Source organism: Acinetobacter sp. MD2(2019), assembly GCF_035615615.1.
GTDB lineage: Bacteria > Pseudomonadota > Gammaproteobacteria > Pseudomonadales > Moraxellaceae > Acinetobacter.
This window is the reverse complement of sequence record NZ_VTDU01000022.1, coordinates 1-40,662: the sequence shown is the minus strand read 5'-3', so window position 1 is coordinate 40,662 and position 40,662 is coordinate 1. Positions and strand designations below refer to the sequence as shown.

Annotated in this window: 37 protein-coding genes; 17 read left to right on the top strand and 20 right to left on the bottom strand. The window is 40.4% G+C overall.

Annotation, left to right across the window (positions count from 1 at the left end; genetic code table 11):
* Positions 1–308: 308 nt before the first annotated feature.
* Positions 309–1,541, bottom strand: a complete 1,233-nt coding sequence (tyrS, locus tag I2F62_RS10895) for a tyrosine--tRNA ligase (protein ID WP_324627038.1) — start codon at positions 1,539–1,541, stop codon at positions 309–311.
* Between the two features lie 61 nt (positions 1,542–1,602).
* On the opposite strand from tyrS, the gene I2F62_RS10890 reads away from it, so the two are divergent.
* Positions 1,603–2,733 (top strand): anhydro-N-acetylmuramic acid kinase, encoded by a 1,131-nt coding sequence (locus I2F62_RS10890; protein ID WP_324627037.1) that lies wholly within the window; start codon positions 1,603–1,605, stop codon positions 2,731–2,733.
* Positions 2,734–2,814: 81 nt separating this feature from the next.
* On the top strand, positions 2,815–3,474 hold the full coding sequence (locus tag I2F62_RS10885; RefSeq protein WP_324627036.1) for a hypothetical protein: 660 nt from the start codon (positions 2,815–2,817) through the stop codon (positions 3,472–3,474).
* A 68-nt stretch (positions 3,475–3,542) separates the two neighbouring features.
* On the opposite strand, the gene erpA is transcribed toward I2F62_RS10885, so the two are convergent.
* Positions 3,543–3,878, bottom strand: coding sequence for an iron-sulfur cluster insertion protein ErpA (erpA, locus tag I2F62_RS10880; RefSeq protein WP_324627035.1), 336 nt, complete (start codon positions 3,876–3,878; stop codon positions 3,543–3,545).
* A gap of 191 nt (positions 3,879–4,069) precedes the next feature.
* Between erpA and I2F62_RS10875 the strand changes: the two genes are divergently transcribed.
* Together I2F62_RS10875 and I2F62_RS10870 are read left to right on the top strand one after the other, a co-directional pair.
* On the top strand, positions 4,070–6,007 hold the full coding sequence (locus I2F62_RS10875) for an ATP-binding cassette domain-containing protein (RefSeq protein WP_324627034.1): 1,938 nt from the start codon (positions 4,070–4,072) through the stop codon (positions 6,005–6,007).
* A gap of 353 nt (positions 6,008–6,360) precedes the next feature.
* Positions 6,361–6,903: a VTT domain-containing protein gene (locus I2F62_RS10870; RefSeq protein ID WP_324627033.1), complete on the top strand. Its 543-nt coding sequence runs from the start codon at positions 6,361–6,363 to the stop codon at positions 6,901–6,903.
* Positions 6,904–6,944: 41 nt separating this feature from the next.
* Here the strand turns inward: I2F62_RS10870 and gyrB are convergent, their stop codons facing one another.
* The 4 genes from gyrB to dnaA form a co-directional block, all read right to left on the bottom strand.
* Positions 6,945–9,413 (bottom strand): DNA topoisomerase (ATP-hydrolyzing) subunit B, encoded by a 2,469-nt coding sequence (gene gyrB / locus I2F62_RS10865; RefSeq protein ID WP_324627032.1) that lies wholly within the window; start codon positions 9,411–9,413, stop codon positions 6,945–6,947.
* A 9-nt stretch (positions 9,414–9,422) separates the two neighbouring features.
* Positions 9,423–10,517, bottom strand: a complete 1,095-nt coding sequence (recF, locus tag I2F62_RS10860) for a DNA replication/repair protein RecF (RefSeq protein ID WP_324627031.1) — start codon at positions 10,515–10,517, stop codon at positions 9,423–9,425.
* A gap of 6 nt (positions 10,518–10,523) precedes the next feature.
* Entirely contained in the window at positions 10,524–11,672 is a 1,149-nt protein-coding gene (gene dnaN, locus I2F62_RS10855) for a DNA polymerase III subunit beta (protein ID WP_324627030.1), read from the bottom strand.
* A gap of 258 nt (positions 11,673–11,930) precedes the next feature.
* On the bottom strand, positions 11,931–13,328 hold the full coding sequence (dnaA, locus tag I2F62_RS10850) for a chromosomal replication initiator protein DnaA (protein WP_324627029.1): 1,398 nt from the start codon (positions 13,326–13,328) through the stop codon (positions 11,931–11,933).
* Positions 13,329–13,986: 658 nt separating this feature from the next.
* On the opposite strand from dnaA, the gene rpmH reads away from it, so the two are divergent.
* The 5 genes from rpmH (at position 13,987) to mnmE (ending at position 18,094) form a co-directional block, all read left to right on the top strand.
* On the top strand, positions 13,987–14,121 hold the full coding sequence (gene rpmH / locus I2F62_RS10845) for a 50S ribosomal protein L34 (protein ID WP_000831329.1): 135 nt from the start codon (positions 13,987–13,989) through the stop codon (positions 14,119–14,121).
* A gap of 32 nt (positions 14,122–14,153) precedes the next feature.
* The gene (gene rnpA / locus I2F62_RS10840) at positions 14,154–14,546 is read left to right on the top strand and encodes a ribonuclease P protein component (protein WP_324627028.1); all 393 of its coding nucleotides are present in this window, start codon (positions 14,154–14,156) and stop codon (positions 14,544–14,546) included.
* A 9-nt stretch (positions 14,547–14,555) separates the two neighbouring features.
* Positions 14,556–14,879 (top strand): membrane protein insertion efficiency factor YidD, encoded by a 324-nt coding sequence (yidD, locus tag I2F62_RS10835; protein ID WP_324627027.1) that lies wholly within the window; start codon positions 14,556–14,558, stop codon positions 14,877–14,879.
* A gap of 2 nt (positions 14,880–14,881) precedes the next feature.
* The gene (gene yidC / locus I2F62_RS10830) at positions 14,882–16,636 is read left to right on the top strand and encodes a membrane protein insertase YidC (protein WP_324627026.1); all 1,755 of its coding nucleotides are present in this window, start codon (positions 14,882–14,884) and stop codon (positions 16,634–16,636) included.
* Between the two features lie 102 nt (positions 16,637–16,738).
* A complete protein-coding gene (gene mnmE / locus I2F62_RS10825; protein ID WP_324627025.1) occupies positions 16,739–18,094 on the top strand; it encodes a tRNA uridine-5-carboxymethylaminomethyl(34) synthesis GTPase MnmE in 1,356 nt (451 codons plus the stop codon).
* A gap of 33 nt (positions 18,095–18,127) precedes the next feature.
* Here mnmE and I2F62_RS10820 read toward each other — a convergent pair whose 3' ends face one another.
* On the bottom strand, positions 18,128–18,556 hold the full coding sequence (locus I2F62_RS10820; RefSeq protein WP_324627024.1) for a DoxX family protein: 429 nt from the start codon (positions 18,554–18,556) through the stop codon (positions 18,128–18,130).
* Positions 18,557–18,863: 307 nt separating this feature from the next.
* Here I2F62_RS10820 and I2F62_RS10815 point away from each other — a divergent pair, with 307 nt between their 5' ends.
* Positions 18,864–19,553, top strand: a complete 690-nt coding sequence (locus I2F62_RS10815) for a DsbC family protein (RefSeq protein WP_324627023.1) — start codon at positions 18,864–18,866, stop codon at positions 19,551–19,553.
* Between the two features lie 28 nt (positions 19,554–19,581).
* On the opposite strand, the gene I2F62_RS10810 is transcribed toward I2F62_RS10815, so the two are convergent.
* The 3 genes from I2F62_RS10810 to guaD all read right to left on the bottom strand — a co-directional run bounded on the left by I2F62_RS10810 (position 19,582) and on the right by guaD (position 22,146).
* Positions 19,582–19,833: a GlsB/YeaQ/YmgE family stress response membrane protein gene (locus tag I2F62_RS10810; RefSeq protein WP_324627022.1), complete on the bottom strand. Its 252-nt coding sequence runs from the start codon at positions 19,831–19,833 to the stop codon at positions 19,582–19,584.
* Positions 19,834–20,095: 262 nt separating this feature from the next.
* The gene (gene hpt / locus I2F62_RS10805) at positions 20,096–20,623 is read right to left on the bottom strand and encodes a hypoxanthine phosphoribosyltransferase (protein ID WP_324627021.1); all 528 of its coding nucleotides are present in this window, start codon (positions 20,621–20,623) and stop codon (positions 20,096–20,098) included.
* Between the two features lie 200 nt (positions 20,624–20,823).
* Positions 20,824–22,146 carry a guanine deaminase gene (gene guaD, locus I2F62_RS10800; protein WP_324627020.1) on the bottom strand — a complete coding sequence of 441 codons (1,323 nt, stop codon included), beginning with the start codon at positions 22,144–22,146 and terminating at the stop codon, positions 20,824–20,826.
* 224 nt (positions 22,147–22,370) lie between these two features.
* Here guaD and I2F62_RS10795 point away from each other — a divergent pair, with 224 nt between their 5' ends.
* Complete coding sequence (locus I2F62_RS10795; protein ID WP_324627019.1) at positions 22,371–22,844, top strand: hypothetical protein; 474 nt, start codon at positions 22,371–22,373, stop codon at positions 22,842–22,844.
* Between the two features lie 12 nt (positions 22,845–22,856).
* Here I2F62_RS10795 and I2F62_RS10790 read toward each other — a convergent pair whose 3' ends face one another.
* The 5 genes from I2F62_RS10790 to mpl all read right to left on the bottom strand — a co-directional run bounded on the left by I2F62_RS10790 (position 22,857) and on the right by mpl (position 27,961).
* Complete coding sequence (locus I2F62_RS10790; RefSeq protein ID WP_324627018.1) at positions 22,857–24,020, bottom strand: glutathionylspermidine synthase family protein; 1,164 nt, start codon at positions 24,018–24,020, stop codon at positions 22,857–22,859.
* 32 nt (positions 24,021–24,052) lie between these two features.
* Complete coding sequence (locus I2F62_RS10785; protein WP_324627017.1) at positions 24,053–24,415, bottom strand: hypothetical protein; 363 nt, start codon at positions 24,413–24,415, stop codon at positions 24,053–24,055.
* Between the two features lie 158 nt (positions 24,416–24,573).
* Positions 24,574–25,533: a TerC family protein gene (locus I2F62_RS10780; RefSeq protein ID WP_324627016.1), complete on the bottom strand. Its 960-nt coding sequence runs from the start codon at positions 25,531–25,533 to the stop codon at positions 24,574–24,576.
* A 299-nt stretch (positions 25,534–25,832) separates the two neighbouring features.
* The gene (locus I2F62_RS10775; protein ID WP_324627015.1) at positions 25,833–26,429 is read right to left on the bottom strand and encodes an undecaprenyl-diphosphatase; all 597 of its coding nucleotides are present in this window, start codon (positions 26,427–26,429) and stop codon (positions 25,833–25,835) included.
* Positions 26,430–26,596: 167 nt separating this feature from the next.
* Entirely contained in the window at positions 26,597–27,961 is a 1,365-nt protein-coding gene (mpl, locus tag I2F62_RS10770) for a UDP-N-acetylmuramate:L-alanyl-gamma-D-glutamyl-meso-diaminopimelate ligase (protein WP_324627014.1), read from the bottom strand.
* Positions 27,962–28,203: 242 nt separating this feature from the next.
* Between mpl and I2F62_RS10765 the strand changes: the two genes are divergently transcribed.
* From I2F62_RS10765 to I2F62_RS10750, 4 genes are all read left to right on the top strand, one after another.
* Entirely contained in the window at positions 28,204–28,548 is a 345-nt protein-coding gene (locus I2F62_RS10765; RefSeq protein ID WP_324627013.1) for a DMT family protein, read from the top strand.
* Positions 28,549–28,730: 182 nt separating this feature from the next.
* A complete protein-coding gene (purE, locus tag I2F62_RS10760; RefSeq protein ID WP_324627012.1) occupies positions 28,731–29,246 on the top strand; it encodes a 5-(carboxyamino)imidazole ribonucleotide mutase in 516 nt (171 codons plus the stop codon).
* 69 nt (positions 29,247–29,315) lie between these two features.
* Positions 29,316–30,446, top strand: a complete 1,131-nt coding sequence (locus I2F62_RS10755) for a 5-(carboxyamino)imidazole ribonucleotide synthase (RefSeq protein WP_324627011.1) — start codon at positions 29,316–29,318, stop codon at positions 30,444–30,446.
* A 584-nt stretch (positions 30,447–31,030) separates the two neighbouring features.
* On the top strand, positions 31,031–32,308 hold the full coding sequence (locus tag I2F62_RS10750) for a lytic murein transglycosylase (RefSeq protein ID WP_324627010.1): 1,278 nt from the start codon (positions 31,031–31,033) through the stop codon (positions 32,306–32,308).
* 39 nt (positions 32,309–32,347) lie between these two features.
* On the opposite strand, the gene I2F62_RS10745 is transcribed toward I2F62_RS10750, so the two are convergent.
* The 3 genes from I2F62_RS10745 to I2F62_RS10735 all read right to left on the bottom strand — a co-directional run bounded on the left by I2F62_RS10745 (position 32,348) and on the right by I2F62_RS10735 (position 34,900).
* The gene (locus tag I2F62_RS10745) at positions 32,348–32,734 is read right to left on the bottom strand and encodes a hypothetical protein (protein ID WP_324627009.1); all 387 of its coding nucleotides are present in this window, start codon (positions 32,732–32,734) and stop codon (positions 32,348–32,350) included.
* A 318-nt stretch (positions 32,735–33,052) separates the two neighbouring features.
* Positions 33,053–33,907 carry a hypothetical protein gene (locus I2F62_RS10740; RefSeq protein ID WP_324627008.1) on the bottom strand — a complete coding sequence of 285 codons (855 nt, stop codon included), beginning with the start codon at positions 33,905–33,907 and terminating at the stop codon, positions 33,053–33,055.
* A gap of 495 nt (positions 33,908–34,402) precedes the next feature.
* Positions 34,403–34,900, bottom strand: a complete 498-nt coding sequence (locus I2F62_RS10735; RefSeq protein WP_324627007.1) for a hypothetical protein — start codon at positions 34,898–34,900, stop codon at positions 34,403–34,405.
* 474 nt (positions 34,901–35,374) lie between these two features.
* Between I2F62_RS10735 and I2F62_RS10730 the strand changes: the two genes are divergently transcribed.
* Positions 35,375–36,034, top strand: a complete 660-nt coding sequence (locus tag I2F62_RS10730; RefSeq protein ID WP_324627006.1) for a hypothetical protein — start codon at positions 35,375–35,377, stop codon at positions 36,032–36,034.
* A gap of 235 nt (positions 36,035–36,269) precedes the next feature.
* Here the strand turns inward: I2F62_RS10730 and dnaK are convergent, their stop codons facing one another.
* Complete coding sequence (gene dnaK / locus I2F62_RS10725) at positions 36,270–38,207, bottom strand: molecular chaperone DnaK (RefSeq protein ID WP_324627005.1); 1,938 nt, start codon at positions 38,205–38,207, stop codon at positions 36,270–36,272.
* 118 nt (positions 38,208–38,325) lie between these two features.
* Complete coding sequence (gene grpE, locus I2F62_RS10720; RefSeq protein WP_420713757.1) at positions 38,326–38,856, bottom strand: nucleotide exchange factor GrpE; 531 nt, start codon at positions 38,854–38,856, stop codon at positions 38,326–38,328.
* Positions 38,857–39,585: 729 nt separating this feature from the next.
* On the opposite strand from grpE, the gene I2F62_RS10715 reads away from it, so the two are divergent.
* On the top strand, positions 39,586–39,786 hold the full coding sequence (locus I2F62_RS10715; RefSeq protein ID WP_324627003.1) for a hypothetical protein: 201 nt from the start codon (positions 39,586–39,588) through the stop codon (positions 39,784–39,786).
* The last annotated feature ends 876 nt before the right edge of the window (positions 39,787–40,662 follow it).

Below are 40,662 nucleotides of genomic sequence, written 5' to 3'. Positions count from 1 at the left end.
GGCCATTCTACTCTCTTTCAAAAGAAAGTCAACTAGTAATTTGAAATATTTTTTAACTTATTCGATAAACCCAAAAACCAACACTTCGTGCTAACTAACTGTTTATCAACAAGTTTTATTTCTCATCACCGCCGATGGATGTGCATTCTACAGCATTCCCATCCCAACACAACACTTTTTTTCATTGTTTCTGTTTGAGCGAATGTTTTTTAGGCTTTTTGCTGTTTTTTGTTGGTTTTTTCTGCATTTTTCGCACAAAAAGGCAATCTTTTTATCGATTGCCCTAATTTTTCAAAAAATTTTCCGTATTAATCGGTAAATGTTACTTTTGCGATGGCTTTTTTACCCGATTGAATAATTAAAGTGCCGTTTTCTTTGACTGAGTAGCTTGCATCTACCACATTCCAGTCGACTTTTACCGCACCACGGGCCACGGCGTCTTTTGCACCAGCGGCATTTTTGGCTAAGCCCGCTTCACGCACAATAGAGGCAATAAACATTTCACCACCGAATTGCCCCCGTGAAATGGTGACTTCTGGCGTACCTTCGGGTAATTCACCTTCGGTAATAATGTTACCTGCACCTTTATGGGCATTGGCAGCCGCTTCGGCATCATGGAAACGCTCCACCAATTCAAGCGCTAAAATACGCTTAATTTCTTGTGGATTACGCCCTTCTGCCATTTCTTTTAACAGCACTTGAATTTCTTCAACGGTTTTAAAGCTGAGCAAATCGAAATAACGTTCGATTAAGCTGTCTGGCATCGACAAGATTTTTTGATAAATTGCGCCAGGTGCATCAAATACACCAATATAGTTGCCTAAAGATTTAGACATTTTATTGACGCCATCTAAACCTTCAAGAATTGGCACAGTAATACACACTTGCGCTTCTTGGTTGTAACGTCCTTGTAAGGTACGGCCCATCAACAAGTTGAAGGTTTGGTCTGTACCACCCAATTCAACGTCAGCTTCTAACGCCACCGAGTCATAACCTTGTACCAATGGATACAAAAATTCGTGAATGGCAATTGGTTGTTGGTTGTTATAGCGCTTAGTGAAATCATCACGTTCAAGCATGCGCGCAACCGTTTGCTGTGATGCCAATTGAATTAAGTCTGCCGCAGTTTTTTGCGCAAACCATTCTGAGTTAAACACCACTTTGGTTTTTTGCGGATCTAAAATTTTAAACACTTGTTCTTGATAGGTTTTGGCATTTTCCAATACTTGCTCGCGCGATAACGGCGGACGCGTTGCGCTTTTGCCAGTTGGGTCACCAATCATGGCGGTGTAGTCACCAATTAAGAAATAAACCTCGTGGCCTAAATCTTGAAAGGTTTTGAGTTTGTTAATCAGAACAGTATGGCCTAAATGTAAGTCAGGCGCAGTTGGGTCAAAGCCCGCTTTAATTTTAAGCGGGCGGTTCTGTTTCAGTTTTTTAAGTAAATCTTCTTGAGAGATAATTTCATGCGTGCCACGTTGGATTAGGGCAAGCTGTTCTTCAGCAGGTAAGAAATTTGACATCACAAAATCCAAACACATCAGTTATTCAATTTGTGCGATATACTAACACTTTTTCAGCATATTGCAGGCTTTGTTGCACATGTCAGAGATCTATATTGGGGTAATGACGGGAACAAGTATGGACGGCGTCGATATTGTGGCGGCTTCTTTTCATCCGCTACAGCTCCATGCAACGTTAACGGTTCCGTTCGATCCAGACCTTCAAGACGAATTAATGGCATTAACCTTACCCGGTGATAACGAAATTGATCGGATGGGCAAAGCCGATGTAGCGCTAGCAAAAATGATTGGTCATGGCATTAACCAACTGATTGATGACCACCAATTAGATCGCAACACAATTAAAGCCATTGGGAGTCATGGGCAAACCATTCGCCATCGTCCTGCACAAGGGTTTACCTTACAAATTGGCGATCCGAATTTGATTAGTGAAATAACCCAACTGCCGGTGATTTCTGACTTTAGACGTCGTGACATGGCCGCCGGTGGTCAAGGTGCGCCGCTTGTTCCTGCCTTTCATCAAGCCTTATTTCAGCATCCCACCATTGACCGTGTTATCTTAAATTTAGGGGGAATTGCCAATGTCAGTATTTTGCCCGCCAACACACCAGAAACGGTTTATGGTTTCGATACTGGCCCTGCCAATCTTTTAATGGATGCATGGTGCGAGCGTTATACCGGACACCCTTATGATGAAAATGGTGATTGGGCCGCATACGGTACGCCCATTCGTTCGTTGATGGATCGCTTATATGAGCATGAGTTTTTCTCGAAAGAGCCACCTAAAAGCACCGGACGTGAAGATTTTAATTTAGATTGGCTGGATGATCAGCTGATAGATTGGCGCAATGATGTGACTTATCAAGAATTAGAAGACACGCCAGAAAATATTCAAGCCACCTTAGCCAAACTGACCGTACGCGCCATTCAAAAAGCCATTTATCGTTCTGGTTTAGAAAACGGCGAAGTCTATGTCTGTGGTGGCGGTGCGTATAATTCACATGTATTAGAACAACTGCGTTGGCGTTTGCGTAAACACCATTGGTCGGTGCAATCGACCGATGTGCTTGGTTTAGCGCCAACGTGGGTGGAAGCGACAGCCTTTGCTTGGCTGGCCATGCGCTTTATGCATCAGCAAAGTGGCAATTTGCCTGCGGTTACAGGGGCAACAGGTTTAAGAGTTTTGGGGACAATTACCGCTATTACGTAAAATAAGACTTTTAAAAATCACCATAATTTCATATTTATGGTGATTAAACCGCTATTTTTTCAAGTGGCTAGAGTACTTAGCATGAATCAAAAACTAGATATAACCTATTTGATTAAAGATAAAAAGAACGTTTTATTTATTCTCATCTGTATTTTCGTTGTGCCTTTTTTTATCTTTCCAGACCACGCAAAAACAATTTGGGAAATGAAGTTATATCAATACATCACACATAACTTAGGTATTATTGTTGGAACCAACGGCCCTTTACCCTATTTTAGTGTGTTGACGCGCGTCTATTTAACCCTTGTTTTAGCGTTCATTTTTTTATTCTACATATTTCCAAAATTGCGAAAAATAGGGCTTGGCTTAAACTTCCAAAAAGAATTTTACGAATGCATTCTATCTGAAGAGTCTTTAAATACATCTACAGAATTATCTTGGAAAGAAAGATTTAAACAATCACCTTTTTTTTCAGCTATTGCAATGCTGCTCGTTTCTATAGGCATTATTTTTCTTTTTTTCTCAGAGGAAAATATCAGCTTTCCTGAAGAACAAGATTCACATCACTCTCATCATAGAGGGCTACTTAACCTAATTTATAGTGCATACAACTATAAAATAGGTATTTTTTTATTAGAAATAGTGAATAGCATATTTGTCATTTTAGCGGTTTTTTATGTGTTCTGCTTGTGCTGCTATTTATGGAATTTATGTTTTAGAAACCTTGGAATAGGAAAATGACTGGCAAGTGTAAGCTCAACTGAAAAAAATGCCGAATCATCAATCATTCGGCATTTTTCATTTGATCTTTAAATCGAAAAAGATGAACCACAACCACACGTTGTTGTGGCATTCGGATTAGTCACAATAAAACGCGAACCTTCTAAACCTTCAATATAATCAACCACCGAACCGACTAAATATTGGTAGCTCAGCGCATCGACCAACATTTTCACATCGCCATTTTCAAAAGCGGCATCATCTTCATTGGCACTGTCGGCAAAATTAAAGCCATAAGAAAAACCTGAACAACCACCGCCCGTTACATAAACACGCAACATCAACTCTTGGTTGCCTTCACTGTCACGAAGTTGGCGCACTTTTTTAGCAGCATTATCTGTAATCTCTAAAGCTTGAGCATTCATGATGGGCATTCCTTAAAATCTTCGTTGCCAAACGGCAAAATTCAATCAAAAATTATAACACAATCTTTATGGGGGTAAATCTTGCGCATTTCAAAAGCGAGTAAAAATCTTGACGATTTTTCGGATGAGTTTGGTATTCACCGACAATCCCGATTAAAATGCAGCAACTTTAAAGTATTTAGACTCCCCCTATGATTCAACTTGATCAACTGAGCATCCGTCGCGGCGGTCGTGTTTTATTCCAAAAAGCCTCGATGCAGCTTCATCCAGGTTGGAAAATTGGCTTAACCGGTGTGAACGGCGCAGGTAAATCGACCTTATTTTCTGCGCTTTTGGGTGGTATGGAGTCCGACACCGGCAGTCTGACCCGTCCCAATGTGTGGACGGTGGCACATATGGCGCAAGAAATTGAAGCGCTGGATATGAAGGCAATTGATTTTGTGTTATCGGGGGATGAGGAATATTGGAGTATTCAACAAAAGTTGGATCATCCTGAAGAATTTAACGACCACGATCTAGCCACGCTTTACGGCCGTTTTGATGAAATTAGCGGTTATTCTGCACCTGCCAAAGCTTCACAACTCATGGCCGGGTTGGGTTTCTTTGAACATCAATCGCAACTCGATGTGTCGAGCTTCTCAGGCGGTTGGCGGATGCGTTTGAATTTGGCGCGCACCCTGATGAGCCGTTCCGATTTATTATTACTGGATGAACCGACCAACCATTTAGATTTAGATGCGATTTTATGGCTTGAAGATTGGTTAAAAGCCTACGCGGGCACGTTGGTGCTGATTTCACATGACCGCGATTTCTTAGATGCGATTACCGATCATATTTTGCATATCGAAAACCAAGAATTAACGCTGTATACCGGCAATTATTCAACTTTTGAGCGCACCCGTAGCGAACGCTTGGCACAACAACAACAAGCCTATGAAAAACAGCTGGCCACGCGCGCGCATTTGCAAAAATATATCGACCGATTTAAAGCACAAGCCACCAAAGCCAAACAAGCGCAAAGCCGAATTAAACAGTTGGAGCGCATGCAGGAACTGTCGGCCGCGCATGTGGATACGCCATTTACCTTCTCCTTCCGTGAACCAAGCAAAATGAGTTCGCCATTACTCGAGCTGGAAAGTGCCGATATTGGTTATGGCGATAAACTGATTGTCACCAATGTCAACCTACAAATTACCCCAACCAGCCGTATTGGCTTATTGGGCATGAACGGTGCCGGTAAATCGACGCTGATTAAATCCTTAGTCGGTGATTTAAAATTACTGCAAGGCACACGCAAAGATTCCGAATTACTCAATATTGGTTATTTTGCTCAGCACCAAATGGATGCCTTAGATGGCAATGCCAGCCCAATGTTACAATTGGCACGTATTGCCGACAAAAAAATCAGTGAAGCCAGCTTACGTTCGTTTTTAGGCAGTTTTGGTTTTAGTGGCGAACGTATGGATACGCCAAGCGAAAGCTTTTCAGGTGGTGAACGTGCCCGCCTTGCATTGGCATTAATTGTGTGGAAACGCCCGAATGTGTTAATTCTGGATGAACCAACCAACCATTTAGACCTTGATATGCGCCATGCCTTAACCATGGCACTGCAAGATTTTGAAGGTGCAGTGGTTTTGGTTTCACACGAACGTCAATTAATTGCCAGTGTTTGTGATGAGCTAATTTTAGTGCATGGCGGACGCAGTCGTGAATTTGACGGTGACTTAGCCGCCTATGCCGATTGGTTACGCCAAGCCCGTATAGATATGATGAAAAATGGACAGCAACCTGCTGCACCGGTTAAATCTCAAGTGGTGGCAACACCAACCATTTCAAAACTGGATAAAGAAGCACAGCGTAAAGAAGCTGCGCGTCAACGTGAACTCAGCCGCCCGATTCGCAAAAATATTGAAAAAATTGAAGCGCAAATTGCCAAGCTACAACCTCGCTTGGCCGAAATTGAACTTTTACTTGGCGATAGCGCTTTATACGAGGCCAACCGTAAAGACGATTTACTTAAAATCATGAATGAACAAACTGAGCTTAAAGCCAAACTGGCTCAAGCAGAAGAACAATTGCTTGAGTTAATGATGGAATTAGAGGAACTCGAAGCCTCTTTTGAAGACTAAATCGGCAATGAGTTAACATTTGAAAAGCCATTCAAGATTATCCTTGAGTGGCTTTTTATTTATCGTTTTATTTATCGAGATGACGTTTTTGTGTTCTGATTTAAGCTATGGCTAGCGCAAACAGCGTTCAACTCATATTCGGTAGAAAGCACAGCACATCAATACAACTGAACAAAATCAAATATTTTGATACATTTATCGAAAGAATCGACAGTACATTGAGCAATCAAATGAAGCTCGCTATACTTCGGTACAGATCTCAATGAATCTTGTTGGTACGAAAAGATCAATGATTGTCTTGCAAGACTGCCGCCATGTCAGTCAAATACCCTTGTTAGGATTGTTGCCATCGAATGGATTTTCTTGATTTTTTAATGAGTTTTGAGCAATACCTCCCCATTTTATTACAAGATTATGGGATGTGGATTTATGCGATTTTATTTTTAATTATTTTTGCTGAAACCGCGTTTATTTTTATGTTTTTTCTGCCTGGGGATAGTCTATTACTGGCCGTTGGGGCATTGTGTGCGACTTCCGATATTTTACAAGTCAGTCATATGATTGGACTGCTATTTATTTCTGCCACACTGGGTTATCTGGTGAATTATCATATTGGCAGACGATTTGGCAGTCGTGTATTAATGGTGAAATCTCGTTTCATTAAACAAGAATATTTATATAAAACCCACGACTATTTTGCTCGTCATGGCGGAAAAACCATTTTATTGGCGCGTTTTATTCCTTTTGCACGCTCGTTTGCACCGTTTGCAGCGGGTTCTAGCCATATGAATTACTTATTATTTTTAACCTATAATATTATTGGTGCGTTTATCTGGATTGCGCTTTTGATTGGTGTCGGCTACGGCTTTGGCAATACGTTAAAACTATTTGGTTAAAATAAAAAAGCATCCCGAAGGATGCTTTTTTAATATTTCATTTAAGCGTCAATATCGGCATTTAACGCATTTTCTTCAATAAAGGCACGACGTGGTTCAACATCATCGCCCATTAAGCAAGAGAACATGCGGTCTGCTTCAATCGCATCATCAATGGTGACTTGCAGCATATTACGATTTTCAGGATCCATGGTGGTTTCCCATAACTGCTCGGCGTTCATCTCACCCAAACCTTTATAGCGCTGAATCATCATGCCGCGGCGTGAATCTTGCAAAATGTGTTGCCACACTTGATGGAAGTTCGCAACTTGAATCTTGCGCTCACCTTTTTGCAAATACGCACCGTCTTCCAGCAAAGTAAACCAACTTTTTGAGTTTTTCAGTAAGCGCGCATACTCGGCCGAGTTAAGCAAACCAGAATCGAGTAAATAATGATGCGGCAAATTGTGCACATATATCGTAATACGTGGCCAATAATGTGCCGATTTCTCACCATCTTCAGCTTCGGTTTCAAAACGCTCTAACGAAATTTCAGGGCGCAAGCTTGGCTGTAGTTTCACAATTGCATTTTGTAATTGTTCAGCCCAAGCCTGTACATAAGCTTCATCTTGATTTTGATCAATTTTAAAATGCTCAAGTTCAAGCAAACCATCAAGTAAACTTGCCGGATAACGCTGCGTTAAACGCGTTAAACTTTTTTGCGACACTTGATAATCTTCAATCACTTTGGCTAAAGCGGTGCCTGAAATCGCCGGCGCTTCTGCGCTAATGTGCAAGCCAAGCTCATCAATCGCATTGGAAATTAAATAGGTTTCGAGTGCATCATTATCTTTAATATATTGCTCATTTTTGCCTTTTTTCAGCTTATATAGCGGCGGCTGAGCAATATAGATATAACCGCGTTCCACCAATTCCGGCATTTGACGGAAGAAGAACGTTAACAGCAAAGTACGAATGTGTGAACCATCCACATCGGCATCGGTCATAATAATGATTTTATGATAACGCAGTTTGTCTGGGTTATATTCTTCACGACCAATACCACAACCAAGTGCAGTAATGAGCGTACCGACTTCTTGGCTTGAAATCATTTTGTCAAAACGGGCACGTTCCACGTTTAAGATTTTACCTTTCAATGGCAAAATCGCCTGCATTTTACGGTTACGCCCTTGCTTCGCAGAACCACCTGCCGAGTCACCCTCGACCAAGTAAAGTTCAGATAATGCCGGATCTTTTTCTTGGCAATCGGCCAATTTACCCGGTAAACCTGCAATATCTAGAGCATTTTTACGACGCGTCATTTCACGGGCTTTACGTGCTGCATCACGCGCACGCGCTGCATCAATAATTTTACCTGCAATTGATTTTGCCGCTTGCGGGTTTTCTAGCAAATATGCCGAAAATTCTTTGTTCATCGCCTGTTCAACCGCAGGCTTGACTTCACTTGAAACCAATTTCTCTTTGGTTTGCGATGAGAATTTTGGATCGGGCACTTTAACTGAAATAATCGCGGTTAAACCTTCGCGGGCGTCATCCCCTGTAACCGCTACTTTCTCTTTTTTGAGTAAGCTTTCATTTTCCATGTAACTGTTGAGGCCACGGGTTAAAGCAGCACGGAAACCGGCCAAATGCGTTCCACCATCTTTTTGTGGAATATTGTTGGTAAAGCAACGCACATTTTCTTGATAACTGTCGTTCCACTGCAACGCAACTTCAACACCAATGCCGTTTTCAGCTTGGGTTGTAAAGTGAAAAATCTCGTTGAGGTGGGTTTTGCCTTGGTTAATATATTTTACAAATTCAGACAAACCGCCTTCATAGGCATATAAATGTTCAAAGTTCACTCGCTCATCACGCAGGATAATTTTTACCCCTGCATTCAAAAATGAAAGCTCACGTAAACGGCGCGCTAAAATATCGACATTAAAGATGGTTTGGCTAAAGGTTTCGGCACTTGGCCAAAAGCGAACTTGGGTACCCGTTGTGGTGGTGTCACCGACCACTTTTAATGGATATTGTGGATCACCATGACGATATTCTTGCTCATGAATTTTTCCTGCACGATGAATCGTCAATTGCAATTGGCTCGATAGTGCATTCACCACCGACACACCCACGCCATGCAAACCGCCCGACACTTTATAGCTGTTATCGTCAAATTTACCGCCGGCATGCAGAATGGTTAAAATCACTTCAGCCGCAGAAACACCTTCTTCAGGGTGAATATCGGTAGGGATACCACGACCATTATCTGAAATACTCACCGACTCATCCTCATGGATGGTCACGGTAATTTCATCACAATGCCCGGCTAAAGCTTCATCGATGGCGTTATCGACCACCTCAAAAACCATGTGGTGTAAGCCTGAACCATCATCGGTATCACCAATATACATCCCAGGACGTTTACGAACAGCATCCAGACCTCTTAATACCTTAATACTCGAGGAATCATAAGCCTTTTCATTGGTTTGTTCTGTTTGAGAAGCAGGTTGAGACTCTGAACTCATGGTGACTCCCTAGTTGTAAATGGTGGGTTCAACAGCGTGAATTTGACCCTTGTCCACATTAAATAATTGATAAGAAATAGACAGATCATTTAAATGTTGTTGCACTGCAACATGATCTAAAGTCGTTAAAAATACTTGGCTGCCAAGTTGGCTTAAACGTTCAATTAAACGCCGCTGCGCGGTCGAATCTAGTTCCGCCGTCAAATCATCTAATAATACCACAGTTTCCTTGTTGCTCGCATGTAGCATTGCAATCTGTGACAGTTTTAACGCCATAACCAAGAGTTTTTTTTGCCCTCGAGATAACACCACATCGGCATCACCTAAGGCGGTTTTAAAGCGCAAATCGGCACGATGCGGCCCGTATTCGGTATAACGCCGCTCCACATCTTTGCTATGGGCGTGTTGCAACTCATTCGCCAAGCCCAATTCGGGATGAAAGCCTGCTCGGTAGTCAATTTGAACTGCAATCTCTGGCAGTAACATCTGCAAATCGTGCAAGAAAAATGTTTGCCATTGTTGTAGCACACTGAGTCGTTGAGAATGCAGCAATTCGCCATATTCAGCCAACATTTGGTTCCACGGCTCTAAATCTGCCAAGGTCGGTTGGCGTTTGGTTTTTAGCAAGGTATTTCGTTGTTTCAAAGCACGTGCGTAATATTGCCATGCATGATAAAAATCCGGTTCCACGTGGAACATGAGCCAGTCGAGTAATTGTCGTCTTGGCTTGGCACCGTTATCAATTAAATCGGTACTTTGTGGATCAATCAGTTGCAATGGCAATAAACGCGCCAGTTGTCCTTGCGTGGCAATACTGTCACCATTAACCTTAATTAATTGTTCGCCTGTGGCAAACTTTTGAATGCCCATTTTCTCTTGATGAGCTTGTGCGAAAATTAACGCATCCGCTTGCTGTGTCTGAATATAATTTTTAGGAATATGGGTCCGAAAAGAACGCCCTGTCGCCAAAATATGAATTGCCTCTAAAAGCGAAGTTTTGCCTGAACCATTTTGACCATAAAAAACATTAAACGGCTGCAATTGATGCAATGCAGCCGTTTGAATATTGCGTACACGTTCGATATGTAAACGTGAAATAGACAATGCGAATTAAACCCGCATCGGCATGACCACGTAGGTCTGATCAGGATAAGCTGGGTCTTGTACCAAAACTGATTGGTTGGCTTCGCTCATCACCATACTCACATCATCGCCATCTAAAGCACCCAACACATCGAGCAAATACTGCGCATTAAATGACATTTCAAGCCCTTCCCCTTGATATTGAATCGCAATATCTTCAATTGCTTCATCTTGCTCAGGGTTATTGGCGCGCAATTGCAACGTATCGGTATAGAAATTTAAGAATACGCCACGTAATTTTTCATTACTTAAAATGGCCACACGCTGTAACGATTGCTTGAATAAATCGTGTGCAATCATCACATTTTTGTCGCCACCCCGTGGAATCACACGGCGATAATCTGGAAATTTCCCATCGATTAATTTTGTAGTAAAGCGAACGGTTACCGCGCCCTGCTCTTTGTCTCGATTAGGCATTAAAATGGTCACATTTAATAATTCACGACCAATCAAAACACTCAAAGGCTGATCTTCAATACTTAATAAACGCTGCAATTCACCAACTGCTTTACGTGGCACAATGGCTTGTAACACCTGTGTTGCCGTAGACGTTGCTGCCGTTTCACATAAAGCCAAACGATGGCCATCGGTGGTGACTGCGCGCAATTGATTTTGATCAATTTCAAGCAATGTGCCTGTTAAGTAAAAGCGCACATCTTGCACCGCCATCGCAAACGATGTTTTTTCAAATAAGCGTTTTAATTCACGCTGTGTCACTTGAACTTGCGTACCTTGGGTGTTTTCAGTGGTTAATAACGGATAATCTTCTGCCGCCAATGTACCCAAAACAAAACGACTATTGCCTGACTTTAAAATACAGCGCTGATCTTCGGTAATTTGTAAATCGATCAATGCTGCCGATGGCAAAGATTTACAAATATCCATGAGTTTGCGTGCAGGGACCGTGGTTTCACCTGCTTGTAAACACGCCCCTTCTGAAAAAGGCATGCTGGCCACCAATTCAACTTCTAAATCAGAGCCAGTAATGGTTAAGGCTTGCGTAGAAGCTTGAATTTTAACATTAGATAAAATATTTAAGGTATGTCGACGTTCTACCACACCCACAACATGAGAGAGGACATTTAACAAACTCTCTTTCGCGATTTTTAAACGCACGTGCTAACCCTTAAACTTAAATAAAAACTTGAACTATTCTAACCTAATTTAGTCAGAATATACCTGTAAATTATGATCAAAAAATCAGCAAAAACATTTCAGCTTAATTCAACAAAAGTAATGCAGTGATTTTTTTTTGGGACTGCCTCTAGCACAGCGCTGTAATTTAAAAAATCTAAATGCATCATTGATGCTAAGATTGAATTAAAATGCCAGCAGCTAGAATAATGTAAAATTTAAACCATTAAAAACAATAATTTAACTTTGAAGCAAACGCATTAAATTTTTATAATCCTCATTAAATACAGGATCTTCTTCTCTTAAGCTTTGTACTTTTTCACAGGCATGCATCACAGTACTATGGTCGCGTCCACCAAAACCCATCCCAATTTCTGGAAAGCTATCTCCAGTTAATTCACGTGCTAAACCCATCGCCAATTGACGTGGACGTGCATAAATTCGAGTACGTTTCGGTCCAACCAATTCTTTTAACGGAATACGGAAATATTCACTCACCACGCGCTGAATATTTTCAGTGCTGATGGTACGCGCACGAATCGCCAAGACATCTTTCAGTGATTCACGAACCACTTCCAAATCAATCGCCGCGCCTTTAAAACGCGAAATAGCCACCACTTTGTTTAAAGCGCCTTCTAATTCACGTACGTTAGCCACCACTTGCTGGGCAATGAACAAAGCACAATTTCGTGGTAAATCAATGCCACTACTTTCAGCTTTTTTCAATAAAATTTCGATTCGTGTTTCAATATCTGGCGGTTCAACACCAACCGACAATCCCCAAGAAAAACGCGACACCAAACGTGGGTCAAGTTCAGTTAATTCTTTGGGATAACGATCGGACGTTAAAATAATCTGTTTAGATTCATCAAGTAATGCATTAAAGGTATAGAAAAATTCAACCAAACTGGCTTCTTTACCTGCCAATAAATGAATATCATCAACCAACAACAAATCTAAAGAACGGCAATTTTTCTTAAACTCTTCAACTTTGCCTTTTTGCAAGGAACTGACAAAATCTTGCACAAAACTTTCTGCCGTCATATACATCACGCGTGCATTCGGCTTGGCTTGTAATAATGCATTGCCGACAGCTTGCATTAGATGGGTTTTACCCAAACCTGTTGGGCCATACAAAAATAACGGATTATGCTGTGAAGCCCCTAATTGAGTCAGCACTTTGCGGCAGGTTTCAGCCGCCATTTGGTTAGAACGGCCTTCAACAAATAATGAAAAAGTAAATAACGGGTTCAGTTGGCGTTTTTTATTGGTTTTGGGCGTAGAACTGGTCGATGAATCCAATTCACGTTTAGCGCTCACCGCGTGAGAACGTGTTGGTACTTCAGTTTGCAAAGCTGCGGTGGTGGTTGCCGGCTGTTCACTGGCTTTTAAAATTGCACCCGGCCGAGAATCGACTAAAACCTCAACTTGACGCACACTGCCTTCCGACAATTGCTCAGCTAAAATTGTAATCAATTCTAAATGATGTTCTTGAATATAACGCGTCCAATATGGATTCGGCGCATATAAACGTAATGTCCCTTCTTGTTCTTCAGCAACCAGTGGTCGAATCCACATCGCAAAGACATTATCAGAGAGCTCTTGTCGCAAGCGATTTAAGCAGTCTGTCCAAAGCATGTGAACCCCCAGTCCAATTTATATGCATTTAAATTCAAAAACACCCTTCATCTGCGAAGGGGTCGCCATTCTAACCATGTTATCCACATCTGTCACAAGAAAATAAATTCATCTGAACAAAAAACATCTCTTCAGATTAAATTTAAATTCAAAAACTGGTGTGGATAAGGTTTTACACATCCTGTGGATAAAATAACACATCAAGTTATCCACAATCTATAAAAAATATAAAAACATAGATATTCACAGGCTATCTATTTCATTTTTAAATTTAAATCGTTAAATTCCACAGAAAAAGCCGCTCCTAATAATAATAAACTTAAATTTATAAATTTGAATTTATTTATAAGCTTGAATTATTTTGTGGATATCTTTTGTGAAATGAATTTAAATTCAAATTTAAAAATCTGCAACGGGTTTTTAATCAACCTGTGTGTAAAATTGAAGATAAGTTGTTTATAAGTTTAAGTCTATATGAAAATCAGTAGTTTGTCTTGTGAGTATTTCTTTTTTATTGTGCTAAAACAAAAATGAAGATCAATGCAAAGATCAGCCAAACTATAAGAAATAGTGCAAAAAATAGGTTTTTTATTGACAATAAAAGCAATCCACCCTAAAATCGCGAGCCTTTATATAGATCAATTTTAGGAGTTTCTATATGAAACGTACTTTCCAACCTTCTGAATTAAAACGTAAACGCGTTCATGGTTTCCGTGCTCGTATGGCAACTAAAGCTGGCCGTCAAGTATTAGCTCGTCGCCGTGCTAAAGGTCGTCATAGCTTAACTGTATAATATATAGTTAAGTCTTTAGCGATTTGGGTGTTATGACACTTTATAACTTCGGCACACAGGTTCGAATACGTTGTGCTGCAGATTACAAAGGTGTGTTCGATGGTGCGCTTTTAAAAGTGCATCAACCCCACTTTCTTTTTCTCGCAAAACCTTCTATTCAGCCGAACAGCCGTTTAGGGATAGTTGTTGCGAAGAAAAAGGTTCGTCGTGCACATGAAAGAAATCGAATAAAACGCATTGCTCGAGAGAGTTTTCGCTTGCATCAGCATCGCATTGGCGTATTAGATATTGTAGTGATGCCTAAAATAGGGATTGAACAGATTTCTAATGCTGAATTGCATCAGCAATTAAAGTTTGCTTGGCAAAAATTGTATCGCCTAGCAAATAAATCTCAAAACAATACGATAATTACCTCACAAAAGTAGAGCTGACCAATGGTTCGTATACTACATTGGTTGATACGACTTTATCAGATTGCGATTAGTCCATTACTTGGACCACGTTGTCGCTACATTCCCACTTGTTCACAATATGCTTTGGAAGCACTTCAAAGGCATGGCGCTGTGCATGGCGTGTGGTTGTCTACACAACGTATTTGTCGTTGTCATCCGTGGGGTGGATCGGGGTATGATCCTGTACCTGTCAAAGCAATTCGTTTTATTTCATTTCAGCCAATCGATTCTCAAACGTTTCACTTTGCAGTACCTTTTCGTGAACGTTTATTGAACCAAAACTGCTCTAACTACTTGGGGTCATAGCTATGCAACAATGGGCCAGATTTGCAATTCTCGGTGCCATGTTGGTTACCGCGTATTTGCTAATTTTAGCTTGGCAAAAAGATTATGGTCATGCCAATAATCCTGCTCCACAACAGGCGAATACCGCAGTGGTATCGCAAGATGTGTCTGCTGATTTGCCAAATAGCCAAAATAATCAAGCATCTACCGATCTGCCACAGGCTAATACTGCGACAGCGCAATCAAACAATGCACCTGCAGCGAATAATCAGCAGCTGATTACAGTTCAAACTGATTTATATCGTCTTTGGATTAATCCAAAAGGTGGTGATGTTGTTCGTCTTGAATTATTAAGTCACGATGAAACTAAAGGCAGTGATCAGCCTTTTGTGATGTTAGAAAGCGACGCGAAAAGAACATATGTTGCTCAATCTGGTTTAATTGGTACCAATGGACCAGACAGTAGTACGGGCAGTCGCCCAACCTATGAGGTTGAAAAAACCAATTATTCTTTAGCAGATGCCAAAGCGAGCACGGTAGATGGTCAAACTGCGAACGTTTTAAGTGTGCCAATGGTTTATAAAACGGCAAACGGCGTAGAAATCATCAAAACGTATACCTTCAAGCAAGGCCAGTATCCAATTGGTGTTGATTACAAGGTCGTGAACCGCAGTGGTCAAAATTGGCAAGGTCAATTCTTTGGTCAGTTAAAGCGTGATAGTTCGGTCGATCCTGGTAAATCAAGTCAAGGTATTTTCCAACTTGGAACTTACTTAGGCGGCGCTTGGGGCACTCCAGATGAGCATTATAACAAGTTAAAATTCACCAATTTTAATGATGAAAAGTTAAATGTTCAGGCCAAAGGTGGTTGGATTGCAGTGGTTCAGCATTATTTTGTTAGTGCGTGGATTCCTGGAACGTTAAAACTTACCCAAGCCAATGGTCAGCCATACACCGCCACTTTACAATCGCGTAAAGTCGGTGAAGACATGAATGTAATTGGATTTACTTCACCTGCAATTAATGTTCCTGCTGGAACAGCAATGGAAGTGAATGCAACCTTATATTCTGGACCAAAAGTTCAATCTGAATTGAAAGATTTAGCAACGGGCTTAAACCAAACCGTCGATTATGGTTGGCTGTGGCCAATTGCAAAATTACTGTTCTTGGGTCTTGAAACTTTCCATAAGTTTTTAGGCAACTGGGGATGGTCAATCATCTTGCTTACCATTGTTGTGAAGTTAATTTTATGGCCATTATCGGCTAAAAGTTACCGTTCAATGGCAAAAATGCGTGTGATTGCCCCTGAAATGCAACGCATGAAAGAAGAGTTCGGTGAAGACCGTATGCGCTTCTCTCAAGAAATGATGGCCTTGTATAAGCGTGAAGGCGTGAATCCATTATCGGGTTGTTTGCCATTGTTCATGCAAATGCCAATTTTCCTTGCCCTATATTGGGTGTTAATGGAAAGCGTTGAGCTTCGCCATGCGCCTTGGCTCGGTTGGATTCAAGATTTATCTGCAATGGATCCATGGTTTATTTTACCATTGTTGATGGGTGCAACCATGTACATTCAACAAATGTTAAACCCACAACCTGCCGACCCAATGCAAGCGAAAGTTTTCCGCTTAATGCCGATTATTTTCACGGTATTTATGCTGTTCTTCCCTGCGGGTCTGGTGTTGTACTGGATTGTGAACAACAGCTTGACGATTTTACAGCAATCGATCATTGGTCGTAGCGTAAAAAAACAACGTGAAGCTGCAGGTAAAGCTTAAAGTCTCGCGCTTGGCGTCAGGCATAAGCTGAATAAATCCGCTTAAGATGGTAATCTTAGGCGGATTTTTCTTTTTTCAAATTTTGATTGTTAGGTGAACCTCATGCAAAACCAAACCACCATTGCTGCCATTGCAACGCCGCCAGGACGTGGTGGTGTGGGTGTGATTCGTCTGTCTGGACCCAAAGCTTACCCCATTGCCGAAAGCTTAACTCAAAAGCAATTGCCGCAAGCGCGCTTTGCAGGGTTTCGAAAGTTTTATGCGGCAGATAACGACGTTTTAGATGAAGGTTTAATTCTGTGTTTCCCAAATCCACATTCGTTTACTGGGGAAGATGTGGTGGAGATTCAGGGGCATGGCGGCCCAGTCATTCAAAATGCGCTTTTGGCCCGTTTGCTGGCTTTAGGTGCGACTGCGGCCAAAGCAGGTGAATTTTCAATGCGTGCGTTTGAAAATGGCAAGCTCGATTTAGTCCAAGCCGAAGCCATTGCCGATTTAATTGATGCAAGCTCACAAGCCGCCGCACGTTCTGCGGTGCGCTCTTTACAAGGTGCATTTTCGAGCAAAGTGAATGCGGTTTTAGAAAAACTGATTCATTTACGCTTGCATGTGGAAGCGGCGATAGATTTTCCTGAAGAAGAAATTGATTTTTTGGCCGATGGTAAAATTTTAGCCCTACTTGAAGATGTGCAGCAGTCTGTTACGGGCGTGCAACAATCTGCCCGACAAGGTCAATTATTGCGTGAAGGTTTGCAAGTGGTTATTGCGGGTAAACCCAATGCAGGCAAATCGAGTCTGCTGAATGCCCTTGCCGGGGTTGAACGTGCCATTGTGACCGATATTGCCGGAACAACACGCGATGTATTGCATGAAAAACTGACTTTGAATGGTTTACCCATCACCTTAACCGATACTGCAGGACTACGAGAAACAGGCGATCTGGTTGAAAAAGAAGGTATTCGCCGTGCCATTAAAGAAATTGAACAAGCCGATTTATTGCTTTTGGTGTATGACTTAAGCCAAGGTGAAGATCCGTTGGCATTGGCACAAACCTATTTTGCCGATTATGTCGACCCACAACGGTTAATTTTAATTGCTAACAAGAGTGATTTAACCACACAGCATCCCAATTTGGGTGAGTTAAACGGTTTGCGGCATGTGGTGGTTTCGGCCAAGCAAGAAATGGGTGTTCAAACGCTCATAGATGCGATTACAGCGCATGCAGGCTTCCAGCCAGAGGAAGACACCTTTATTGCACGTACGCGCCATTTAGACGCAATGCAGCGCACACAGCAGTATCTGGCCGAAGCGCATGTGCAGTTGGTCGAGTTTCAAGCGGGCGAGCTAATGGCTGAATCGCTTCGACTTGCTCAGAATGCACTGGGTGAAATTACTGGTGATTTTAGTGCAGATGATTTGCTTGGGAAAATTTTTGGATCGTTTTGTATTGGAAAATGATGAAAAGCTGCCAGTTGGCAGCTTTTTTTAAGCTTATTTTTTATCTAAAGAAATTGCACCTGGGCCAGCTACCGCCAATAATAAAAATCCCCCTGCAATGCTGATATTTTTAAAGAAATGAATTTTGGTATTCATATCTTGTGTCATATCGCCAGTTGCATGCCAGTAGGCATGTCCAATGAGTGCAGTACCAATGGTATACAGCGCTAAAAAAGCCGCAGCCGGGCGCGTATAAAACCCAACAATAATGGCAATGCCTAAAAACACTTCTGCAAATACGGCAATCGCGGCAGAAACGATTGGTAGCGGTGCATGTAGCATTTGCATATATTGAATGGTATCTGTAAATCCGGTCAGTTTACTCACACCAAACAAGACAAACAGCAGAATTAACAAAAGACGAGCAATCAGTAAAACCAGCGGTTGAGCGGAGCCAAAATTGAGGTAGCGTAGTGCATTCATGGGATATTCCTAATCTTTGTATAATATAACGCCAGTATAATTGGTGCAAAAATATCTACAATTACTCTAAATAAGACTTATTGTTGCAAAAATGATGATAATAAAATCTGAAGGAAATCCCACTGCTGCCGCAAAGCATACTCATTCATTAAAAAAAGAGTGATGACAATATTTTGAGCCACGATAGCTATTCATCGTTTCATGTTCCACGTGAAACAGCATGACAAAAAATTACCGATCACACATAGGTTGAACCCTAAAGCTTCAGTTAATATTTGCAGTCTGTTGCTTGAGCCTTGTTGAATGTATGAAAAAAATAGCAGCTTTATTCGGTGCGGGTTTCATTACCTCATCTGTTTTTGCAAATGTGGCGCAATTAGATGCGCAGTTGAAGAGTCAATATCCAAATCTTCATTTTAAAAATATTGCAGCCACCGAAATGGCCGGTTTGTATAGTGCCAAGTTAGATCAACAAATTGTGTATTTAGATGAGTCGGGTAAGCATATTTTTGTGGGGCAAATGCTACGGCTGAAAGATCAGAAAAATTTAACCCAAGATTTAATCAAAACCGAACCGAGCACAAAAATTGATTGGCATACGCTGCCCTTTCAAGATGCAATCAAGATTGTTAAAGGCAATGGACAACATCAATTGGCGATTTTTGAAGATCCGAATTGCCCTTATTGTAAGCAGCTCGAACCACAGTTAGACAAACTCGAGAATGTCACGCTGTATATTTTCTTGTATCCGCTTCGCCCGCAGTCGTTGCTGCCATCTAAGCAGGTTTGGTGTAGTGTGAATCGGGGGTATGCGTGGAAAAATTTAATACAAAGAAACCTGCAGCCGAATGCTAGCCAGTATTGTGATCACCCCATTGATCGGAATTTGTTGCTCGGAAAAAAACTGAATTTGGTTGGAACACCGACATTAATTTTTCCGAACGGAACAATGAAAACCGGTTTAATATCGGCAGAAGAGATTCAGGCAAATTGGTAAGGCAGCATGTGTAACATGCTGCGCAAGTTTAATCGTTTTTAGTGAAAAAATTATACAGAATAAGAATCACCACGGCGCCAACGATTGAGGCAATAAATCCTGCGGATGAACCCACAGCATAAAATCCAAGGAATCTTCCTGCATAGGTGGCCACGAGTGAGCCTGCAATACCTAGTAATGTGGTGACAATAAAACCGGCTTTATCGTTTCCGGGGTGTAATGCACGTGCAATTAAACCGGCAAAGAAACCAATAAAAATGGTAACAATCAAGTGTCCCATAGCTGCTCCTTTTGATCTGGTGTTTAATTTATTGGAAAGTAACTGCGTTTAGAAACAAAACCTGGCTGGCTAAATTTTTATGTGTTGCGTTTTAAAACATCGGGGTTGCAGGATGTTTTATGCCGATACAGGTCTTAATCTTCTAAAATACTATTTTAATGAATTATGCTGGCAAAAATGTATTAAATGCTTGAGCTTGAGCTGTTTTATGTTGTGCTTTTGTGCAAAAAAATGGCTGCCTAAGCAGCCATTAAACCGTTGTTTATAAACCAATCTCGCCAATAAACGGTAAATGACGATATTTTTGGTTGTAGTCTAAACCGTAGCCGACAATGAAACGATCTTCAACTTCAAAACCTAAAAACTGAACATCGAGTTCAATTTCACGGCGCGATGGTTTGCTGACCAATGTACACAATTGAATTGAATTGGGTTGACGGGTTTGCAAAATTTCAAGCACTTTGCTGAGGGTGTTGCCTGAGTCGATAATATCTTCAATGACCAAGACATCTTTGCCACGAATTTCGCCATCTAAATCTTTTAAAATTTTTACATCACGACTTGAAACCGTACCACCGCCGTAGCTCGAAACGGTCATAAAATCGAGTTCGTGTGCTTTTTCAATATTACGACACAGATCTGCCATAAAAATGACTGAGCCTCGTAATAATCCAATTAATACAAGCTCTTTATCGCTATTGGCATAGTATGCATTAATCTGTTCACCGAGCGATTTTACTTTCGCTTGAATCTCATCAGCAGAGATCATTACGCGCATTTCAACAGTCATGGGCCGCTACCTAAAACTCCAAAATAAAAAATAAAAAAGGTGTTGACTGGCAACACCTCGAATTTATGAGTGATTGATTAAAGTTTAAAACAATTTCAGTTTCGATGCACCTGTTCTGCTTTCTACAAATGTAATCATTCGATGAATCGATGCTGTGTTTGTATCAATAGTGGGCATCAGACAGCTTTTATCGCAAACTTTTATTGATGGTTTTTACGATACACCTTTTGCCCATACACATAGGTTGCATCGACATTACGATCATCTCCCATGGTAAATAAAGCAAATAACGCATCTTCAAGCGATTTGGCATTCGACTGGCGCAATTGTTGCAATGCGGTGGCATTCAGGTCGAGCACGACAAAATCGGCTTCTTTGCCTAATTCGAAGTTCCCCAGTTTATCGTCTAAATTAAGGGCTTTGGCGCCGCCTAAAGTGGCATGATAAAACGATTCGAACGCAGAGAGTTTATCGCCTTGCAATTGCTGCACTTTATAGGCTTCATTTAATGTTTGCAGTTGGCTAAACGAGGTTCCGGCGCCAATATCGGTGCCTAAACCGACTTTAACTTGTTTTTCCCAGGTTTTTTTCAAAGGAAATAAACCGCTACCTAAAAATAGGTTGGAAGTTGGGCAAAAGGCAATCGCTGAATCGGTTTCGTGCATACATTGCCATTCAGCATCTTCTAAATGGACGCAGTGAGCAAACACCGAACGCTCGCCGGTTAAGCCATAATGATGATAAACATCGAGATAACCTTTTTGTTCAGGGAATAACGATTTTACCCACGCAATTTCATCTTTGTTTTCGCTTAAATGCGTATGCACATATACATCGGGATATTCTTGTTTCAACTGCCCTGCTTTTTCAAGTTGTTCGGGCGTTGAGGTGGGTGCAAAACGTGGCGTAATGGCATATAACGCTCTGCCCTTGCCGTGCCATTTCTCAATCAGCGCTTTAGATTCGCTGTAGGCGCTTTCTGCCGTGTCACACAAGCCGTCTGGTGCATGACGATCCATCAACACTTTGCCTGCGATTAAACGCATTTGAAGGGCTTCTGCGGCTTCAAACAAAGCATCTACCGATTCAGGATGCACGGTACAAAACACCAATGCTGTGGTTGTGCCATTTTTTAACAGTTCTTGCAGAAAGAATTGTGCAATTTTGGCTGCGTAATCGGGGTCTTTAAATTGTAATTCGGTTGGAAAGGTATAGGTATTCAGCCAACTTAACAATTGCTCGCCATAAGCCCCAACCATTTCAGTTTGTGGGTAATGAATATGTGTGTCGATAAACCCAGGAATAATCAGTTGCTCTGGATAATGCTCGATTTGTGCATCCTGAGCCAACATACTTTGAGTATCTTGCCATGTGCCTAAATGGCAAATTTTACCGTCTTCAATGATCATTACGCCGTCTTCAATATAACGGACGTTTTGTGCAATTTGATCGGCTTGGGTCACCAGCGCTTGAATATCTAAAAAGCGACCACGCACAATGGTCTGTTGAGTTGAGCGAGACATAGCAAAACCTATAAAATTTTATTTTTTCGATTGATTGTAACGTATTTATGCAACTTGAAAAGAGGGATTACACTTCGTTCGCAACGATCACTCAAATTGCAAAAATAATCAGCAGCGATCATGAAGAAAAATACTTGGCGGATTTTTTTCGATGGCAAGCTGAGTCTGGTTCACGTACACTCAACTCAGACGTAATTAATGAAAAGCAAATAAGAGTAAGCAATATGTATTTTTGGAATACGAAGGCTTTGGCGCATGCGCTGGTGCAGCAGACACTCACCAAACGTGACTATAAAAACTATTATCTTGCCGCTGCGGTGGTTGTAAGTGCGGTTTATTATTATGGGATGTACTCACCGTATATGGATGTTCGCGTGATTGGTGTTGAAGCCGCATTGACTTTATTGATGATGCTTTGGGGAATTCAACGTGTTTATCAAGCCAATGGGGGGGACGAAGGTCGCGCCTTTTTAAATCGTGTCACGGCATTGTCTTTCCCTATTTTAATGCAAACCACCGTTGCAGGCATTGCATTTGGTGGTATTTTATTGGGAATTTATCAATACTTTAATTTGGCCAATACCGCGTTTGATTTATTTTATGAGTGGTGTATTTCAGCGTTTACACTGGCATTACAACTGCTGTTCTTTACCCGTTTAAGCCGGTATATGCAGCGCGTTAAAGATGCCAGCATCTAACTTAAAAGCGGCTTATTCGACAAAATAATGTGCGGCAAAGTGAGCATCATTGCCAATAATGTCGTAACAATCTTCACGAATGGATAAGCCTGCACAGTGATGTCCGACCATCCATAAACCTAATGTAGGCAGTTGACCGGCAAAGAGTGGCGTATCCACCCATTTTTGCACCACATAACCCGATTTATCATAGTCATCAAAATAAAAACTGCCTGAAGCGGCTCCCATATCTTGACCATTTTCGAGCAGATGAATATTCGCGCCTTCACGGGCTAAAATCGGCTTTTTAACCCACTTCCCTGTTCGCGGCTGTTGCTGTGGGTCGAACGCATGGGTTTCAAGCAATAAGGGATGCTGGGGATAGCGTTTCCATAGCTCAACCAAAATGGCTTTATTGGACAGTAACATCTTCCAACAGGGTTCAATCCATTGTGTGCGTGGGCTAAGATGAGCCGCAAAGGCTTCTTCAAAAATCCATTCCCACGGATACAATTTAAACAGGTTTTGAATGGGGCGCTGTTTTAAATCGACAAAGTTGTTGCCATCCCAACCAATATTTTCCATCGACAATTCAGAAACTTGTAAATTCGCTTGATAAGCTGTATCCATGAGATATTCTAAATTGCCCCAATCTTCTCGTCCTGCTTCTTGGCAAGCGGCAAAATGTAAATGGCTGCCACGTGGTAAAATGGTTTTCCAGCGTTTGATTAAATCTTCATGGATACTATTAAATTGGTCTCGATTGGCAATGCCCGACACTTGTTCAATCCACAACCATTGTGCCACGGATGCTTCGAGTAGCCCTGTTGGGGTATCTGCATTGTATTCGAGCATTTTAATTTGGCTGCCGTTATAGGCGAAGTCGAAACGCCCATACAGCATGGCGGAATTTTCTCGCCAAGATTGTTCAATATGCGGAATTGCCGCGTTTGGAAGTTGAAAATAATCGGGATAATTGCCCCGTAAAATTAAATCGCCCACCACATGCAAGCACATTTGATGCAGTTCATTGGCCGCATCTTCAAGTTGTTCAATTTGTTGTAGCGTAAATTCATAGGCCATACCTTCAGACCAATAAATCGAGCCGTCTGCTGAAGGTAAGTTAAAATAATCAAAGCCAATATTATGATGTTCAATTTGCCAATCGGGGCGCGGCGTAAATATTTTGCGTTTCATTAAAGATCTTTTTAAATTGAAGAAATAAGTGTTTAACCACCAAAAGAAAAACCGCTACGGCCAAAACCACCACGAATCGGGCTAGATGAAGTATGGCTTTTGGCTGTGGCCGAAATAATACTTTGTCTTAGGCTTAAATTTTGTTTGGGGCGTAAGGTACTGCCTTGAAATTGTACTTCGCGATTATTGAGATAATAATAAGGCCCCACAAAATGTGGCCTGCTCGATGCATGTCCCCCACTGCTACTACTAGATTCAGTTTCACACAACTCATTATTCCAATCATTTTGGCAGTCATATTGATTATTATAGACATCTTGAACCAAACGATCTTGCCGGCTACAGGCAACCAAAAGCAATGGAACCAGTGCCAGAGTTACTTTTTTAGAACGCATTTTTTCTCTTCGAGTGTATTTTGTTTTATACATTAGATGTCTTGCATCAATCCCCTGTTCATTCTCGCTATGGGCGAAAAAGAAAAGCTGTAAAGCATGATGCAAGAGATCAGTTCAGCCTTTTATTTTTTAGATAAAAGGCTGTTCAATTTAGGATTTTAACCTAAATTTTGTTGCTTATTATGACGGATAGACAGCCAAGCTGTAATGGCTAAAACCACGACAATAAAGCCGAGCGATATCCAAATTGGCATATGAAACACATCTAACATTAACATTTTAAAGCCAATGAATAACAAGATAATGCCTAAGCCATAAGGCAAATAATGCAGTTTAGATGCAGCACCTGCCAATAAAAAGAACATCGCGCGTAAACCTAAAATCGCCATTAAATTTGCAGTTAACACAATAAATGGGTCGGTGGTAACCGCAAAAATGGCAGGAATAGAATCGACAGCGAAAATGACATCTGAAAATTCGACCAAGAGCAGCACCACAAATAACGGCGTTGCCCACAGTAAGCCATTTTGTCGAATAAAAAAGTGTTCACCATGGAAATTTTGCGTAATGCGCATATGTCGGCGTAGCCATTTTAAAATTTTCATGTCTTCGATATTTGGATTTTCATCTTCTTGGCCTTTAAGGAATTTAAAGCCGGTGTAAACCAAAAACGCGCCAAAAATATATAAAATCCATGCGAATTCTTGCACAAACCATGCACCAATAAAGATGAAAATGGTACGTAAAACAATTGCACCAAGCACGCCGTACAGCAAAATTTTACGCTGTAATGCCGCTGGAATAGAAAAAGCGGCAAAAATCATCAGCCAGACAAAAACGTTATCAATCGCTAAAGATTTTTCTAAGAAATAACCTGCTAGGTATTCCATGGTTTTTTGATTGGCGAGTGCAAGACTGGCTGTTTGTTGCAAATAAAACCATAAACCTGCGGCAAAGAGCATTGCAACGCTCACCCAAGCGATGCTCCAGTACGCCGCTTGTTTAAGTGGAACTTCAGCTGCTTTTTTTTGTTTAAAGCCTAAAAAATCGATCAATAGCATAATAAAAACAATGCCAAAGAACACCAAATACAGCCAAGGATTACCAATAGAGTTCATCGCGTTCTCCAAATCTAGCAAACGGCCATAAAAAAAACCTCGACCAGTTGCCAGATGAAATAAAACATCTGTGTCAACATGATCAAGGTCTTGCCTACATTGGATCAATCCAATGCTCAGATACCGACTTTTTGCAAAGTGTATTGACGATATCTGACACGCGTTGAGAAATTCTCTTGGCGCTTGGAGGAGGCTACTCCCCTTGTCAAACTAAATTGTGTTTTGGATGAAAACCATCCAAATATTGCCTTAGCATGCCATAGATTATTCTAAACTGCAACTCATATACATCTGCGCTTTTATTTGATTAAACCGCGCTGTAATAACGGTTTTGCAACCCATTGATAGATTCGAAGTGCAAGCTGTAGACACATTTGTCCATAACGTTGCCATGCATAATATCCTGCAATATTAACCAATACTGCCACAATCAACCCGCCCAACATATCTAATGGGAAATGAACGCCCAAATAAACACGCGACCAAGCCACGGCAGCGGCCAACGCGAATAAAATGCTACCAATACATTTTCGTGCTGAAAAATAATAAGACAATGCAATGGTGCTAAAAATCAGCATATGATTACTTGGGAATGATGCGGTAGCTTTGTGTTCAATAAGCGTGCGCCCAACATGCAAAACAAAAGGACGCGAATGCGGATAAATCAATGAAATCACATAGCCCAGCAACAGGGCGATTCCAGTCAACACAACGGCTTTTAACGCGCGTTCTTTAAGTTGTAAATCACCATAGCACCATAAAAAAAGTAGCAGCGCGAGTAAAATATAAAGCACGTCATTGGCAATAAAAATGGCGAGATGAACCACGAAAGGTTTGGCCGTTGCAGAGGCATTGATGGCGCTAAACAAAGCGAGGTTGACTGTTTCAAGCGACATTTTTATTCCATTGTGCAATAGATGAAGCCGCTATGATAAAGAAAACCCGCTGCTGTCGGTTTGCAAATGATGACAGTTTTGTAATGTTTGCTTAAAAAAAAGCCAATTGGCTTGGGTGTTTAAGGGGATAGCCATCCGATTTTGCACATCCCCGTTTAAATGACAAATTAAGCGCTTAAGGCTGAAATGAGTTTTTGATGTAAACCACCAAAACCACCATTCGACATAATCACTACAGCATCGCCCTCACCTGCTTCTGTGGTAATTCGGGCAATAATCTCATCGAGTGAGCGACTGACTTGTGCATGATTGCTTGATGCGGCAATCACCGGTTGTAAATCCCAATCTAGCCCTTCAGGTTGATACCAAATCACTTCATCGGCTAAACGCGCTGAATGCGCCAGTCCATCTTTATGGCTGCCCATGCGCATGGTATTCGAGCGTGGTTCAATAATCGCCCAAAGTTTACGCTCACCTAAGCGCTTGCGTGCGCCGTCAAGGGTGGTTTCAATTGCGGTTGGGTGATGGGCAAAATCGTCATAGACTTCAATGCCGCGTGGTGTGCCGAGCAATTCCATCCGGCGTTTTACTCCACCAAAATTTGACAATGCTGTACACGCTTGTTCGATGCTAACACCTACATGTTCGGCTGCGGCAATCGTGGCTAAGGCATTAGCAACACTATGCTGCCCTGTCATCGTCCAGTGTACTTCAGCTTTCACCGTGCCATGTTGCAGAACCTTAAAATGACTACCATCCTGATGAATCAGTTCCGCAGACAATTCGGCGCTTGGATGGATGTCAAGACTCGTACGCACCACAGGTGTCCAACAGCCCATGGCTAAAACCGTGTCGATATTGGTTTCGGTAATCGGTGCGATAATTCGCCCTTCACTTGGAATAGTACGGACTAAATGATGAAATTGTTTTTCAATTGCGGCTAAATCATCGAAAATATCGGCATGGTCAAATTCAAGGTTATTTAAAATTGCGGTTTTTGGATGATAATGCACAAACTTAGAACGCTTATCAAAAAATGCCGAATCGTATTCGTCTGCTTCGACCACAAAATATTCACCGCCACCGAGTCGAGCACTTTCGCTAAAACCGAGTGGGACACCGCCAATTAAAAAGCCCGGATTTAATCCCGCCTGATCAAGTACCCACGCTAACATGGTGGTGGTGGTGGTTTTACCATGTGTACCTGCAACCCCAAGCACATGCTTGCCTTGTAAAACATGGTCTGCTAAAAATTGTGGGCCTGAAATATAAGGCAAACCGGCATTGAGCATATATTCAATCGCATCAATGCCACGTTTCATGGCATTGCCGACAATGACTAAATCGGGATGCGGCTGTAAATGGCTGCGGTCGTAGCCTTGCATTAAGGTAATGCCTGCATTTTCAAGTTGGGTCGACATGGGTGGATACACATTGGCATCGGAACCGGTTACGGTATGTCCTAAATCGCGCGCTAACAGTGCCAAAGAGCCCATAAACGTGCCACAAATACCTAAAATATGCAGATGCATAACTCGCCTACTCCACTTGAATTGACACAGCATGGTTTTTATTTGCTGTTGTTGTCAGAAAACATTTAAAATTGTGAGCAACGATAACAAGGCTGTATTTGAAAAGATAGTCACAAAATGTGAGAAAGCCGATAAAATCCAACACAATAAAACGTTGCGTGATGATCAGCAGATTACTCTGTGATATGTATATTCAGTCATGAGTCACACTTATATTTGCCCCATTTGAAGTTGAGTTGAATATGCCAACATTTTTCCCGTTTATTTTATTGGTTATTTCTAATTGTTTTATGACCTTAGCATGGTATGGGCATTTAAAATTTTTACATAATGCACCGCTATGGCAAGCGGTTTTATTTGGCTGGGTGATCGCGTTATTTGAATACAGTTTTATGATTCCAGCCACACGCTTATTCGCAGCACAGGGCTGGAGTATGGGCGAAATGAAAATTACCCAAGAAGTCATGACGTTAATTGTATTTGTGCCCTTTTTAATTTTTATGTTTAAACAACCGTTAAAACTCGATTATTTGTGGGCTGCTTGTTGTTTATTTGGCTGTGTTTATTTTGTTTTTAGAAGCCAATAAGTATCAAACGCGATGTTTTTTGGTTTAGTGGTGGATGAAAAGCATGTAACCCTGAGCTTTAAAGCCCGTGTTTTGTTTTGGTGAGGATGAAAAAACAAGCTATACTGTGCCCTCTAACCCCTGCCCAAAGCTTTTCTTTGCTTGGCGAGATCCATTAATTTACGAATATTTTGGAAATATCAATGAATACGGTCGCTGCTACAGACGCTCAACCCTTAGTTGGCATTATTATGGGTTCTCAATCTGATTGGGCAACACTCGAACATACTGCAAATATGCTCAAACAACTTGGCGTTGCTTTTGAGGCTGAAGTGGTATCGGCACATCGTACCCCAGATCGTTTATTTGAATATGCAGAAACTGCGCGCGAACGTGGAATTCAGGTGATTATTGCCGGTGCAGGTGGCGCAGCGCATTTACCGGGCATGTGTGCGGCAAAAACGGATTTACCTGTGCTGGGGGTTCCGGTGAAATCTTCAATTTTAAATGGTGTCGATTCACTGCTATCAATTGTGCAAATGCCGGCTGGAATTGCCGTGGGCACTTTAGCGATTGGCCCTGCCGGTGCAACCAATGCCGCAATTATGGCTGCGCAAATTCTAGGTTTGACGCGTGCTGATATTGCCAAAAATGTGGCAGATTTTCGTGCTGCACAAACCGATAAAGTCGCAAGCAATAATATTCCAGGTCAAGGGTGAGGAAAAGCAAGGCAGGTAATAGCGCTTAATCACTGAGCGTGACACGCTGCGCTGCTGAGTAAAAGCATAATGAGCAAACAAATCAATACAATTGGAATTTTTGGTGGTGGTCAGTTGGGTCGTATGATGGCGCAAGCCGCATTGCCGCTGAATCTTCAATGCACCTTTTTTGAATCGAATACCGATTGCCCTGCTGCTGTGTTGGGTCAGGTTTTTTCGACACAAGATTCGCAAGCTTTAAGCAATTTCATTCAAAGTGCCGATGTATTTAGCCTTGAATTTGAAAATACGCCTTTGGCCGATGTCGATGTTTTAAGCCAAAGCAAGGCGATTCATCCACCTCGTCAAGCACTGGCTATTGCGCAAAACCGCTTATCCGAAAAAACACTATTTAATGAACTGCAGATTCCAGTTGCGCCGTTTAAAGCGGTAGACAGCCTTGAATCATTAACCCAAGCTGTGGCTGAACTGGGCTTGCCCATTGTGTTAAAAACCGCAACCGGCGGTTACGATGGCAAAGGTCAATTCGTGCTGCGTGAAGCCAGTCAAATTGAACAAGCTTGGGCGGAACTTGGCCCTGCCAAGTCATTAATTGCAGAAAGTTTTGTTAATTTTTCGCGCGAAGTGTCGATTATTGCGGTGCGTGGCCAAAATGGCGATGTGAAAACATGGCCGTTGGCGGAAAACCATCATCATCATGGTATTTTGTCGCATTCCATTGTTCCTGCTCCACAGAGCGAAGAGTTACAGCCTGTGGCGCAAGAATACATCACTCGCCTGCTCAATCACCTCGATTATATTGGCGTGCTGACGCTTGAATTGTTTGTGACTGAACAAGGTTTGTTTGCCAACGAAATGGCGCCACGTGTGCATAATTCTGGGCATTGGTCGATTGAAGGCGCGGTGTGTTCGCAATTTGAAAACCATATTCGTGCTGTTGCAGGCTTGCCTTTAGGTTCAACCGATGTGGTGCGCCCAACGGTCATGGTGAATATTATTGGCAAACATCCGAAAACTGATGATGTTTTAGCCTTAAATGGCGCACATTTGCACTTATATAATAAAACCGAGCGTGAAGGTCGTAAGTTGGGTCATATTACCCTAATGCCGCTGAATCAGGACGATTTAAGCGAGTTATGCCGTCAGTTGGCAAAAATTTTGCCAGAGCCGTTGGCGTTAACTCAAGATATGACCATCTAAACCTATTTTGTTGTAAAAAAAGCGATCACCGAGTGGATCGCTTTTTTTATTGCTTGAAATTGGGCAGCATATGCGCCCTTTGATTGAATCGACAATGATTTGCGGATTTAAATTTAAAAACAACTATTGAGGGTTGTGTTGAAAATCTTGTGTAATTATCTTATTGATGTACAAAGATTGCATTTCAAATGCATCCAAAATCGCCAAAAATTAAAGAAAATGAATAATTTTAACCAGCAAAGTGCCACTAAAATTTCAAAATAAGCATCGTTGTGCTGTGGATAACTTAAATTATTTAATAGTAGTTATTTTTAAATTTAAAAAATAGCTTTGAATTTAAAACGCCTTTAAAGAATAAATTTAAAAGTTTTTACCATGTTTAAATTACCCACATGTGGATAACTTGGTTTTGCAATTATGAATTTAAACTTTTGTGGGTTATTTGAATTTAAAAATATCATTGCGTTAAAAAATGAATTCAAAGTGCGTAACAAATTTTGAATTCATTTTGCATCGTCAATAAAACAGGAAAATGCTAAGGTAGATCTATAAATTTAAATTCAAAAAAATGGTCAACATCTCATATGCGATATTCTTCAATTTTTGTTAGTACGACTTTATTTTTTGCACTGCATGCACAGGCTGAATTACTGGTGAATGAAGTGCCAGTCACCACAACAAGCCCGAATACAACTTTAGCGGCGAATGATCCATTTCAGAGCTGTTTAGCAAATTTACGTTCGCAGGCAATTTCTGCTGGTGTTAGTGCCACGACCTACGATCGTTATACCCAAAACCTGACACCAGATTATTCTGTCATTGATAAGCTCAATTACCAGCCTGAATTTTCCACACCAATTTGGGATTATTTGTCTGGTTTGGTCGATGATGAGCGTGTTGCTGATGGTCAGCAAAAAATGGCCCAATATCGTGATGTGTTAAATCGTGCTTCGCAAGCCTATGGCGTGCCTGCAGCAACCATTGTGGCGGTGTGGGGTGTCGAGAGTAATTATGGCGGTATTTCGGGTAAATATCCGTTGCTGCAAGCCTTAGGCACACTAAGTTGTGAAGGGCGTCGCCAGAGTTATTTCCGTGGAGAGTTTTTTGCCACCATGCGAATTTTACAGCGTGGCGATTTACGCGAAGAGCAATTAAAAGGCTCGTGGGCGGGTGCATTTGGGCATACGCAATTCATGCCATCGACTTATGAACGATTAGCGGTCGATTTTGATGGCGATGGCCGCCGTGATTTGGTGTCTAGTGTGCCAGATGCATTGGCTTCAACTGCCAATTTCTTAAAAAAAGCCGGCTGGCAAACGGGCATGCCATGGGGCTTTGAGGTCAAAATTCCACAAGGGATGTCCATTGCAGGTGAAAGTCGCCGTAATAAAAAACCGTTGTCGTATTGGTTGGCTAAAGGTGTAACGCGTGTAGATGGCTCGGCCTTAGTGCAAGACAATTTATCTGATTCGACTCCCGCAGGTTTAATGACGCCTGCAGGCGCAAGCGGCCCCGCATTTTTAGTCTTTAAAAACTTTGATGCAATTTATAGCTACAACGCCGCGGAAAGTTATGGCTTGGCCATTGCTCATTTATCCGACCGTTTGCAAGGAGGAGCCGCTTTTGTAACCCCGTGGCCTACCGATGATGCTGGAACATCGCGCGCCGAGCGCCGTGAAATCCAAAATTATCTCTTAAAACGTGGGTATAACATTGGCGAAGCCGACGGTTTAATTGGTGATAAAACCCGAGAAGCCATTCAAAAAGAGCAGGCGCGTTTGGGATTAAGCCCAACAGGGCGGGCAGGACAACAAATTTTACGTGCTTTTCGTAATGAACAAGCCCGTCAAATATTGCCATAACATTAAAAATCCGAAGGAATAGCGTTCCTTCGGATTTTTTTAGACCTCTGAATGGTCTATTTTTACTGCTTCTAATAGATCGAAAATCACAGCCGTGACGTCTTGGCTTAAATCGCGGTCATTAAAGATTTCGTAAGCGGTAATGGTGACATCTGTGTCGCTTGGAAGCTCTTGTTGTTCTTCTTGAATGAGTTGCTCTATCGGTAAAAGGGTTTGTTTAATTTCTAGGTGTAAAATATCTGCAAACTCAATATTTTCATCATCTAATTCAATCATTTGCTTATTGAAGTAGGGCAGTAGAATCGCATGTAAAGAGGGTGTTAATTCTTCAATATTAAACAGTTCGATATCGCGGGTTTCTTCAATGGTGCTGATATGGTCGTTTACTTCAAGAATAATATGATAGTAACTCACGCGAATCTCCATTAATGATTGGACGGTTATTTGATCACAATAACATGTTTAGTTGATGAAATTCGATGGCTTAGAAGATTTTGCCGTATGTAGATTGTAAAACGGAAATATTTGCGTTAAGCCGTATCTGTTGACTTGCATTTAGCAGATCTAGGGCAGTTATATGTAATTGTGTAAAATGATCCATAAATATCTGCCTTGATTAAATCATCATACAAATTAAATTGTTGCAATCAATCACAGATAATCTACGAGTTATCTTGAGAAAACAGATGAATATGCTTTTGAGGCTATGTTTTATTAAAGAAACTATAACCTAAGTATAATGTATTAAATTTTGATGGCTTTAGAGGCAATCTTAAGTACAGTTCCCCCACCAGGTACAACGGTGCTGGCAAGCTCTGCGCTTAATTCAATTAGATTTTCTCTGGTGAAGGTTTTATCGAAGGTGTCTTTAAACCAGTTACCATTCTCAACAATTTCACCTGTCAATCCATCCACTTCTAAGATGCCAATTTTATCTCCCCAACGATATTCAAAAGCATAAACTGGACGAAAGTACAAATGTAGCGCAGTGATTTCTTCATGATCATCATGAATTGAGGATGCGGTAATCATTTGATTTTGTAATTCGGCACGAACTTTAGTCGTAAGTGAATCTAAAGACAAAAGTGGTTGTAAAGGATTGTCTATTTCTACCTTTTCAACTTCTGTGGTACTAAATTTTTTGACGTAATTTTCGAGTTGATGTGTTTTTACATCGCGATTTAATCCATCAAAATAATTTGAGTATTCAATAGTACGATGACAACGCTCAACAACTTGAATATCTATTCTTAATTTGTCTTGTTGACGGGTTACTGGATACTGTATTGGTATTTCTGAATCTGATTTCAGCATGACTGTCGTGGTATAGGGATTACTCACAGGAACCTGATAAGTATTTAAACATGTGAAATCGAGTGAGCGTAAACTTGAAACAAACCAAAATGGCTCATATCGGAACATGTGGTTTTTTAAAGTCACATTATCATCTGTTGGACGTTTTAATGGATTTAGCTTTGCCATTAATCCAAAAGCATTTAGTTTTTTCTTTTCAGCTTGCTGTTTTGCTGAATCAAACTCAAAAATACTTTTAAAAATAAATATTTTGTGGTTTTCTGGTTTTACTTCTAATTTTGACATATTGAATTATTGAACGTACTTTGATCGTATTATCATATAAGATTTTTTTGGGAAAAATTTAAATTTATCTATATTTTTACAATAAAAATCGTTCAAAAATGAGCGGTTTTTTAATCTAACAAATTATTTTTTATCATCTTTCACTTCAGTGAAATCAGCATCTACAACATTATCATCCAATTGTATTGAACAGGAATTACAGGCGAATATTGTGTATGTACGATTGGACTTAAACATCGCCTGAATGATGTCAAAGATGTCGTGCGATTCAACATTCGCAAAAGATGAAAATTATTTTCTATTTCCACGGCCATACCAAACTGCCTGTTGATCGCATTTGGTTATTTCTGGAATATCAGTTTTTCATGCTCATTATTACTAGGTTTCCATGTTTCAGTCTTTGTATTTTTATGTGTTTGGCTGGAGATTAATGTGCCTTTTAATGGTGTTTTAAAATCTATATTCGCATCGCATTTTAGGTAGGTTTCGAGCATTTTAGGCAGTTCTTGATAGCCTTTCATGAATATCAATCATTTTGCTTGATGAATCTTTAGGAAATAGTCTATTCAACCACCACTGCTTTTGGTGTTTTGTGTATGTGGGAACTGTGTTTAAGTAAAATTTAAATCCTTGATAATGCTCTGTAAAATCACTTGAAACAACGTAATTATAATAAATAATTTTCTGAATAGACTGCCAATCAATGAAACAGCTTTTATCAAATAAAGGCATTTCAATGGTCATTCCATTTTCATCAAAGGATAGTTTTTTTCGTATTTTTTCTTGTTCTTGCCATTGTTTTTCAGAAACGGGAAATCCAAAAAACAAACCATATAGGATGATGAGTGGTAAAATGGCAAATATTAAAAGGATAATCCAAGCATAAAACGGAACATTCTCGGGATATTGAATTGCAAAATAAAGCCCAACACAACCAATAGTCGTAAATATGCAGAGTAGGAGTATTGGAAATAATAAAAGCAATTTATTCATTTTTTATTCCATGTGTAGTCTGACCCAGTTGAGTATAAAAATTAAAAGGAAACTTCCAATAATATAAAACTGTATTTTATTTACTTTTTTTCTGCCCAGTTTCCAAACGAAAACTCTGTCTATGGTCATGATGACCGAAATAGGGATAATGGCAAATATTAAATAGATTCCCGCCATCGCATCTGATGCAGAAGCACTGGTTCCGAAAAATATACAACCAATGAGCAAAACTATTCCGATTACGAAAAAAGGCGTCAATTTCTCAAAGATTCTCATATTTTATTTGTCCGTTAATGTTGATGTGTCATGATCAAAATGCTTGTTTGCAATGTATTATTTTTTCGATAAATAAACTTAAAACAACTCCACCAATCGTTGTGAAAATGCCAATAAAAAGTAAAGGATAATCCTCCCACAAATTAAACGAGTTTAAAAATAGAAAATTGGCTAAACTTATACCTAAGGAGATTTTCTATGAAAAAACCAATAAATCGTCAAGACCTAAAAAAAGTACTTAAATTATTTTTGCTTATTGGTGGTTTGGTTTTTCTTTTGCTATGCGCAAGCATTGCGATATTATTGATCTTAAATCGGAATTTTGCAGTCAGCATTACATTTGAACAAAGCATTCATATTATCCTATCAATTTTTATTTTTTTAATGTTCCCAGTCATTCATCGCGCTCAAGCGCGCTGGTTTTGGTTCACTCGTCACCGTACTCAAGAGATGCCTCAGTGGATGTCAGTGAAAGCCCCAGCCTTACCCGAAGTTAACACACCTCGGGGACAAAAAATTCTTTATATCTTTTTAGATTTAATCGCAATCATTCTGCTATTCATTATATTTCTACCTTTCCATAGACAAGTTTGGATTTATCAATCGATTTCCGCGATCACTACAAGTGCTCGACTCTATATTCTGTGCCTTAGCATGCTATGCCTGTGTATTTTTACTCTGTTCAGTGGTTTGCTTTTTCTTGGGTTTAAATTGCTAAAACAATCGGATAGCGAATCATCTTTAGCAAGACAGTTACTTAAAAATTGGATGTATAGCTATGTGTTTACGATGACGATCTGTATTTTTATCAGTTGCTTTAGCGGATTTATGATTTTACGGTATTTGGCAACATTTTAGTGGTCACAATGTTATTTGAAAGTAGATTCCAATACGAATAATGCTGTGTTACATAACTATATAAATAATTGATTTTAATAATTTTAATTTTAGATTCATAGTGGGTCAAAACTTTGAATCTCATAGGGTTATGGAGTGTTTATACAACACAGCCATGCAATATGTCAGAAGACCTAAGTCACTCAAACAAAAAAACCGCTCAAAAATGAGCGGTTTTTTTATTCAAGCTGACAACTTATTTTTTGTCATCTTTCACTTCAGTGAACTCAGCATCGACAACGCCATCGTCCGCTTTTTGTTGACCTGCATCACCACCGAATTGGTTCGGATCGAAGCCTTCAGCACCGCCTTGAGCTTGAGTAGCTTCATAGGCACGTTGCGTAATTGGCATAATGATGTTTTGAAGCGCTTCAGTTTTCGCTTTGATGTCTTCAACATCATTTTCTTTGGTTGCAGTTTCAAGCTCAGCAACCGCAGTTTCAACCGCAGTTTTTTCGTCTGCAGTCACTTGCTCACCTAAATCTTTAACCGCTTTTTGTGAGCTAGACACCAATGCATCCGCTTCGTTACGTGCTTTTGCTAACTCTTCAAATTTACGATCTTCTTCAGCATTTGCTTCAGCATCTTTAATCATCGCTTCGATTTCAGCATCAGACAAACCAGAGTTTGCTTTAATCTGGATCGATTGCTCTTTGCCTGTGCTCTTATCTTTAGCAGATACTTTTAAGATACCATCCGCGTTGATGTCGAACGATACTTCAATTTGTGGCACACCACGTGGCGCAGGAGGGATATCGCCCAACTGGAAATTGCCCAACAATTTGTTTTGTTGTGCCATTTTACGCTCACCTTGGAACACCGAAATGTCGACCGCAGGTTGGTTATCCGCAGCAGTTGAGAACACTTGAGATTTCTTCGCAGGAATCGTGGTGTTTTTCTCAATAATTGCAGTTAACACGCCACCCATCGTTTCGATACCCAATGTTAATGGGGTAACGTCTAATAAAAGCACGTCAGTTTTGTCGCCAGACAATACCGCACCTTGAATGGCAGCACCAATCGCCACTGCTTCATCAGGGTTCACGTCTTTACGTGGTTCTTTGCCAAAAAATTCTTGAACTTTTTGTTGAACCATTGGCATACGTGACTGACCACCCACCAAGATTACGTCAGAGATGTCGCTTGTTGAAAGACCCGCATCTTTCAGCGCAATACGGCAAGGCTCAATGGTACGTGCAACTAAATCTGCAACTAAACCTTCAAGTTTCGCACGCGTCACGTTGATCACTAAATGTTTAGGACCAGTCGCATCAGCCGTGATGTATGGCAAGTTAATTTCAGTGGCATTTGAAGATGACAACTCAATCTTCGCTTTTTCAGCCGCTTCTTTTAAACGTTGTAACGCTAAAGGATCTTGTTTTAAGTTGAAGTTTTGCTCTTTTTTGAACTCTTCAACCAAGTACTCAATTAAAGCGTTGTCAAAGTCTTCACCACCAAGGAAAGTATCACCGTTGGTAGACAATACTTCGATTTGTTGGTCGCCATCAAGATCTGCGATTTCAATGATTGATACGTCAAATGTACCACCACCTAAATCGTAAACTGCAACTTTACGGTCGCCTTCTTTTTTGTCCATACCAAACGCAAGGGCAGCAGCCGTTGGTTCGTTAATGATACGTTTAACATCAAGACCTGCAATTTTACCTGCATCTTTAGTTGCTTGACGCTGTGCATCGTTAAAGTAAGCTGGAACAGTAATGACCGCTTCAGTGACGGTTTCACCTAAATAATCTTCTGCCGTTTTCTTCATCTTTTTCAAGATTTCAGCAGAGATTTGTTGTGGTGCCAATTTCTTGTCGTTTACATCGACCCAAGCATCGCCATTGTCTGCTTTGATGATTTTGTAAGGCACAAGACCGATGTCTTTTTGTACCGCTTGATCTTGATACTTACGACCAATTAAACGCTTGATCGCGAATAATGTGTTTTTAGGATTGGTGACTGCTTGACGCTTCGCAGATTGACCTACCAAAATTTCGCCATCTTTATAGGCAATAATGGATGGCGTAGTACGTGCGCCTTCAGCATTTTCGATAACTTTAACTTTGTCGCCTTCAAGTACCGCAACACATGAGTTGGTTGTACCTAAGTCAATACCAATGATTTTAGCCATTCTTTATATTCCTCAAAATTTGGTGCAATGTTTCGCTTGTTATTCGATATGAGAGCCGTTGAAGATATTTCAAGTAATTTCAAGAAAAAATTTTTCAAAAGCGCTCAAAAATAATGCTTTACTGACCGACCATCACCATTGCAGGGCGGAGTAGACGACCATTTAAGCTATAACCTTTTTGTAAAACGGTGCCAATTTCGTTGGCTTTTGCGTTTGGATCAATGCCAACCGCTTGGTGTAAATCGGCATTAAAGCCATTTTGTGTATCGGCCTCCGTCACACCAAATTTTTCTAAGGTGCTAAGAAGCGATTTTAAGGTTAAACGAATGCCTTCAAGTACAGGTGTTTCTTCATCACCCGCGGCTTGAATGGCACGTTCTAAGTTATCAACAGAATCGAGTAACTGTTTGGCAAATTTTTCTAATACCGTATCTTTATGCTTTTCAGATTCACGTTGAATACGCTCAACGCTTTTTTGCGCTTCATACACTGCATTGGCAGTACGCGCTTTTTCAAGCTTTAAGCTTTCTTCAAGTTTGGTAATTTGCGCAGTTAAATCTTCAACGCTCAGCTCATTTGCCTGCTCTACACCTTCAGTTTGATCAGTGAGTTGCTCATTTTGAATGTCTTGAGTTTGCTCATGTGCCATTGATGCTCTCCGTTTAAATAAGCTTTTTAACATGTACAGTCCTTTGGCGTTCGTAGGCACTACGCATACTTAAAACTGCCATGAAAATAGGTTTTTATGACTTGTGATAAAAGATATGGGCAGTTTATAAAAAATCAACCATCTAAATATCTAAAAACGGCATATCTGTGCAGAACAGTGCTTTTTCAATCCATAAAAGCGCGTGTTTTTGCTAAAAATAACAAGAGGAGGTCTTTGAACGTGAAGAGTAGTTGAATCATTCTCTTAAAAAAACAGCATTAAATGATCGCAGCAATACACGACCATTTTTCGTATTTTAAAAATTGATGATCGTGCTATCGAAATTGGCGTAAATATGATAAAATGTGATTTAAATCAAAATAATAAATTGAATTTATTACAATCAATATACAATATTATAAATTAATTATAAATAACACGTTGTTGCTAGTTTGCTTTTGTTTAATTAGGTAAAAACTCTTTGAGTTAAGTAAAAGGCAATCGATTAAATAGTCATCACATTTATCTTAATTCATTGAAAAAATTGAAATATATAGTTTTTTAAAAAATTGAAACCGAGTTATTTGCAACAAAAAACACATCAAACCAATGCGAATGGTAAAAAAAACACTGAAAAAACATCATATTTCTATGCGATCAGATTCGTAAAGATGAGCACACGCTTTGCAAAGAGCTTTTTAGACTTTTATTTTGAGTGAGAGAGTGATCATGAAAAAACTTGCGATTTTATCTGCAGTACTTGGTGGTTTTACATTTATGGCTGTAGGTTGTACTTCACATGAAGCACAACAAGCGCCTACAACTACACCAGTTGAGCAAAGTGCTGCATCTGAACAAAACACAACAGCAGTAACGACTGCTGCATCTGATGACCAAGCAACAACGTCTGCTGCATCAGAAGTGCAATAATATAAAAAAGAGCAATTGAAGAAGTCTTCTTCAATTGCTCTTTTTTTTAAATAGTTTCACGTGGAACAAAAAATAAGCAACACACTTATAAGAAGCAAAACAATAGAATTAGATCGACAGGGCTAATAAGACTTATAGATAGATTTATACAACTTTAATACTTCTCTTTATATACATGACTATTTCTCTAGTGTTATGCATACATCTTTATGTGCGCCCATATATTGGCTAGTCTGTAAAATTCTAGAACTTCAGATCAAAACCATTGCAGTGTTGGCATGAAGACAATAAGCCAGTTTGTTCGGCAATCTTATTTAAATAATCAAACACGTTAAAACAGTTTTATTTAGTGATCTGCTTTGTAGGTGCTTTATTGTTAAAAAATAAAAAAAAGACAGCAAATAATAGTAGGTCTGATCTGTCATCGGCTTGATTAAATAAGAGATTTAAAAAGATGAATTGAAACTTAAATTAAAAAATTGTTTTATTACAGGGGCTTAATTATTTTTATGAAAAATATTTGCACAAAAATAGAGCATACAGAAAAATTTGCACCAAAAATGCTTGCATGTGCGATAAATCTATCTATAATGAGCCCATACCGACGAGATGCATCTAAACTTAGAAAATAAGTTGATGTAATTCTTCTGTTTTTGCTGCTGACGAAGCAGTAAAAAATCATTAAAGAATTGATAAGAACAACTTGTGTGGATTTTTACTGATCAGATCATCGATAAATTATCATTGATTGATTGGTTTAAATTACTCGAAGTTTATTTGAGCGAAATTTAAGTCAGAAAATTGATGAGCCAGATTTAGCACTTTTAGTAAAGTGCAAAATGATTTTAACTGAAGAGTTTGATCATGGCTCAGATT

Excerpts from the sequence above, each read along its gene's own strand:
- tyrS (WP_324627038.1), bottom strand. The coding sequence starts at position 1,541 with ATGTGTTTGGATTTTGTGATGTCAAATTTCTTACCTGCTGAAGAACAG.
- I2F62_RS10890 (WP_324627037.1), top strand. The coding sequence starts at position 1,603 with ATGTCAGAGATCTATATTGGGGTAATGACGGGAACAAGTATGGACGGC.
- I2F62_RS10885 (WP_324627036.1), top strand. The coding sequence starts at position 2,815 with ATGAATCAAAAACTAGATATAACCTATTTGATTAAAGATAAAAAGAAC.
- erpA (WP_324627035.1), bottom strand. The coding sequence starts at position 3,878 with ATGAATGCTCAAGCTTTAGAGATTACAGATAATGCTGCTAAAAAAGTG.
- I2F62_RS10875 (WP_324627034.1), top strand. The coding sequence starts at position 4,070 with ATGATTCAACTTGATCAACTGAGCATCCGTCGCGGCGGTCGTGTTTTA.
- I2F62_RS10870 (WP_324627033.1), top strand. The coding sequence starts at position 6,361 with ATGGATTTTCTTGATTTTTTAATGAGTTTTGAGCAATACCTCCCCATT.
- gyrB (WP_324627032.1), bottom strand. The coding sequence starts at position 9,413 with ATGAGTTCAGAGTCTCAACCTGCTTCTCAAACAGAACAAACCAATGAA.
- dnaA (WP_324627029.1), bottom strand. The coding sequence starts at position 13,328 with ATGCTTTGGACAGACTGCTTAAATCGCTTGCGACAAGAGCTCTCTGAT.
- rpmH (WP_000831329.1), top strand. The coding sequence starts at position 13,987 with ATGAAACGTACTTTCCAACCTTCTGAATTAAAACGTAAACGCGTTCAT.
- rnpA (WP_324627028.1), top strand. The coding sequence starts at position 14,154 with ATGACACTTTATAACTTCGGCACACAGGTTCGAATACGTTGTGCTGCA.
- yidD (WP_324627027.1), top strand. The coding sequence starts at position 14,556 with ATGGTTCGTATACTACATTGGTTGATACGACTTTATCAGATTGCGATT.
- yidC (WP_324627026.1), top strand. The coding sequence starts at position 14,882 with ATGCAACAATGGGCCAGATTTGCAATTCTCGGTGCCATGTTGGTTACC.
- mnmE (WP_324627025.1), top strand. The coding sequence starts at position 16,739 with ATGCAAAACCAAACCACCATTGCTGCCATTGCAACGCCGCCAGGACGT.
- I2F62_RS10820 (WP_324627024.1), bottom strand. The coding sequence starts at position 18,556 with ATGAATGCACTACGCTACCTCAATTTTGGCTCCGCTCAACCGCTGGTT.
- I2F62_RS10815 (WP_324627023.1), top strand. The coding sequence starts at position 18,864 with ATGAAAAAAATAGCAGCTTTATTCGGTGCGGGTTTCATTACCTCATCT.
- I2F62_RS10810 (WP_324627022.1), bottom strand. The coding sequence starts at position 19,833 with ATGGGACACTTGATTGTTACCATTTTTATTGGTTTCTTTGCCGGTTTA.
- hpt (WP_324627021.1), bottom strand. The coding sequence starts at position 20,623 with ATGACTGTTGAAATGCGCGTAATGATCTCTGCTGATGAGATTCAAGCG.
- guaD (WP_324627020.1), bottom strand. The coding sequence starts at position 22,146 with ATGTCTCGCTCAACTCAACAGACCATTGTGCGTGGTCGCTTTTTAGAT.
- I2F62_RS10795 (WP_324627019.1), top strand. The coding sequence starts at position 22,371 with ATGTATTTTTGGAATACGAAGGCTTTGGCGCATGCGCTGGTGCAGCAG.
- I2F62_RS10790 (WP_324627018.1), bottom strand. The coding sequence starts at position 24,020 with ATGAAACGCAAAATATTTACGCCGCGCCCCGATTGGCAAATTGAACAT.
- I2F62_RS10785 (WP_324627017.1), bottom strand. The coding sequence starts at position 24,415 with ATGCGTTCTAAAAAAGTAACTCTGGCACTGGTTCCATTGCTTTTGGTT.
- I2F62_RS10780 (WP_324627016.1), bottom strand. The coding sequence starts at position 25,533 with ATGAACTCTATTGGTAATCCTTGGCTGTATTTGGTGTTCTTTGGCATT.
- I2F62_RS10775 (WP_324627015.1), bottom strand. The coding sequence starts at position 26,429 with ATGTCGCTTGAAACAGTCAACCTCGCTTTGTTTAGCGCCATCAATGCC.
- mpl (WP_324627014.1), bottom strand. The coding sequence starts at position 27,961 with ATGCATCTGCATATTTTAGGTATTTGTGGCACGTTTATGGGCTCTTTG.
- I2F62_RS10765 (WP_324627013.1), top strand. The coding sequence starts at position 28,204 with ATGCCAACATTTTTCCCGTTTATTTTATTGGTTATTTCTAATTGTTTT.
- purE (WP_324627012.1), top strand. The coding sequence starts at position 28,731 with ATGAATACGGTCGCTGCTACAGACGCTCAACCCTTAGTTGGCATTATT.
- I2F62_RS10755 (WP_324627011.1), top strand. The coding sequence starts at position 29,316 with ATGAGCAAACAAATCAATACAATTGGAATTTTTGGTGGTGGTCAGTTG.
- I2F62_RS10750 (WP_324627010.1), top strand. The coding sequence starts at position 31,031 with ATGCGATATTCTTCAATTTTTGTTAGTACGACTTTATTTTTTGCACTG.
- I2F62_RS10745 (WP_324627009.1), bottom strand. The coding sequence starts at position 32,734 with ATGGAGATTCGCGTGAGTTACTATCATATTATTCTTGAAGTAAACGAC.
- I2F62_RS10740 (WP_324627008.1), bottom strand. The coding sequence starts at position 33,907 with ATGTCAAAATTAGAAGTAAAACCAGAAAACCACAAAATATTTATTTTT.
- I2F62_RS10735 (WP_324627007.1), bottom strand. The coding sequence starts at position 34,900 with ATGAATAAATTGCTTTTATTATTTCCAATACTCCTACTCTGCATATTT.
- I2F62_RS10730 (WP_324627006.1), top strand. The coding sequence starts at position 35,375 with ATGAAAAAACCAATAAATCGTCAAGACCTAAAAAAAGTACTTAAATTA.
- dnaK (WP_324627005.1), bottom strand. The coding sequence starts at position 38,207 with ATGGCTAAAATCATTGGTATTGACTTAGGTACAACCAACTCATGTGTT.
- grpE (WP_420713757.1), bottom strand. The coding sequence starts at position 38,856 with ATGGCACATGAGCAAACTCAAGACATTCAAAATGAGCAACTCACTGAT.
- I2F62_RS10715 (WP_324627003.1), top strand. The coding sequence starts at position 39,586 with ATGAAAAAACTTGCGATTTTATCTGCAGTACTTGGTGGTTTTACATTT.